This is a genomic window from Variovorax sp. GW823-FHT04B03 (assembly GCF_058796495.1).
The window spans coordinates 1-56159 of record NZ_JBXAIT010000001.1 but is presented as its reverse complement, the minus strand read 5'-3'; the positions used below and the strand labels follow the sequence as shown (position 1 = coordinate 56159).

The window sequence follows — 56159 nt, the reverse complement described above, 5'->3', positions numbered from 1 at the left end:
CTGTCGGTCACGCCGTTGTCCGCGCGCGCCGGCCGCAGCAGGCCGGGGCCGAGGGCCAGGGCCGCGCCGCCCGCCACCAGGGTGCGCCTTGAAATCGAGAGCTTCATGCGTCGTCTGTCTCTTTGTTGTTGTCGTCGGAGGGTGTTGCCGCGGCGGCGCCGCGGACTTCGTCGTCGTCAGCCGGCCTGGATGTCGCCGGACTGGATGCGCTTGACGCCCTTGGCCGTCATCTGCTTCCAGGCGGCCGCCAGCGAGCCGTTGAGGTCGATGCCGCGCGTGGCGTCTTCGATCACGTAGGCCTCGAAGCCGGCCTTGCGCGCGTCCATCGCGGTCCAGGCCACGCAGAAGTCGGTGGCCAGGCCGGTGACGAACACGGTCTTGATGCCGCGCGCCTTGAGGTAGCCGGCCAGACCCGTGGCCGTCTTGTGATCGGCCTCCTCGAAGGCGGAGTAGCTGTCCATGTCCTTGTGGAAGCCCTTGCGGATGATGAGCTGCGCGGTCGGCACCTTCAGCTCCTTGCCGAGCGCCGCGTCGTCGGTGCCCTGCACGCAGTGGTCGGGCCACAGCACCTGCGTGCCGTAGTTGAGCTTGGTGGTCTCGAAGGGCTTCTTGCCGCTGTAGGTGCTGGCGAACGAGGCATGGCCCGCCGTGTGCCAGTCCTGCGTGACGACGATGTTCTGGAACGCGGGCGCCAGCGCGTTGATGACCGGGATCACCTCGTTGCCGCCCTTCACCGCGAGCGTGCCGCCATCGAGGAAGCAGTTCTGCACGTCGACCACGATCAGCGCGGCCTTGCCACCGGGCTTGATCTTGCCGGCCGCGAAAGCGGAGAGGCCGAAACTGCCAAGGCTGCCGGCGAGCCCCAGGGCAGCGGCGGACTTCAAGACGGTTCTGCGATGCATGGTGTGGACTCCGGTGGTTGAGGAAAGGAAACGGTCAGACGCTGAGGTAAGCCCTGCGCACTTCTTCGTTCGCGGCCAGTTCGGCCATCGTCGCGTGGTAGCGGATCTGTCCCTTCTCGAGCACGTAGGCCCGGTCGGAGACCAGCTCGGCGAAGTGCATGTTCTGCTCCGACAGCAGGATGCTCACGCCCTGCGCCTTGAGCTCGAGGATCATGTTGGCCATCTGCTCGACGATGACGGGAGCCACGCCCTCGGAGGGCTCGTCGAGCAGCACCAGGTAGGGGTTGCCCATCAGCGTGCGCGCCACGGTGAGCATCTGCTGCTCGCCGCCGCTCATGCGGCCGCCGGGGCGGTTGGGCATCTCGCCGAGGTTGGGGAACAGCTGGAACAGGCGCTCGGGCGTCCACAGCGGCGCGGCGGTGCCGTCGGCCCACTGGCGCGCGGGCTGCTTGCCGACTTCGAGGTTCTCCATCACCGTGAGGTCGGTGAACACGCGCCGGTCTTCGGGCACGAAGCCCAGGCCCAGGCGCGCCGCGTGGTGCGGCTCGCTTTTCGAAATGTCGTGGCCCAGGAAGCGCACCGCGCCGCGGCGCTTGCTCAGCATGCCGATGAGCGTCTTGAGCGTGGTCGACTTGCCCGCGCCGTTGCGGCCCATGAGCGCGACGACTTCGCCGCGCCGCACTTCGAGGTCGACGTCGTAAAGAATCTGCGCGGCGCCATACCAGGCGCACAGCGCCTTGGCTTCCAGAAGAGGTTCGTGCGTGCTCATGCGGCAACTCCCAATGCGGCGGCCTTTTCGGCGATCTTCTCGAAGGTCTTGCCGCTGCCGAAGTACACCTCCTGCACCTTCGGGTGGTCGCGGATCTCGAGCGGCTTGCCCTGCGCGATGAGGCGCCCGCGCGCCAGCACGATCATGCGATCGGCGTACGCGAACACCACGTCCATGCTGTGCTCGGTGAAGAGCACGGCCATGCCGCGCTGGATGACGAGGTCCTTGGTGAGCGCCATGAGCGAGTTGCGCTCCTGGGGCGCCATGCCGGCGGTGGGCTCGTCCATGAGCAGCAGCTTGGGCGAGTTGGCCATGGCAATGGCGAGTTCGACGCGCTTCACGTCGCCGTAGGCCAGCACACTGCAGGGCCGGTCGGCCTGCGCCTTCATGCCGACCTGGTCGAGCAGCGCCAGCGCCTCGTCGCGCTTGTGGTCGGCCGCGCGGCGCCACATCGAGAACAGCTTGTGATCGTGCGAGAGCAGCGCCATCTGCACGTTCTCGACCACGGTGAGCGAGGCAAAAGTTTCGGCGATCTGGAAGGTGCGGCCCACGCCCTTGCGCCAGATCTCGCGCGGCTTGCGGCCCACGAGCTCGTGGCCGTCGAGCGTGATCGAGCCCTGGTCGGCCTTGAGCTGGCCGTTGACCATGTTGAAGGTGGTCGACTTGCCGGCGCCGTTGGGCCCGATGAGCGCGAGCAGTTCGCCGGGCGGCAGCTCGAAGCTGATGCCGTCCACGGCCTTCACGCCGCCGAAAGACTTGCCGAGGTTGGTGACTTTGAGGAGGCTCATGCCTTCACCTCCTTGAGCTTGGCGTCTGCTTCATCATGCTTCGGTGCGCGCCAGCGATCGACGAGCTGCTTGATCGAGCCTGCAATGCCCTGCGGGAACAAGAGCACCAGGATCAGGATGATGGCGCCGAGCATCGCGCGCCAGTAGTCGGTGTTGCGCGCCACGGTGTCGTGCAGCCAGGTGAAGGTGACGGCGCCGACCACCGGGCCCGCCAGGGTCTGGATGCCGCCCAGCAGCACCATCACGAGGCCGTCGACCGACTTGCCGACCGACAGGCTCTCGGGCGAGATGCTGCCCTTGGAGAACGCATAGAGCGCACCGGCCAGGCCGGCCACGGTGCCGGCGATGACGAAGGCCGCCCACTGCATGCGCTTGACGTCGATGCCGATGGCGTCGGCGCGCAGCACCGAATCGCGGCCCGCGCGCAGCGCATAGCCGAAGGGCGAAAACAGCACGCGGCGCAGCCACCACACGCCCGCGCCCACGAGCACCAGCGTGAGCCAGTAGTACACCTGCTTGTTCGACAGCCACTCCGAAGGCCACACGCCGGTCAGGCCGTTGCTGCCGCCCGTGAAGCTGTCCCACTGGTAGGTGACGGCCCAGGTGATCTGCGCAAAGGCCAGCGTGAGCATCGCCAGGTACACGCCCGACAGGCGCACGGCGAACCAGCCGTAGACGAAGGCGCCGAGCGCGGCCACCAGCGGCGCGACCACGAGTGCCAGCTCCATCGGCAGGTGCAGCGCGCGCACCAGCAGCGCCGCGCCGTAGGCCCCGAGGCCGAAGTAGGCGGCGTGGCCGAAGGAGTGCATGCCGGCCGGCCCCATGATGAAGTGCAGGCTGGTGGCGAACAGCGCGGCGATCAGCAGGTCGATCATCAGCACCGTGGTGTAGGGCGAACCGGCCGTCAGCAGCGGCAGCGCGGCGAGCACCAGCGCCAGCCCGGCGGCGGCCACGATGTAGGCGGTGCTCGGGCGGCGCAGCGGTTCTTCCTGCATGCCGACGTAGCGGCTCGGCGCCTGCGGCCGGCCGAACAGGCCCCAGGGACGCCACACCAGCACGATGGCCATCACGAGGAAGTCGACCATCAGCGTGAGCTTGGAGAACGACACGTCGATGCCGAAGATCTGCACCACGCCCAGCCAGATGCACACGGCCTTGATCTCGGCGATGAGCAGCGCGGCCACGTAGGCGCCGGGCAGCGAGCCCATGCCGCCGACCACCACCACGACGAAGGCGGCGCCGATGGTGTTCAGGTCCATCTCGAGCGTGGCGGGTTCGCGCGGCAGTTGCAGTGCGCCGCCCAGGCCCGCGAGCAGCGCACCGAGCGCAAACACGGCGGTGAAGAGCCAGGCCTGGTTGACGCCCAGCGCGCTGACCATCTCGCGGTCTTGCGTGGCGGCGCGCACCAGCGTGCCGAAGCGCGTGCGCGTGAGCAGCAGCCACACGAGGCCGAGCACCAGCGGGCCGACGACGATCAGGAACAGGTCGTAGGAAGGAAACTGGCGCCCGAGGATTTCGACCGAGCCCTTCAGGCCCGGCGCGCGCGGGCCGAGCAGTTCGTCAGGGCCCCAGAGCCACAGCACCGCGTCCTTGATGACCAGCACCAGCGCGAAGGTGGCCAGCAGCTGGAACAGCTCGGGCGCCTTGTAGATGCGGCGCAGCAGCAGCACCTCGATGAGCGCGCCCAGCACGCCCACCGCGAGCGCGGCGATCAACAGCGCCGGCCAGAAGCCCACGCTCGGGCCGAGCTTCTCGACCAGCGTGTACGCGACGTAGATGCCCACCATGAAAAAAGATCCATGGGCGAAGTTGACGATGCGCGTCACGCCGAAGATCAACGAGAGGCCGGCCGCCACCAAGAACAGCGAAGACGCGCCGGCCAACCCGTTGAGCAACTGAACAACGAAGCCTGAAAAGCTCATGAGGGACCCTGAGGAAACTGGAGACACCGCGCCCCGCCGCGCTCAAGAAGCGACGGCGGACGCGTTGCAGGAGCCGTGCGGTCAGTCCGCAGGGCGCATCTTTTTCACTTCGTCGTCGGTGGGCTGGAACTTGGCACCGTCGAGGTACACGTAGTCGACCATCACGCCCTTGCCGCCGTCGTTCTTGGTCTTGCCGACGTACGCGCCCATGGTGGACTGGTTGTCCTGTGCGCGGTAGCTGATCTTGCCGAAGGGCGTATCGACCTGCAGACCCTTGAAGGCTGCAACCAGCTTCTCGGTGTCGGTGCTGCCGGCCTTCTTCACGCCGGCGGCGATCGAGTAGATGGCGCTGTAGCCCACCACCGAGCCCAGGCGCGGGTAGTCCTTGAACTTGGCCTGGTAGGCGTCGTTGAAGGCCTTGTGCTCGGCGGTCTTCACGCCGTACCAGGGGTAGCCGGTGACGACCCAGCCGTTGGGTGCTTCGTCCTTCAGCGGGTCGAGGTATTCGGGCTCGCCGGTCAGCACGCTCACGACCTCGCGGTCCTTGAACAGGCCGCGCGTGTTGCCTTCGCGCACGAACTTGGACAGGTCGGCACCGAACAGCACGTTGAAGATGGCGTCGGGCTTGGCATCGGCCAGGGCCTGCACCACGCTGCCCGCATCGACCTTGCCCAGCGGCGGTGCCTGCTCGGCGACGAACTCGACGTCGGGCTGGATCGCCTTGAGCAGCGTCTTGAAGGTGGCGACCGACGACTGGCCGTACTCGTAGTTGGGGTACACGATGGCCCAGCGCTTCTTCTTGAGCTTGGCGGCCTCGGGCACCAGCATCGCGACCTGCATGTAGGTCGAGGGGCGCAGGCGGTAGGTGTACTTGTTGCCGTTGCTCCAGACGATCTTGTCGGTGAGCGGCTCGGCGGCGAGGTAGAAGAATTTCTTCTGCTTGGCGAAGTCGGTCAGCGCCAGGCCGGTGTTCGACAGGAACGCGCCGGCCAGCACGTCGACCTTCTCGCGCGAGATGAGTTCTTCGGCCACGCGCACGGCGTCGCCGGGGTTGGCGTTGTCGTCGCGGCTGATGAGCTCCAGCTTCTTGCCGTTGACGCCGCCCTTGGCGTTGATCTCGTCGACCGCCAGTTCCATGCCCTTCTTGTAGGGCTCGAGGAAGGCGGGCTGCGCCTTGTAGCTGTTGATTTCGCCGATCTTGATCACGCCCTGCGCATGCGCGGGGACGAGGGCAGTGGCCAGCGTGACGACGGAAGCGGCGCAGAAGGCAAGGCGCAATGGATTCATCGGGAAGCTCCTAGAAGTTCGAACAGAAAACACGATGCGGGTGACGATGCAATGACAGGTCAGCGAAGACCGTCTTCGCCCTTGATCTCGCTGGCCTGCAGGCCGCCGACGCGCGGCAGCGGGCGGCCGCTGTCGGTGACGGCCACGGCCACGACGATCTCGTTGGCGCGGGGCGCATCAGCCACGCGGGCCTCGACGGCGTCGAAGTGGCTGCGCACGAAGGCGGCGTCCTTGTGGCCCAGCGGCACGTCGATGGCGGTGCCCAGCGTGCCCTGCTTCTTGGCCGAGGGCACGAGTGCGGCGCCCTTCTCGACCGCCACGCGCAGCGGCGCGCCCAGCTTGGGATGCAGGATGGCGGCGGCATGCTCCAGCTCGCCGCGCTCGCCGACGATGGCGGCCTTGCCGTAGCTCTGCGCCTGGCCGGGCTCGATGCCCAGCGCCTTCACGGCCTTCTGGCCCAGCAGCGCGCCGAGCTCTTCACCGATGGCGATGAGCTCGTCGAGGTTCTCGCTGTAGCGGCCGGCGTAGGGGTTCTCGATGACGGCGATGGCGACGGCGCGGCGCGTGGGCGGCGTCACGTCCTGGCCCATTTCCTTGCGGGTTTCATCGACTTGGATGACGAGCTTGCGGATGTTGGCGGTCATGTCTGTGTGTTCCTTGTCTTGTCTCTTGTCTTGTGCGGTCAGCGCAGGCCGTCCCACTTGCTGATGTCCTTGGCGAGCAGGCCGCCGACGCGCGCATGCACGCGGTAGCCGGTGCTCATCGCGAGGATGAAGACGATCTCGTCGGCCATCGGCGCGCCGGGCACGCGCACCTCGATGGCGTCGAACTGGCCGCGCACGTAGCTGGCGTTGATGTTGGTGAGCGGCACGTCGAGCGCGGCGCCGGGCGGACCGACCTTCTTGGTCGAGGGCACGATCGACAGCGCGTTGCCGGGCTGGCCGGTTTTCTCTTCGGCCTTGCCCGCGGTGTAGGCGGCGCGGCTGCCCTTCCAGCCGAGCAGCTCGCGCATCGCGTAGCCGCCGGGCACGTGCCACAGCGCGCCGTGCTCCAGCTCACCGTCGGCGCCGACGATGGCGCCCTTGCCGTAGGTGGCGATCTGCTCCAGCGGCACGTCCATGGCGGCGTGCAGCTGGTGCGCCATGTCGACGCCCACGGGGTCGAGCAGCGCCATCATCGGCAGGATGTCGGGCTCGTAGCGGCCCGCGAAAGGATTGGTCAGCACCGCGCCGATGGCACCGCGCACCAGCGGGGTTTCGGCACGCGGTCCGAACTCGTGGTGGATGTACTCGACATGGGTGAAGACGCGACGGATTTCGATCATGAAAAAGAACCTTGCTTTTCGTTAAGCAAATACTGAACCAACTGCTTCGGGCAGCGCGATGTCCAGCGACTTCGAGCATAAGGGTTCCACCCGCCGCCACTGCCCCTGGCAAACGAGCAGAACGGCCCACACGAGCCCCCTTTTCTGCAGCGCGCGGGCGCACGCCGCGCCCGCATCGAGTGCATGGTGCACCTGCGCGGGCGCCAGCGGCGGCACGTCGACGGTGACGAGGGTGTCGCCGAGGTCGCTGTCGTCCTTGCATTCGCTGGCGGGCCTGCGCTGAATGAGGGCGTCGGCCACGTCGACGGCGTTGGCGATCACGGTGGCGGCGGCGTCGGCCTGCGCCGCGGTGGCGGCCAACACCGTCACGCTGTCGGCGATGCCCAGCGAGAAACTGCGCCCGCGCCAGCCGCTGGTGGCGACGCCGCGCACCGGCTGGTCGGCGTGCAGCGCGAACTGGCCGTCGGTGGTCAGCATGCCGCTGTCGCGCCAGTCGAAGCGCGCGAGGTCGGCAAACAAGCCCGCGCGCGCCGTGTGGCCGGGCGCGAGGTGCAGCGCGATGTCGCCGCCGTTGTTGATCCAGGCGCGCTCGATGCCGGGCCGGTCGTAGAAGGCGATGAGTTCCTGCGCCACGCTGCCGGCCACGGCCGCCATCGGCGTGAGGAACAACGGCGAAAACGCATCGCAGGCGTCCCACATGCGCCGCGCCACCACGCCACGCGGGCGCTGGCGTGCGGCCACGGGCAGGCGCAGCTGCGGCAGCTCGCGCACGAGTTCGTCGAGCACATGGCCGAAGCGTGCCCAGGCCGCGTCGTGTGCGGCCGCGACGGCGTACGGGTCGCCGTGTGCTTCGGCCACGATGTCGATCGGGCCGTGGTTGAAATGCCAGCGGCCCGCGTCGAGCGCCGTGCGTTGGGCGGACATGGTTTCAGCCCAGCATGGGGGCGTGGCCGAGCGGCCACGGGTTGGCATCGTCGATGACGAGCCATTGGCGCGCCAGCGGTGCGCCGTCTTCCTGCCACGCACCGCGTGCGAGCGCCTGCTCGAGCGGGAAGATGTGTTCGACGTGCCCGCCGAGCGCTTCGTAGTCGGCGCGCCGCATGCTGAACTCGATGGGCGCGACGATGGCCGGCGTGGGCACGGTGCCGAAGCTGTTGTCGGGCATGCGCATGACGTCGGCCATCACGGTGATGCCGCCGCCGGGCCACACATAGGCCGGCGCGCCGCCGCAGGTGACGTTGACCAGCGCGCGCTTGATGGCGCGCGTGAGCAGCACCGGGTTCTCGGTGACGCCCGCGCGCAGGCTGCCGCCGGCGCCGCCGAGGAACAGCACGGTGCACAGCGAGGGCTCGCAGTTCTCGCCGATGCGATCGACGATGCGGCGCACCTCGGGCGGCATGGGCTGCTCGATGGGCTTGAGCGCCTCGTCGAGCACGTACCACTGCGCGTGCTCGCCGGTGGTGGAGGTCATGAGCAGGCGCAGGCCGGGGCGGGCCACGCCCTCTTCCCAGCCTTCGATGATCGCCAGCGGGTCGGCGATGTCGGTGCCGCCCCAGCCGTTGCCCGGGTTCGCGACCTGGAAGTAGCGCCCGGGTGTCGACTTGCGCCCCAGCATCTGGATGCCCGAGGGCGTCATGTCGAGGCAGCGGCCGGCCTGGTGTTCGGTGAGCACGCCGGTGATGTGGTCGTCGACCACCACCACCTCGTCGGCCACGCCGGCGAACTGGCGCGCGAAGATGCCCACGGCCGCCGAGCCGCACCCCACGCGCATGCGCTGTTCTTCCACCCCGTTGACGATGGGCGCTTTGCCGGCCTGGATGACGAGGCTGGCGCCGCCGTCGATGGTGCATTCGACCGCCTGCTTGTTGCCCAGGAGCTGCATGAGCTCGGCCGTCATGCGGCCTTCCTTCTTGCTGCCACCCGTGAGGTGGTGCACGCCGCCCAGCGACAGCATCTGCGAACCGTACTCGGCCGTGGTGACATGGCCCACGACCTCGCCCTTGTAGCGCACGTTGGCCTGCTCGGCGCCCAGGAAGCGGTCGGTGTCGATCTTCACCTTGAAGCTGCAGTAGCTGAAGATGCCTTCGGTGACGACGGTGACCATGTCGACGCCCTGGGCTTTCGAAGCCACGATGAAGGGCGCGGGCTTGTAGTCGGGGTAGGTGGTGGACGAGCCCACGCCGGTGACGAAGACCTCGTCGGCGTGCAGCAGGTCGCCGTTCCAGTCGGGCGTGGCATCGGCCTCGGCCGCCTCGGCGCCGGGCCGGTCGAAGGGCACGAGCGCCGGCTGCTCGCTGGCGAGCGTGCGGCGCAGCAGCACCACCGGGTCGACGCGCACCAGCACGCCCTGGCGGTTGGCGTAGCGGTCGCAGGCGCCGGTGCGGCCGTCGGAGATCTGGCACAGCACCGGGCAGGCGTTGCACTCGACCTTGGCGGTGCTCATCTTCTCGTTGCGCGGCGGCGCCTTGCCGAAGGCGGCGCCGCCGGCCTGCGCGACCAGGGGCATGTCGATGCCGGGCAATCCGTCTGTCTTGGTGTGTTCAGTCATCGGGGCGATCTCGTGGTGTGGTGCTGTCGGAGCGGGTCTTCAGGCTCCGGAGGTTTGCAACAAACGTGCCGTGCAGGTGCTTGTGCGGCGGCTTTCGTTTGTGTAGCATCCCCTACACTTTCATGTTGCGTTCACTACATCAAAGGTCAATGTAGCAAACAGGCCCGATGCTTGCAATGGTGTTTTCTCGCGGTGTTCATCGGGGTTTTTCCGACCAACGACAATGGAGGGTTGCTAGCCGGCCGATGGCGGACGCCCCAAAGGCGTGCATTTCGGCTCAGCCACCCTTTTCTGTCTTCAACCAACACTTGAGTTCTGTATGAGTGCATTCAGCGAAGAACGCGTCCTGAGCGTCCACCACTGGACCGACCGCCTGTTCACCTTCACCACCACGCGCGACCCGGCGCTGCGCTTCTCGAACGGTCATTTCACGATGATCGGCCTGAAGGTCAACAACAAGCCCCTGCTGCGCGCCTACAGCATCGTGAGCCCGAACTACGAGGAGCACCTGGAGTTCCTGAGCATCAAGGTGGAAGACGGCCCGCTCACCTCGAAGCTGCAGCACATCCAGGTGGGCGACACCGTGATCGTGGGCCGCAAGCCCACCGGCACGCTGCTGATCGACTACACGCTGCCGGCCAAGCGCCTGTACCTGTTCGGCACGGGCACCGGCCTGGCGCCGTTCATGAGCATCATCCGCGACCCCGACACCTACGAGAAGTTCGAGCAGGTCATCCTGGTGCACGGCGTGCGCCAGGTCGACGAGCTGGCCTACCACGACCTCGTGACCGACCACCTGCCCAAGCACGAGATCCTGGGCGAGATGATCGCCAAGCAGCTGCTGTACTACCCGACGGTCACGCGCGAGGAGTTCCGCAACCAGGGCCGCGTCACCGACCTGATCGAGAGCAACAAGCTCACCGACGACCTGGGCCTGCCCCCGCTGAACGTCGAGGAAGACCGCGTGATGCTGTGCGGCAGCCCCGGCCTGCTGGTCGACCTGAAGCACATCCTGGAAAAGCGCGGCTTCAAGGAAGGCAACACCTCGACGCCGGGCGACTTCGTGGTCGAACGCGCCTTCGCCGAGAAGTAAGACCCGATACAGAGGCGCTGCGCGCACGATGGCCGACTCCCGCTCCGTCAGCAAGCCCAAGCCCCAGCGCCGCACCGGCGTGCGCGAGGCCGCGGCCCAGGCCACGCGCGACAGCATCCTCAAGGCGGCGACCAAGGTGTTCGCCAAGTACGGCTACGACGGCGGCAGCGTGGAGAAGATCTCCAAGGCCGCCAAGTCGTACGACCGGATGATCTACTACTACTTCGGCAGCAAAGAGGGCCTGTTCATCGCGGTGCTCGAAGGCATCTACCAGCGCATGGACGATGCCGAAGCCGCCATTGCGCTCGACGCCTCGCGGCCCGTGGAAGCGCTCACCGAAGTCATCCGCTTCGTGCTCGGCTACTACCGCAAGAACCCCGAGTTCGTCACCCTGCTGAACACCGAGAACCTGCACAAGGGCCGGCACATCTCGAAGTCGCTGCGGGCGCGCGAGTACTCGTCGCGGGCGGTGGCCATCATTTCGGAAATCCTTGCCAGCGGCGCGGCCCAGGGCCTGTTCCGCACCGACCTCGTGGCGCGCGACATCTACCTGCTGATCGCGTCCACCGGCTATTTCTACACCTCGAACCGGCACACGCTCACGGCCTTCCTCGGCGAGCCGCTGGAGTCGCCGGAAGCCGTCGCGCACTGGGAAGATTTCGTCATCGAGACCCTGCTGCGCACCGTGCGCGCGGACGACATCCAGGAACAAGACAACAACTCCCCACCCCACGACGAGGACACCACGAAATGGCAGAAATCGCAGCCGGCGCAAAGTCGGGCAAGGTCGTCATAAAGAACATCGGGCTGCTGCTCTCGGGCGACATCGACAAGCCCATCCTCGACGCCGACACCCTGGTGGTGAACGACGGCCTGATCGTGGCGGTCGGCAAGGAGAAAGACTGCGACCTCGAAGGCGCCGTCACCGTCATCGATGCGCGCAAGACCTGCGTCGCACCCGGCCTCATCGACAGCCACGTGCACCCGGTGTTCGGCGACTGGACGCCGCGCCAGGGCCAGATCGGCTGGATCGACTCCACCATGCACGGCGGCGTGACCACCATGATTTCCGCTGGCGAGGTGCACCTGCCCGGCCGACCGAAAGACATCGTCGGCCTGAAGGCGTTGGCCATCACCGCGCAGCGCGCCTTCGACAACTTCCGCCCCGGCGGCGTGAAGGTGCTCGCCGGCGCACCGGTGATCGAAAAGGGCATGGTCGAGAGCGACTTCAAGGAACTCGCCGAAGCCGGCGTGGGCCTCTTGGGCGAAGTGGGCCTGGGCTCGGTGAAGGCCGGCTACGAAGCCAAGGAGATGGTGGCCTGGGCGCGCAAGTACGGCATCCAGAGCACGATCCACACGGGCGGCCCGTCGATCCCGGGCTCGGGCCTGATCGACAAGGACGTGGTGCTCGAAGCCGACGCCGACATCATCGGCCACATCAACGGCGGCCACACCTCGCTGCCCGAGGCGCATGTGTGCGAGCTGTGCGAGAAGAGCACGCGCGCCATCGAGATCGTGCACAACGGCAACGAGAAGGTCGCCATCGCGGCGGCCAAGGCCGCGCTCGAACTGAAGTGCCCGCACCGCGTGATCCTGGGCACCGACGGGCCCGCGGGCTCGGGCGTGCAGCCGCTGGGCATCCTGCGCATGGTGGCGATGCTGTCGTCGATCGCGAACATTCCGGCCGAGCTGGTGTTCTGCTTCGCCACCGGCAACACGGCGAAGATCCGCAAGCTCAACTGCGGCCTGATCGAGGTGGGCCGCGCGGCCGACTTCGTGTTCATGGACCGTGCCCAGCATTCACCCGCGCCGGGTCTGCTCGAAAGCGTGCAGCTGGGCGACATCCCGGGCGTGGGCATGGTGATGATCGACGGCCTCGTGCGCTGCGGCCGCAGCCGCAACACGCCGCCGGCCACCGAGATCCCGGTGGTGGTGTCGGGCGGGCACTGAACCTGAGTGCACGCGCCCGGCGGCGGCCTCAGCCGCCGCTGCGGTGCGAGCGGAAGACCAGGTAGCGCGCCGAGAGAAAGTTGGCGCCCAGGCCCGCGATGCTGCCCAGCGCCACGCCGAGCGCGGCGGCCCAGCGGCCTTCCACCCAGTGCAGCGTGAGCACGTAGGTGCCGTAGTTCAGCACGGCGCCGGCCAGCATGGTCGTGAGGTAGCCCAGGTATTCGCGCCAGACCGAACGCCCCGTGGCGGCGCCGGCCGCGCTCGCCGCGAAGGTGTAGCGGCGGTTGTAGAGCCAGGTGGTGGTGGCGGCGGCCAGGAACGACACGACGCGCGCGCCGTACCACCCCAAGAGCGGTGCCAGCAGGTAGAGCACCGTCACGTCCACCACGAAGCCGATCACGCCGGCCACGGCGAACGAGAGGAACTCGCGCCCGATCTTCATCGCGCCGCCGTCAGTGCGCGCGCAGGCTCTTGCGCAAGCTCTCGCGCACGCAGGGCTGCGCCAGGTAGCGCAGCCGCTTGGCCTCCTGCCGGCCCAGCGTGACGGTGTGCATCACCACGCCGCAGACGAAGGACAGCAGCGCCGCCAGCATCGCACCGGTGGCGAGCACCGCCGTGGGCAGCCGCGGCACCAGGCCGGTGTGGGCGTAGGTCATGAACAGCGGCAGGGCCAGCGCGAGCGCAGCGATCGCGAGCACGGCCGCGACGATCGAGAAGAACTGCAGCGGCCGCTCGCTCACGAACAGCTTGCCGATGGTCTTCAGGATGCGCCAGCCGTCGCGGTAGGTCGAGAGCTTGCTGTGCGAGCCTTCGGGGCGCGTGCTGTAGGCGGTGGCTTCCTCGGCGTAGGGCATGCGCAGTTCGAGCGCGTGCACGGTCAGCTCGGTCTCGATCTCGAAGCCCTGCGACAGGGCCGGGAACGACTTGGCGTAGCGGCGCGAGAACACGCGGTAGCCCGAGAGCATGTCGGTGAGGCCGCCGCCGAAGAGCTGCGCCACGGTGCCCGTGAGCAGCCAGTTGCCGAAGCGGTGGCCGGCGCGGTAGGTGAGCGCGTCCTGGCCGTCGTCCACGCGGCTGCCGACCACCATGTCGAGGTTGCCCTCGACCAGCCGCGCGATGAGGCGCGGCGCGGCGGTGGTGTCGTAGGTGGCGTCGCCGTCGACCATCACGTAGATGTCGGCCTCGACGTCGGCGAACATGCGCCGCACCACGTTGCCCTTGCCGCGCGCGGCCACGTGCGTGACGATCGCGCCGGCCGCGCGGGCCACGGCGGCCGTGTCGTCGGTGGAGTTGTTGTCGAAGACGTGGATCTCGGCGCCCGGCAAGGCCGCGCGGAAGCCCTCGATCACCTGTGTGATGGCCAGGGCCTCGTTGAAGCAGGGAATGACGGCGGCAATGCGCGGCATGGCGGACACGGGGGCGGGTCGGTGGTCGGTCGTCATGGAGCGGTCGTCGGAAGGAGTCGGTAGGCGCGGCTGCCGTCTTGTTCGTGCAGCAGGCCATAGTACTGGTCGAAGCCGGGCCGCACGCTGAGCACTTTCACCATCTCGGGCGACATGACGACGGTGGTGAAGCCCTCGGCCGCCAGCTTGCGCGCCGTGTCGCCGGCCGACATCAGCAGGTAGTCGCGGTAGCGCCAGCGCCCCAGCGTGTCGCCCCAGATCGGGTTGGGGCCGTAGTAGATCGCCTCGTTCAGCGCGATCTGGTAGACGCGGCCGGTCACGTTGCGGCGCACGTAGTCCATCACGCCGTAGCCCGGCACGTGCTTGCGCAGGAAGGCCTCGCGCGACTCGGGCGTGAGCGAGATCATCGACACCTTGGTGGCCGTCTGGCCCACCGACACGGCGGCCAGCACGGCCAGCAGCAGCACCACGACCCAGTCGCCGACGCCGGCGCCGCTGCGCGGACCGTCGGGTGCGACCGCAGCGGGCGCTGCGCGCAGGCGGCGCACGCCCGCCGCGACCCAGCCGAACAGCACCTGCCAGCCCACGGCGGCCGTCATGGCGAGCAGCGGGAACGAGGCCATGAGGTAGCGCGGGTAGCGCGAGGTCACGACCCACACGGCCACCGAGTACAGGCAGAACCAGCCCGCCGCGCGCACGGCGGCGGAGCGCTTCCACCACACGCTGAAGGGCGCGAGGAACACCGACCAGATCAGCGCGTTGGGCATCTCGGCGTGATCGCGCACGTCGGCCACCTGCTGCACGTAGTCGGCCGGCACCCATTCGGTGAAGCCGAACACGCGCGCGCCGATCGGGTTGAAGGGGTCGCCCGTCATGATCGCGTTGCGCGCGTACCAGTAGATGCACGGGATCAGGAAGCACAGCAGCGCGGGCGCCCAGGCCCGCCACACGCGACGCTCGTGGCGCACCACGAACACCGCCACCAGCGGCAGGAAGATCAGCGCCTGGTACTTCGAGCCCGCCGCCACGCCGAGGCAGAACGCCGCCAGGCTGAGCCAGCGCGTGCCGTCACGCAGCGGTTCGGATTCGCGCCACCACCACAGCGCCACGAAGGCCGACAGCACGAACAGCGCCACGCCCATGTCGATCAGCGCGTTGGCGTAGTCGCCCATGCCCAGCCAGATGGCCGCACCGATGCAGGCGGTGAGCCGGTTGGCGTGCAGGATGCCCAGGCGGAAGATCATCAGCACCGACAGCGCGCCCGCCAGGCCGTTGAGGAAGTGCGGCAGCACGTCGTCGCCCACCTGCAGCGCGGCGGCGTACAGCAGGTTGTAGTTGTAGGGGAACCAGGGGTAGCGCAGCCAGTCGTGGATGCCCAGCGTGCCCTGCTGCGCCACGAGGCGTGCATACGGCAGGTGGTACATCAGCTCGTCGAAGGCGGCCGGCGGCGCGAGCGGCGCCACCAGCGCGGGCAGTGCGACCAGCGCCAGCGCGATGGCGGCGATGCGTTCGAAGCGGGTCCACGGCGGCGTGGCGGGCGCGGCCGCGCGCAGCGCGCGCACCTCGGCACGCCAGCCGCGCCACTGCCACGCAGCGGCCACGACGCCCGCGCCGATCAGGCCGAGCGTGGCCTCGCGGCGGAAGAGCCCGAAGATGGCCAGCGCCTGGAAGGCACAGATGTAAAGGCCGACGCCGAGTGCGGCCGACATGGCCGCTTCGAGCCAGGCGTCGCGGCGCGACGGGGGGCGCAGGCGCGCGAGCACCGCGCGGCCGGCACCCCAGCAGGCAATCACGAAGATCGCGAACTGGGCGTAGTGCGCGGCGGCAAAGATCAGCTTCTGAATATCAACTCCCGTGGCCGGTCACGCCGGTCGCGCCGACCGGCCGGCAGGTTCAAAGGTTCGGCGCCAGCAGGCGCTCGAGCTCCGCTTCGCTCGTGCGGCGCCGCGCGGCCTGGTCCTGCAACTGGTCGTGCCCGATCTTGCCGACGTTGAAGTACGTCGCATCGGGGTGCCCGAGGTAGAAGCCGCTCACGCTGGCGGCGGGCATCATAGCGAGGCTCTCCGTCAGGGTCATGCCAATGTCCGCGCAGTTCAGAAGGTCGAACATCGGGCCCTTCACGCTGTGGTCGGGGCAGGCCGGGTAGCCGGGCGCGGGGCGGATGCCGCGGTACTTCTCGGCAATCATGTCGTCGTTGCTCAGGCCCTCGTGGGGCGCGTAGCCCCACAGGTCGGTGCGCACGCGGTGGTGCATGGCTTCGGCAAAAGCCTCGGCCAGCCGGTCGGCCAGGGCCTTGAGCATGATGGCCGAGTAGTCGTCGAGGTCGTCGATGAAGAACTTCTCTTTCTTCTCGACGCCCAGGCCGGCCGTGACGGCGAACACGCCGACGTAGTCCTTCACGCCGCTGTCCTTGGGGGCGACGAAGTCGGCCAGGCAGCGGCTGGGGCGCATCACGCCGTCGATCATCTGCTTCTCGGTCTGCTGGCGCATGCCGTACCAGGTGAGCGCGACTTCGCTGCGCGTCTCGTCGGTGTACAGCTCAATGTCGTCGTCGTTCACGGTGTTGGCGGGCCAGAAGCCGACCACGCCGCTGGCGCTGAGCCAGCGCCCTTCGATCAGGCGCTTGAGCATGCGCTGGCCGTCGGCGTACACGCGCACGGCCTCGGTGCCGACGATCTCGTCCTTCAGGATGGCGGGGAACGGGCCGGCCAGGTCCCAGGTCTGGAAGAACGGGCCCCAGTCGATGTACTTGGCCAGCTCGGTGAGGTCGAAGTTCTTGAACACGCGCCGGCCGATGAACTTGGGCACGGTGGGCACGAAGTTCGCGAAGTCGACGGGCGTCTTGTTGGCGCGCGCCTTGGCCAGCGGCCACATCGGCACCTGCTTCTTGTTGGCGTGCTGCGTGCGCACCTTCTCGTAGTCGGCGTTGATCTCGTCGATGTACGCGGTGGCCTGGTCCGAGAGCAGGCTCTGCGCCACGCTCACGCTGCGCGAGGCGTCGGGCACGTAGACCACGGGGCCCTCGTAGTGCGGCGCGATCTTCACGGCGGTGTGCACGCGGCTGGTGGTGGCGCCGCCGATGAGCAGCGGGATCTTCTTGATGCGGAAGTGGTCGTCCTTCTGCATCTCGCCGGCCACGTACTGCATCTCTTCGAGGCTGGGCGTGATGAGGCCCGACAGGCCCACGATGTCCGCGCCCTCGACCTTGGCCTTCGCCAGAATTTCGTGGCACGGGACCATCACGCCCATGTTCACCACTTCGAAGTTGTTGCACTGGAGCACGACGGTGACGATGTTCTTGCCGATGTCGTGCACGTCGCCCTTCACGGTGGCGATGATGATCTTGCCCTTGGTGCGCACGTCGCGGCCCGCGGCCTCGTCCTGGCGCTTTTCTTCCTCGATGTACGGAATGAGGTGGGCCACGGCCGACTTCATCACGCGCGCCGACTTCACCACCTGCGGCAGGAACATCTTGCCCTGGCCGAACAGGTCGCCCACGATGTTCATGCCGTCCATGAGCGGGCCTTCGATCACGTGCAGCGGACGCCCGCCCTTGGCGAGGATCTGCTGGTAGGCCTCTTCGGTGTCTTCGACGATGAAGTCGGTGATGCCGTGCACCATCGCGTGCGACAGGCGCTGGTTGACGTGCACCGGGTGCTCGGGCGTGCCACGCCATTCGAGCTTCTTGCTGTCGTCCTTGGCGCCGCTCTTGGCGGTCTCGGCCACCTCGACCAGGCGCTCGCCCGCGTCGGGGCGGCGGTTGAGCACCACGTCTTCCACGCGCTCGCGCAGCGTGGGTTCGAGGTCGTCGTACACGCCGACCATGCCGGCGTTGACGATGCCCATGTCCATGCCCGCCTGGATGGCGTGGTACAGGAACACGGTGTGGATGGCCTCGCGCACCGGGTCGTTGCCGCGGAAGCTGAAGCTCACGTTGCTCACGCCGCCCGACACCTTGGCGCCGGGCAGGTTCTCTTTGATCCAGCGCACGGCGTTGATGAAGTCGACCGCGTAGTTGTCGTGCTCCTCGATGCCGGTGGCGATGGCGAAGATGTTCGGGTCGAAGATGATGTCTTCGGGCGGAAAGCCCACTTCATCGACCAGCACGCGGTAGGCGCGCTCGCAGATCTCGATCTTGCGTGCGTAGGTGTCGGCCTGGCCCTTCTCGTCGAAGGCCATGACCACGGCGGCGGCGCCGTAGCGCTTGACCAGCTTGGCCTCGTGCTTGAACTTGTCGACGCCCTCCTTCATGGAGATCGAGTTGACGATGCCCTTGCCCTGGATGCAGCGCAGGCCGGCCTCGATGACCTCCCACTTGGAGCTGTCGACCATCACCGGCACGCGCGCGATGTCGGGCTCGCTGGCGATGAGGTTCAGGAAACGCACCATGGCGGCCTTGCTGTCGAGCATGGCCTCGTCCATGTTGATGTCGATCACCTGCGCGCCGTTCTCCACCTGCTGGCGCGCGACGGCCAGGGCGTCCTCGAACTGGCCGTTGAGGATCATGCGCGCGAAGGCCTTGGAGCCGGTGACGTTGGTGCGCTCGCCGATGTTGACGAACAGCGAGCCTTCGCCGATGGCGACCGGCTCGAGGCCGGACAGCTTCATGGGAGGGGGAGCGACGGGAGCGGAAACGGATGCGGGAATCTGGGACATGGCCTCACCTGCGGAAGAGTCGGACAGGCGAGCGTCGTTGTCGCCCCAAGCCTGACGATTCGCCTCTGTGGCGAACCGCTGCAACGCTCCTTGGGAAGTCGCGCATTTTAGGTCGATTCGATTGCGCCCTGGGAAAACCCCAGTTTTCATTCCTGCACGTGTCAACAGAATGCGCCCACCGTTTCTGAACGAACGTTCGTGTTTTTAACCAAACGTAAGGGAGTTCGCCGATGGCCAGGAAGTGGAATGTCCGGTTGCAGCATGCAGCCACCCCGATGCGCGCCGTGGCCTTGAGCTGCGGCCTCCTGGCCGCCGCGGCCCTCGCGGTTCACGCGCCACCAGCGCGTGCCGCCGCCGGCGACAGCGCCACGCGCGTCGAGGCCCGCGTCACCTCCGACACGGCGAAGACCAAATACCCGATCGTGCTGGTCCACGGCCTGCTGGGCTTCGACAACCTGCTGGGCGTCGACTACTTCTACGACATCCCCGGCAGGCTGGCCGCCGCGGGCGCCAAGGTGTACGTGGCGCAGGTGTCGGGCACCAACACCTCCGAGATCCGCGGCGAGCAGCTGCTGCAGGAGCTCAAGACCATCCGCGCGCTGGAGCAGAACCCGACGCTCAAGTTCAACCTCATCGGCCATTCGCAGGGCTCGCCCACGGTGCGCTACGTGGCGGCGGTGGCACCCGACATGGTGGCCTCGGTCACGTCGGTGGGCGGCGCCAACGGCGGCTCGAAGGTGGCCGACCTGCTCGCCAAGCTGCCCGAAGGCGGCATCGGCCAGACCCTGGTGGTGAAGGCCGTCGGCCTGCTGACGGGGCTGATCGGCTTTCTCTCGGGCAAGGACCCGAGCCAGCTGCCCGAAGTGCCGCTGAACGCGCTGGCCTCGCTGACCACGGCAGGCGGCGCGGCCTTCGACGCCAAGTTCCCGCAGGGGCGCCCCGCGCCGGGCTCGTCGTGCGACGTGAAGAGCGGTGCGGCCGTGGCCAACGGCGTGCGCTACTACTCGTGGTCGGGCGTGTCGACCAGCTTCAACCTGTTCGACCCGAGCGACACGGCGCTGTCGACGCTGGGCAGCCTGTTCTTCTTCGGCGAGGCCAACGACGGCCTGCTCGCGGTCTGCACCACGCGCCTGGGCACCCACCTGGGCGACTACCGCCAGAACCACCTGGACGAGGTGAACCAGGCCTTCGGCAACACCTACGGCAGCCAGTTCCCGTACTACGAGAAGAAGCCGCCGGAGCTGTTCAGGGAGCAGGCCGCGCGACTCAAGAGCGCGGGGCTCTGAGGACGCTGCGCATGCGCGGTGTGGCCTTGACCATCGGCGCCGTCGCGCTGGTGGCCGCGGGGACCGGCTGGCTGGCGCTCGGCCCCGGGGCGGTCGATGCGCCGCAGGCCGCCGCGCCCCGCGCCACGGCGGCGGTCGCGGTGCCCGGCGCGCCCCCCCCGGTGCCGCAAGCTGCGGCGGCCCCCGACGCCCTGCTCACCAGCGACCTCATCACCCTCTTCGACCAGGTGCTTGCCGAAGCGCAGGCCGACAGCAAGGCCACGCTGATGGCCCGCGCGCCCGCCCTGCTCGCCCAGCGCCTGCGCGAAGACTGGCGCGTGCGCGCGCTGGGCCTGCTCGAGCGCTACGTCGACATGCAGGAAGCCCTGCGCGCCCTGCAGCCGCCCGCGCCCGGCGACCCGGCCTTTTTGCGCCGCAGCCTGGAGGCGCGCGAGGCGGTGCGCCGTCAGTTCTTCGCGCCCGAGGAAATCGAAGGCCTGTTCGGCGACCAGATCCGGCAGGACCGGTTCATGGCCGAGAAGATGGAGTTGCTGTCCAACCCCGACCTCACGCCCGAGCAGCGCGCCGCGGCGCTGGCCCAAAGCGAGCAGGCCTGGCTGTCGCCGGCGCAGCGCGAGGTGCGCAAGGAGGCGGTGGCCCATCTGGACGTGATGCGCCAGACCGAGGCGCTGCAGGCGCGCGGCGCCAGCCCCCAGGAGCGCTTTGCCGCGCGCAGCGAGGCCTACGGCTACGAGGTGGCGCGCGGCCTGGCCACGCTCGACCAGGAAACCCAGGAATGGAACGCCCGGCTCGACCGCTACGCCAGCGCGCCCGAGGCCGAGCGGGCCCAGCTGCGCGAGACGCTCTTCAACGAGAACGAGCGCCTGCGCCTGAGCGGTGCCCTGGCGATGCGCTCGGCTGCCGCGTCCAAGCCGGCGAAGTGAATCGGCTAAGTAAGCGCAGGCTTACGCAGGTTGCGCTTCGCCCATGGCCGAGGCCGGCAGGCCGAACACGCGGTCGAAGGCCCAGTTGAAGACGAAGGTGTAGACCAGGAAGAACACCACCAGGCCCAGGTCCATCACCAGCGCCTGCCAGAGCGACACGCCCAGGCCCCAGGCCAGCATCGGCACCAGGAAGGCGATCAGGCCGCCCTCGAAGCCGATGGCGTGGGCGATGCGGCGCTTCAGGCTGCGCCCGCGCACCGCCTGGCGCGACTCCCAGCGCTCGAACAGGGCGTTGAAGGTCAGGTTCCAGATCACCGCGATCACCGAGGCGCCCACCGCCAGCAGGCCCGAGTGGCCAAGCCCCGCGTCCGACATCAGGGCCAGGCCGGCGCTGGCCGCCACGATGGCGATGCCCTCGTAGAGGGAGATGTAAACGATCCGACGCTGAAGGCCCTGCATGACTGTTTCTCTGTGTGTTTGACTGCGATGGAGGGACTTTATTTGCTTTTAGTTGATATAAAAAGTTAACTTATTTCAGTTTTATTGATAGATCGGGGCGCCATGGCTTTCTCCAGCGACAACGTCGAGGTCTTCCTGGCCGTGATCGACCACGGCTCGTTCTCGGCCGCCGCGCGGGCGCTGCGCAAGGTGCCGTCGGCCGTGAGCATGGCCATCGCCAACCTGGAGGCCGAGCTGGCGCTGCCGCTGTTCGACCGCAGCGGCCGCGAGCCCCAGCCCACGTCGGCTGCGCGCTCGCTCGAACCGCAGGCGCGGCTGCTCGCGGCCCAGTTGCGGCAGTTGCAGGTGCAGGCGCTGGCGCTCACGCAGGGGCTGGAAGACCGGCTCACGTTGGCCATCGCGCCCGAACTGCTGGCGGCGCCATGGAGCGGGCCGCTCGCCGCGCTGGCCGACGACTACCCTCTGCTGCAGGTCGAGGTGCTGGCCGCGCCGCAGGCCGATGCGCTGGCGCTGCTGCACAGCGGCCGGGCGCAGCTGGCGCTGGTGTTCGAGCGCCCCAGCCTCGACGGCCGCGAGGGCTTCCAGGAGGTGGGCAGCGACACCATGGTGGCCGTGATGGCGCCCGAGCACCCGGTGCTGCGCGCGGCGGCCGGCGGGCGCCTGCGCGAGGAGCACCTGACGAACACGCGCCAGATCGTGGTCGCGGGGCGCGACCTGGCCACCAGCGACCCGCGCTTCGTGTTCGCCCGGCATGTCTGGCGCACCGACAACGCGCTGGCCGCGCTGAGCCTGATCACCGCCGGGCTGGGCTGGGGCTGGCTGCCGCGCAACTTCGCGCGGCCGCACGTGGCGGCGGGCGCGCTGGTCGAGATCCCGTTCGAGAACCTCAGCAACGGGCTGGACCTGTGGGTGGACGTGGTGTGGTCGCGCGAACGGCCGCTGGGCCTGGGCGCGCAGCGCTTCGTGGCGCTGATCGCACGCGACCGGCAGGCGGCGGCCGGCATCGGGACGCCGGCCGTGTGAGCCGGGTCAATTCTTTCCGTGGCCGTGGCCGTGCCCGCCTCCACCGCCGTGCCCACCGCCCCCGCCGTGCGGACGCCCTCCTCCACCCCCGCCGCCCCCACCGGGCCGGCCGCCGCCCGGATGCGGATGCGACACGCCCGGTGGCGGCCCGGGCCGGAAGCCCGGCTGCGGTCGCGGCGGGCGGAACCCGGGGTCGACGGGCGGCCGGATGCCCGGCCCGTGCGGGGGACGAACCCCGGGCCCATGAGGCGGACGGACCCCAGGTCCGTGGGGCGGACGCACGCCAGGCCCCGGCCAGGGCCGCGGCTGCCAGCCCGGGTGCACGGGCGGCGGCGGACGCCAACCCGCGATCGGCGGCGGCGGGGGCCGGTGGCCCCACCAGCGCCGGTCGCCGTACCAGGGGCGGTCGCGGTAGTAGTCGGCCCAGTAGCTGCCGATCACGAAGCTCACGATCGGCACGCCGATGACCGCGCCGTAGGTGGCCAGCGGCACGCGCTGCTGCTGGTAGGCGTAGTCGAGGTTCCTGGCCCAGACCCAGCCGCGCCCGCCGTCGGGCAGCACCACGTCGCACCAGCCGTAGCCGCTGGTGCAGCCGACCACGTCGACCGGCTGCCCCGGCCCGAGCCGCGCCACCAGCGGGTAGTCGCCCGAGGGCCCGGCGCGCAGGTTGACCGCGCCGCGCGTGAAGGCCTGCTGCGCCGCCGCCGCGAACGGCAGCAGCAGGACGAGCGCGCCCAAGGCAGCGCGGCGCAAGAAGGATGTGGCGTTCATGGGAGGCTCCTGTGCGCCCCAGCGTAGGCGTGGGGCGGGGAGCCGTCAATCAGCCGAGGGCGCGCGCGGCGCCCGGCTTCAGGCGGCTTCTTTGTAGAAGCCGTTGCTGTTCAGGAGACGGCCCTTCGCAGGCGCCACCGCTGCACCGATCGCCGCGATGTGGTCCGGCGTCGTGCCGCAGCAGCCGCCCACGATGTTCACCAGCCCCTCGGCCGCGAACTCGTGCAGCAGGCGCGAGGTGACGTCGGGCGTCTCGTCGAAGCCGGTGTCGCTCATCGGGTTGGGCAGGCCGGCGTTCGGGTAGCAGCTGATGTAGGTGTCGCCCGCCACGCGCGCCAGCTCCTGGATGTAGGGGCGCATCAGCGTCGCGCCCAGCGCGCAGTTCAGCCCGATGGCCAGCGGCTGCGCATGGCGCACGCTGTGCCAGAAGGCCGTGACGGTCTGGCCGCTGAGGATGCGGCCCGAGGCGTCGGTCACCGTGCCGCTGATGATCAGCGGCAGGCGCTGGCCGCTGTTGTCGAAGTACTCGTCCACCGCGAACAGCGCGGCCTTGGCGTTGAGCGTGTCGAAGATGGTCTCGACCAGGATCACGTCGGCGCCGCCTTCGACCAGCGCCTCGGTCTGCTCGTAGTACGCCGCGCGCAGCGATTCGAAATCGACATTGCGCGCGCCGGGGTCGTTCACGTCGGGGCTGATGCTGGCCGTCTTGGGGGTCGGGCCGAGGGCGCCGGCCACGAAGCGCGGCTTGTCCGGCGTGCTGTACTTGTCGCAGGCCGCGCGCGCCAGCTTGGCCGACTCGAGGTTCATCTCGCGCGCCAGGTGGGCCATCTTGTAGTCCTCCTGCGCGATGGTGGTGGCGCCGAAGGTGTTGGTCTCGATGAGGTCGGCACCGGCCGCGAGGTAGGCCTCGTGGATGTCGGTGATGACGTCGGGGCGCGTGAGCGACAGCAGCTCGTTGTTGCCCTTCACGTCGCGCTCGAAGTCCTTGAAGCGCTCGCCGCGGTATTGCTCTTCGGTGAGCTTGAAGCGCTGGATCATCGTGCCCATCGCGCCGTCGAGGATGGCAATGCGGTTGGCGAGGATGCCCGGCAGCGCCTGGCCGCGGGTATAGATGAGGGGCTTGGTCATGTCCGCGATTGTAAAAACCCCGGTCTGGCCCGGCGCGCAGGCGGGTCTTGCCGGCGTCAGCCTTGCCCGCCCGCGATCTCCGCCAGCGCCTGCACGAAGCGCGCGTTGTCCGCGTCGGTGCCCACCGACACGCGGATGAAGGTCTCGAAGCCCGGCTCCTTCCAGGGCTTGACGATGATCCCGCGCGCCAGCAGGGCCTCGTTGACCGGCGCGTTGGGCCGCCCGAGATCGACGAACAGGAAGTTGGCCGCCGAAGGCGCGATGCGCAGGCCCGGCCAGACCGACCCGGCCAGGGCGCGCAGCTGCGCCGCCAGCGCCTCGCGCTGTTGCACGGTGCGCGCCACCGCCTGCGCCATGAAGGCCTCGTCGCCCCAGGCCGCCAGCGCCGCGGCCTGCGCCGCCAGGTTCACGTTGAAGGGCGTGCGCACGCGGTCGAGCAGCTGCACCAGCGCCGCGTCGGACGCAATGCCGTAGCCCACGCGTAGGCCGGCCAGGCCCCAGGCCTTGGAGAAGGTGCGCAGCACGATCCAGGGGGCGCGGCCTTCGCCGGCCGCCTGCCATGCGCGCAGCAGGGCGAGCACGTCGGGGTAGCCGGGCGCCAGCCGCGCATATTCGTAGTAGGCCTCGTCCACCACCAGCAGCGTGCCCGCGGGCACCGCCGCGAGCAGGCGCGCGAAGTCGCTCGCATCGAACATGCAGCCGACCGGGTTCGAGGGGTTGGCCAGCATCACCACCTTGGGCCCGCGCGCGAGCGCGGCGCACCAGGCGTCGACGTCGAAGCCGAGTTCCGGCGTGAGCGTCAGCAGCTCGACCTGCGCGCCCATCATGCGCGGGTAGATCTCGTGCAGGCCGAAGGCCGGGCGCTGCGTGAGCACGCGGTCGCCCGGCGACAGCAGCGCCTGGCACAGCATCTGCAGGATGTCCTCGGAGCCGTTGCCGATCACCACCTCGCCGGGCTGCGCGCCGGTGCGCTGCGCGATGGCGGCACGCAGCGCCGTGGAGTTGGCGTCGGGATAGGTGCCCGCGCGCGCCGCCAGGTCGACCAGCGCCCGCGCCACCGCGGGGCTGGGGCCGTACGGGTTCTCGTTGCTCGCCAGCCGCGCGATCTCGCTGACGCCGTAGCGCGCGCGCACGGCGTCCGAGGACAGCCCCGCGTTGTAGGGCGGCAGCGGTGGCACCTCGGGGCGCGCGAACGCGTGGATGGCGGCGCTCACCGGGCGCCGCCTTCGACGAAGGCCAGCACCGCTTCCAGCATCCGGCGCACGTGCGGCTTCACGCCCGCGGCCACGTCGGGCAGGTAGTCGAAGGGCAGCGCTTCCTGCATGTAGCTGGACTGGGTCATCTCCAGCTGCACCGCGTGCACGCCGCCGGCCGGGTTGCCGTACTGGCGCGTGATGTGGCCGCCCTTGAAGCGGCCGTTGAGCACGCCGGTGTAGCCCGGCGCCGATTCGGCGATGCCGCGCAGCGTGGCGGCCAGCGCGGGGTCGCAGCTCTTGCCGTCGGCGGTGCCCAGGTTCAGGTCGGGCAGCTTGCCTTCGAAGAAGCGCGGCAGCACGGAGCGGATGGAGTGCGCGTCCCACAGCGCGACGGTGCCGTGCGCGGCCGTGAGGCGATCGAGCTCGGCCTGCAGCTGCTGGTGGTATGGGCGCCAGACGGCCTCGCGGCGTTCGGCAACTTCTTCGTCGGACGGGTGGTCTTCGGGCTTCGCGTAGACCGGCGTGTCATCGAAGGTGTCGACCGGGCACAGGCCGGTGACGCTCTGGCCCGGGTACAGGCTGGCGCCGTCCGGCGGACGGTTCAGGTCGACCACGTAGCGCGAGTGCGTGGCCACGAGCACCGAGGCGCCGAGTGCGTCGGCGAAGTCGTAGAGCTGCTCGAGGTGCCAGTCGGTGTCGGGCACGTGGCGCGCCTCGTCGGTGAAGCGGGCGGCCAGTGCGGGCGGCACGTGCGTGCCGACGTGCGGCATCGAGATCAGCAGCGGGCGCGTGCCCTGGCGGAAGCGGAACGCCGGTTCGGTGGTGGTGAAGGCCATGGGAATTCAGTCCTTGAGGAGTTGGGTGCGCGCGGCAACGAAGGCGGCTGCGGCATCGCCATGCAGCGCGTGGCGCCCGGCCGTGACGCGCGGGCGGCCCGCCACCCAGACCGCGTCGACGGCCGAGGTGCGGTGGCTCGCGAACACATGGGCCGAGAGCATGTCAGGTGCCGACAGGCCCTGCAGCGCGAGGTGATGGGCATCGAGCACGACGAAGTCGGCCTGCTGCCCCGCGGCCAGCCCGCCGACCGCGCGGCCCGACGCCTGCGCCCCGCCCTGCACCGCTTCGAGCGTGAGCGCGGTGGCCACGTGCGGCTGCGCCGCGCTGGCGCCGACGTTGCGCTGGCGCCGGCCCAGGCGCTGGCTGTACTCGAGCATCAGCAACTCCTCGGCCGCGTTGACACTGGCATGGCTGTCGGAGCCCACGCCCCAGGCGCCGCCGTGGCTGCGCCAGCGCGCGAAGTCGAAGATGCCGTCGCCCAGGTTGGCCTCGGTGGTCGGGCACAGGCCCGCGACCGCGCCGCTCTGGGCGGCGTATTCGTACTCGGCGTCGTTCATGTGCGTGGCGTGCACGAGGCACCAGCGCGCATCGACGGCCGCGTGGTCGAGCAGCCATTCGACCGGGCGCAGGCCGCTCCACTCCACGCAGTCGTCCACTTCCTTCGTCTGCTCGGCGATGTGGATGTGGACCGGCGCGGTGCGGTCGATGGCGTCCAGGCCGGCGAGCGCCTCGCGCAGCGCCTCGGGCGGCACGGCGCGCAGCGAGTGCGGCGCCAGGCCCAGGCGCGCGCCCTGCGCGTCGCAGTCGGGCTTGAGCGCGTCAAGCAGGCGCAGCATCGATTCGGTCGAGCGGATGAAGCGGCGCTGCCCCTCGGTGGGCGGCTGGTCGCCGAAGCCGCTGGTCTGGTAGAGCACCGGCAGCAGCGTGAAGCCGATGCCGGTGTTCTGCGCGGCGCGCAGCAGCGCGCGGCTCAGCGCCGCGTCGTCGGCGTAGGGGCGTCCGTCGGTGTCGTGGTGCACGTACTGGAACTCGCACACACTGGTGTAGCCCGCCTCGAGCATCTCGGCGTAGAGCCAGGTCGCGATGGCCTCCATGTGCTGCGGGCCGAGGCGCGCGGCAAAGCGGTACATCAGCGTGCGCCAGCTCCAGAAGCTGTCCTGCTGCTCGGCGCGGTGCTCGGTGAGGCCCGCGAACGCGCGCTGGAAGGCGTGCGAATGCAGGTTGGGCATGCCGGGGATCACCGGGCCGGTCGCCACCTGAGCGCCCGCGGGCGGTTGCGCGCCGGCCTGCACCTGCGTGAGCTGGCCGGCGTCGTTCCACGACAGCAGGACGTTCTTGGTCCAGCCTGCGGGCAGCAGCGCATCGGCTGCGAAAAGCGTGTGTGTCATTCGGTGGCTCCGATGGCGATGCGTCCCTGGCGCACCACGGCGCGCACCGGCTGCTGGCCGAACCAGTAGGCCAGCTCGGCGGCGTCGTGCAGGTTCCAGAGCACGAAGTTGGCGGGCATGCCGGGCGCGATGGCACCGTGCGTGTCCTGCAGGCCCAGCGCGCGCGCGGCGTGCACGGTGACGCCGGCCAGCGCCTCGGGCACGGTGAGGCGGAACAGCGTGCAGGCCATGTTGACCATCAGCAGCAGGCTCAGCGTCGGCGAGGTGCCGGGGTTGTGGTCGGTCGACACGGCCATCGGCACGCCCGCGGCGCGCAGCGCGTCGATGGGCGGCAGGTGCGTGTCGCGCAGCGTGTAGTAGGCGCCGGGCAGCAGCACGGCCACGGTGCCCGACTGGCGCATGGCCGCGATGCCGTCGGCCGACAGGTGCTCGATGTGGTCGCACGACAGCGCGCCGTAGCGCGCGGCCAGCGCCGCGCCGCCCATGTCGGAGAGCTGCTCGGCATGCAGCTTCACGGGCAGGCCCAGCGCCTGGGCGGCTTGGAAGACCTGCTCGGTTTCCGCGAGCGAGAAGGCGATGCGTTCGCAGAACACGTCGACCGCATCGACCAGCCCTTCGGCGGCGAGCGCGGGCAGCATCTCCTTGCAGACGAGGTCGATGTAGTCGCCACTGCGGCCGGCGTATTCGGGCGGCAGCGCGTGCGCGCCGAGGAAGGTGGTGCGCACGGTGACGCCGTAGGCCTCGCCCAGTCGCCGCGCCACGCGCAGCTGCTTGCGCTCGTGTTCGAGCGCCAGGCCGTAGCCCGACTTGATCTCGATGGCGCAGACACCGTCGGCCAGCAGCTGCTCGAGGCGCGCGGCGGCCTGGGCGAACAGCGTGTCCTCGTCGGCCTCGCGCGTGGCGCGCACCGACGAGACGATGCCGCCGCCGGCCTTGGCCACCTCTTCGTAGGTGGCACCCGCCAGCCGCATCGCGAACTCGTTGGCGCGCTGGCCGCCGTAGACCAGGTGCGTGTGGCAGTCGACGAGACCGGGCGTGACGAGCGCACCGCCGCCGTCGTGCGGCGCGAGCCCCGCGAATTCGGCGGGCACATCGGCGCGCGCGCCGACCCAGCGGACCGTGCCCTGCGCGACCACGAGGGCGGCTTCGGCGTCGGGCGCCAAGGTGACGCCGGGCGCCGCACCGGGCGCCAGGCGCAGGCCGGTCCACAGGCCGTCGGCCGAGGGGAATTCGCTGGGGGGTGTCATCGTCATCTCCTTTTTCTGTGGCCGCTCAGGCCGGCACGAAGCGCACGGCCACCAGCCGCGTGCCGTCGCTCGCCGGTGCGGCCTGCCATGCCTGCGCGGCGTCGGTCCAGCACAGGCCGTCGCCGTCGCCCAGGGCTTCGCCGTCATTCAAGCGCCACTCGCCGCGCAAGGCCAGCAGCACGCCGTGCGGCGCGGGCGCGATGTCGGCGGCGCGTTCCAGCACCTGCACGTCGGCACGCCACTGGCCGCCGCGCGCCATCACGTTGAAGTCGTTCGAGGCGCCGCCGAGCAGCGTGCAGTCGATCGGGTCGTCGCCCGAGAAGGCGAAGGGCTGGTGCGGCACGTCGAGCCGGTGCGACACGCGGCCGTCGTGCGTGAAGAGGCGCACGCCGTCGCCTTCGAGCAGCATGATCTGGCGGTCGATGCCCGGGAACACCGAGAACGGGCCGGGCGACGCGATGGTGGCGATGCTCACGCGCCAGCCGAAGCTGTCGAGCCCCGCGCCTTGCGGCCAGCTGGCGATTTCCTGCGTGGTGCCGCCGCCGTTCTTCCAGGGCGTGGCGCGCAGGGTCGCGCGCGAAAAACGCTGCACGCTCATCGCATCAACCCGCCCTGGCGCAGCTTCTGTTCGAAATGCCGCAGGATCAGGGTCATCGTGCCCGTGAGCATGAAGTACACGAGCGCGATGGCCAGGTACACCTCGAGCGAGCGGTACGACACGCTGATGATCTTCTGGCCTTCGTGCATCACGTCATGGATGGTCAGGAGCGACACCAGCGCCGAGTTCTTGATGAGCGCGATGAACTCGTTGCCCAGCGGCGGAATCATGCGCACCACGGCCTGCGGCAGCACGATCTGGCGCATGGCCACGCCGGGCGTCATGCCCAGCGATTGCGCGGCCATGGTCTGGCCTTTGTCGATCGACTGGATCGCGCCGCGCACGATCTCGGACACGTAGGCGCCCGAGTACACGCCGAGCCCCAGCACGCCGCACACAAAGGCGGGCAGCAGGATGCCGAAGTGCGGCAGGCCGAAGAACAGGATGAACAGCTGCACCAGCAGCGGCGTGCCGCGAATCGCCGCCACGTAGGCGGTGCACACGCCGTAGATCCAGCGCCGCTTCGGGTTCAGCCGGCCGATGCCGACCAGCAGGCCCAGCACGCAACCCAGGGCCAGCGCGCAAGCGGTGATCTCCACCGTGACCAGCGCGCCGCGCAGCAGGTCGGGCCAGCCCTGCCAGACGGGCGAGAAATCGAAGTCCATGGCGCGCTTACTTGGCGGTGGCGCTGAACCACTTCTTGACGATGGCGGCGTAGGTGCCGTCGGCCTTGAGCTTCTCGATCGCGCCGTTCACGGCCTTGGTGAGCTCGGGCGTGTCCTTGCGGATGGCCATGCCGTATTCCTCGGTGGTGATCTGCTCGTCGAGCACCTTCAGGCCGCCGCGCGTGCGCACGTACTGGAAGGCGGCGGGCTTGCCGGTGACGGCGGCGTCGGCGCGGCCGATGTCCACGAGGTTGAACATCTCCTGGTTCTTCTCGACTTCCATCAGCTGCACCTGCGGGAATTTCTCCTTGGTGTAGGCCACCGACTTGGTGCCCACCTGCACGCTGACCTTCTTGCCGTTGATGTCGGCCGGTTTCTTGATGGTCGTGTTGCCGTCCTTCACCATGACCACGAGGCCGCCGGCGTAGTACGGCACGGTGAAGTCGACGACCTTCTTGCGCTCGTCAGTGATGTAGATGCCCGACACGGCCATGTCGAAGCGCTTGGAAATGAGGCCCGGCACGAGGCCCTTGAAGTCGATGTCGATCCACTCGATCTTGCGGCCCAGCGTCTTGCCGATGGCCTCGACCAGTTCCACGTCGAAGCCGGTGCGCTTGCCGTTTTCCACGAACTCCATCGGCGGGAAGGTAGCGTCGGTGGCCACGCGCAGCGGCTCGCCCTGGGCTTGCGCGGCGCCAGCGAAACCGAAGAAAGCGAGGCCGGACAGGGCGGCGGCGACGAGGGTGCGACGGGTGTTCATGGGAGGGCTTTCGTGGAGGTGAGGGAGGGAGAAAGAAAAAGAAAAGCGGCGACTACTGCAGTGCGCGCGAGATGCGGGCCGCCGTGACGACGGTCATGTGGACCAATGCAGCTTCCATGCCTTCGACGCGCGTGAGTGGCGCCATCAGCGTGATCGCCCCGCGCAGGCGACGGCCCGCGGCCAGCACCGGCGCGCTCGCGCCCCACACGCCGGCATCGACCTCGCCGTGCGTCACGGCATGGCCGGCGGCGCGGATGGCGTCGAGTTCGGCGGCGCGCTCGGCGCGGCGTTCGGGGGCTTCGTCCAGGCCGTCGAGCAGCAGGTCGCGCGCGTCGTCGGGCGCGTGGGCCAGCAGGCACTTGGCGCTGGCGCCGTCGCGCGCGGGCACGCTGCGGCCGCGGTCGAAGGAGCAGCGCAGCGACTGTTCGCTGTCGATCATCTCCAGGCACACGACGCGTTCGTTCACCAGGGTGACGAGCGCGACGCTCTCGTGGCTTTGCTGCGCCAGCACGCGCATGTCGGCGCGCGCGGCCATCACGAGGTCGGAGTTGCCGTCGAAGCCGCTGGCCAGCTGCACGCTGACGGGCCCCGGCGAGTAGCGGCCCTCGGACTCCATCACGAAGCCCCAGCGGCGCAGGGTGGCGACCTGGCGGTACAGCGTGCTCTGCGACAGGCCGGTGGCCTGCACGAGCTCGGCCGCCGTCATCGCCGCCTTGCTTTGCGCCAGCACCGACAGCACGAACAGCGCGCGGTCGTTGTGGGCGGGAGCGTCAAGGGGGGTCGTCATCGGGGGCAATCGCTGGGCGGTCGAAAGTGGATGCGGCGTGCAGTATCTTGCTCGCCGTTCTCACGACCAAGCCCGAATTCCCACGCGATGGGAATGAGCGCGTTTTTTCTTTCTACCTTCGTCTTACCGGGGCTCAGCGCACCAGCAGCGGAAAGAGCGGATCGTCCATCGGCGTGCCGGCCGGCAGGCGCTCGGCCAGGCCCGGGAAATCGGGCGAGGTCTTCCAGCTGCGCGGCGCGTGGCGGATGTCGTCGCCCATAAAGCGCACCGAGAACACGCGGCGCCGGTTCGGCCCTTCGACGCCGGCCGCCGCATGCAGCGTGAGCATGTGGAAGCAGACGAAGTCGCCGGGCTCGATGTCCCAGCCGACGATCGGAAAGCGCTCGCGCGCGCCCTCGATGTCGGGCAGGTCGTCGAGGCTGCCTTCGGGGAACCACTTGGCGTGGTTGTCCATGAAGGTGCGCGGCATCAGCCACGGCCCCTTGTGGGAGCCGGCCACGAACTCGAGCGTGGCGGCACGCGACACCGGATCGACCGGAATCCACATGCTGACGTTCTGCATGCCCTCGATGTTGTAGTAGGGCTGGTCCTGGTGCCACGGCGTGCGCTGGCGCGTGCCGGGCTCCTTCACGAGCAGGTGGTCGTGGTACAGGCGCACGGTGTCCGAGCCCATGAGCCGCTGCGCGAGTTGCGCCAGCGGCGCCTGCCGGATGAAGCGGCCGAAGGCGTCGATCTCCTGCCAGTTGCAGAAGTCCTCGAAGAAGCGGCCCGGGTCGTCGGGCCGGCTCGCGACCTTGGCGCGCGGGCTGGGCGCCGCCAGGTTCGCCTCGATGCCGTCACGCAGCAGCGCGAGTTCGTCGGCCGTGAGCAGCTGGCGGATGCAGACCGCGCCGTCGCGCTGGAACTGCGCCACCAGCGCGTCGTCCACGCGTTCGCGCACGCGGCGCTGCAGGTCGCAAGCATCGAGGGTCATCGTCGGGTCTCCTTCGTGTGTCGGGTGTCGGGTGACCCGCTTTTTTACTTCACCTGCAGCGCCTGCCGGCGTTACTTGATCATCGGCAGCTTCAGGCCCTGCTTCTTCGCCGTGGCCACGGCGATGTCGTAGCCCGCGTCGGCATGGCGCATGACGCCGGTGGCCGGGTCGTTGAAGAGCACGCGCCCGATGCGCTTGGCCGCCGCGTCGGTGCCGTCGCACACGATCACCACGCCCGAGTGCTGCGAGTAGCCCATGCCCACGCCGCCGCCGTGGTGCAGGCTGACCCAGGTCGCGCCGCCGGCCGTGTTGAGCAGGGCGTTGAGCAGCGGCCAGTCGGAGACGGCGTCGGTGCCGTCCTTCATGGCTTCGGTCTCGCGGTTCGGGCTGGCGACCGAGCCGGTGTCCAGGTGGTCGCGGCCGATGACGATCGGGCCCTTGAGCTCGCCGTTCTTCACCATCTCGTTGAAGGCCAGGCCGGCGATGTGGCGTTCGCCCAGGCCGAGCCAGCAGATGCGCGCGGGCAGGCCCTGGAAGGCGATGCGCTCGCGCGCCATGTCGAGCCAGCGGTGGGTGTGGGTGTTCTCGGGGAACAGCTCCTTGATCTTGGCGTCGGTCTTGTAGATGTCTTCCGGATCGCCCGAGAGCGCCACCCAGCGGAACGGGCCCTTGCCTTCGCAGAACAGCGGGCGGATGTAGGCCGGCACGAAGCCCGGGAAGTCGAAGGCGTTCTTCACGCCTTCGTCGAACGCGACCTGACGGATGTTGTTGCCGTAGTCGACCGTGGGGATGCCCATGGCCTGGAAGTCGAGCATGGCCTGCACGTGCACGGCGCACGACTTGGCGGCGGCCTTCTTCAGGGCGTCGTGTTGCGACGCGTCCTTCATGGCGGCCTGCCACTGCGGCACGCTCCAGCCCGAGGGCAGGTAGCCGTTGATCAGGTCGTGCGCGGAGGTCTGGTCGGTCACGAGGTCGGGCTTGAGGCCACCGGCCTTCGCGCGCTTGACCAGCTCGGGCAGGATGTCGGCCGCGTTGCCCAGCAGCGCGATCGACACGGCTTCCTTGGCATCGCAGTGCTGCTGGATCAGTTCGAAGGCGTGGTCGATGTCGCGCGCCTGCTTGTCGACGTAGCGCGTGCGCAGGCGGAAGTCGATGCTCGACTGCTGGCACTCGATGTTCAGCGACACGGCGCCGGCCAGCGTGGCCGCGAGCGGCTGCGCGCCGCCCATGCCGCCCAGGCCGGCCGTGAGGATCCACTTGCCCGCGAGGCTGTTGTTGTAGTGCTGGCGGCCGGCTTCGACGAAGGTCTCGAAGGTGCCTTGCACGATGCCCTGGCTGCCGATGTAGATCCAGCTGCCCGCCGTCATCTGGCCGTACATGAAGAGGCCCTGGCGGTCGAGCTCGTTGAAGTGCTCCCAGTTGGCCCACTTCGGCACGAGGTTCGAATTGGCGAGCAGCACGCGCGGTGCATCGGCATGCGTCTTGAACACGCCCACGGGCTTGCCCGACTGGATGAGCAGCGTCTCGTCGTCTTCCAGTTCCTTCAGCGAGGCGAGGATCTGGTCGTAGCAGGCCCAGTCGCGCGCGGCGCGGCCGATGCCGCCGTACACCACGAGGTCTTGCGGACGCTCGGCCACCTCGGCGTCGAGGTTGTTCTGCAGCATGCGGTACGGCGCTTCGGTGAGCCAGCTCTTGCAGTTCAGCTCGGTGCCGCGCGGGGCGCGGATCACGCGGGTCGGGTCATGGCGCGGATCGGCGCCGGTGGGGGTGTTCAGGGCGAATTTGTCGGGTGCATTCATGGCGTGGTTCTCCTTGTCGGGTGGCAGTCGGTACGGATCACTTCGAGTGGCTGGGCAGGATGTCGAGCAGCGCGGCCGGCAGGTCGGCCGCGAGCGCCCACAGGCGCATGGCTTCGATGTCGGGTGCGAGGTAGCGGTCGGTCTCGAGGAACGCGACCTTCTGGCGGATGCGGGCGAATTCCGCTTCGACCAGCGGCGAACTCTTCAGCTTGCGCTTGAGTTCGATGCCCTGGGCGGCGGCCATCGCTTCGATGCCCACCACCACGGCGGTGTTGTTGACCATGTCGCCCAGGCGGCGCGCCGCGAAGGTGGCCATCGACACGTGGTCTTCCTGGTTGGCCGAGGTCGGCAGGCTGTCGACGCTGGCGGGGTGCGCGTGCGACTTGTTTTCCGAGGCGAGCGCGGCGGCCGTGACCTGCGCGATCATGAAGCCGGAGTTCAGGCCGCCGTCGCGCACCAGGAAGGGCGGCAGGCCCGACAGGCCGCTGTCGAGCAGCAGCGCGAGGCGGCGCTCGGCGATGGCGCCGACTTCGCTCACGGCCAGCGCAATGATGTCGGCCGCGAAGGCGACGGGCTCGGCGTGGAAGTTGCCGCCCGAGATCACCTCGCCGGTGTCGCAGAACACGAGCGGGTTGTCCGATGCGGCGTTGGCTTCGATGACCAGCACGCGCGAGGCGTGGGCCAGGTTGTCGAGGCAGGCGCCCATCACCTGCGGGATGCAGCGCACCGAGTACGGGTCCTGCACGCGGCCGCAGTCGGCGTGCGAGGGCACGATCTCGCTGCCGTCGAGCAGCGTGCGCACGGCGCCGGCCACGGCGATCTGGCCGGGCTGGCCGCGCGCGGCGTGGATGCGGGCGTCGAAGGGCTTGATCGAACCCTGGATGGCTTCGAGCGACAGCGCGCCCGACATCAGCGCGGCGGCGAACACGTCTTCGGCGCCGAACAGGCCGGCCAGCGCCAGCGCGGTCGACACCTGCGTGCCGTTGAGCAGCGCCAGGCCTTCCTTGGGGCCGAGCACGAAGGGTTCGAGGCCGATGCTGCGCATGGCTTCGGCGCCGCTCACCTTCTTGCCGTCGGCCAGCGTGGCTTCGCCTTCGCCGATGAGCACGCAGGCCATGTGGGCCAGCGGCGCGAGGTCGCCCGAGGCACCGACCGAGCCCTTGCACGGGATGCTGGGCGTGACGCCGGCGTTGAACAGCGCCAGCAGCGCATCGACCAGCGCGGGCCGCACGCCCGAGTGGCCGCGCGCCAGGCTCACGGCCTTGGTCGCGAGGATCATGCGCACCACCGGCGCGGCCAGCGGCTCGCCCGTGCCCACGCTGTGCGAGAGCACGAGGTTGCGCTGCAGCTCGGCCAGGTGGTCGTTGCCGATGCGCGTGCTGGCGAGCTTGCCGAAGCCGGTGTTGATGCCGTAGACCACCTCGTCGTTCTCGACGATGTGGCGCACCGCGGCCTCGGCCTTGGCCATGCCGTCCTGCACCGACGGGTCGAGCGCAAGGTGCACGCCGCCGGCCTGGATGCGTCGCAGCATCGCAAGGTCGACCTTGCCGGGCGTGAGGGTCAATGTGGCGTGGGAAGTGGCGGTGTGATTGCTTGGCATGTGAACCTGTCTATACAAGTGGTTGCGAGAGAAAACGTGGGCCTCTGAGGGTCGAAAAAAAACGGTCTGTCTAGCCGAAGGTCGGGTTGCCGTCGGACTTGAAACGGCTGCCCAGGCTGTAGCGCGAAGCGGGATGCAGGCAGCGCACCCAGGTCACGGGCGTGTTGCGGATCCAGGTGCGGCGCGTCAGCAGCAGGCAGGGGTCGGTGGGCGCCATCGCGAGCCGCTCGGCCTGTTCGGCGCTGGGCAGCACGGCATCGACGACGTGTTCGATCTGGTCGAAGGGCACGTTGCGCACCAGGTACTCGCTGGGCGGCACGGCCGTGAAGTCCTGCTCGAGAAAGTCGGGCACGACCTGCGGGTTGACGTAGCGCTCCTCGAGCTGCACGGGCGTGTCGTTGTCCAGGTGCAGGCAGGCGCTGTGGAACACCGAGTCGCCCGCGCGCAGGTCGAGCCAGGCCGCCACGTCGGGCGAGGCCGCGAGGCGCTCGACCGCGAGCATCTCGCAGCGGTAGTCGTGGCCGCGCTGGCGGATTTCGCTGGCGATGTTGGCGATCTGCAGCAGCGTCGACTGCGGCTTGTTCTCGGCCACGAAGCTGCCGACGCCGGCCACGCGCACGATGCGCCCCTGCTCCATGAGCTCGCGCAGGGCGCGGTTCACGGTCATGCGCGCCATGCCGAACTGCGCGACCAGCTCGTTCTCGGAAGGCAGGCGGTGGCCGGGCGGCCACGTGCCGTCCTGGATCTTGCGGGAGATGTGATCCTTGACTTGCGCATAGAGCGCGAGGGACGGCAGGTCGCGTTTCATCGGGGGCTTAATGCTCCGCAGCGGCCATCGACTCGGCGCGGATTTCTTCGGTCAGGCGCGCCTTGATGTCCATGAACTCGGGCGAGGTCTTGATGGTGTAGCTGCGCGGGTGCGGAAAGTCGACCGCGATCTCGGTCTTGATGCGGCCCGGCCGCGCGCTGAACACCGCCACGCGGTTGGCCATGAAGATCGCCTCGTCGATGTCGTGCGTGACGAACAGCACCGTCTTCTGCGCCGACTCCCAGATGCCCAGCAGCAGCTCCTGCATCAGCACGCGGGTCTGGTTGTCGAGTGCGCCGAAGGGCTCGTCGAGCAGCAGCATCTTGGGGTCGTTGGCCAGCGCGCGCGCAATGGCGGTGCGCTGCTGCATGCCGCCCGAGAGCTGCTTGGGGAAGTGGTGCTCGAAGCCGCGCAGGCCGACCTTGGCGATGAAGAACTCGCTGCGCTCCTTCTGGTCGGCTTCGCTCATGCCGCGCTCGCGCAGGCCGAAGCGGATGTTCTGCGCCACCGTGAGCCACGGGAAGAGCGTGTAGCTCTGGAACACCACGCCGCGGTCGGCGCCCGGGCCTTCGATGCGCTCGCCGTCGAGCATCACCTGGCCGGTGGTCGGGAAGTCGAGCCCCGCCACGATGCGCAGCAGCGTCGACTTGCCGCAGCCCGAGGGGCCGAGGATGGTGACGAAGTCGTTCTCCTTCACCTCGAAGTCGATCGGCTGCAGCGCCTGCGTGCGCTGGCCCTTGGTGCCGGTGAAGACGCGCGAGACGCCCTGGATGGAAAGTTGGTTCTTCACAGTGCAGCCCATGCAAACAGACGGCGATTCATCGCCTTGAAAGCGAAGTCGGACAACAGGCCGATGACGCCGATCACGATGATCCCGAAGATGATCTGCCCGGTGTTCAACAGCGCCTGGCTGTCGGTGATCATGTGGCCGATGCCCGACGAGGAGCCGATCAGTTCCGCCACGATCACGTACGTCCAGGCCCAGCCCAGCACGAGGCGCAGCGTTTCGGCGATGCCCGGCGCGGCGCCCGGAATGAGCACGCGCGCCACGATGCCGCGGCTGTTGGCGCCCAGCGTGTAGGCGGCCTCGACGAGGTCGCGCCGCGCGCCGCCCACGGTGACGGCCACCATCAGCACGATCTGGAAGAACGAGCCGATGAAGATCACCAAGAGCTTCTGCATTTCGCCCAGGCCCGCCCACAGGATGAGCAGCGGGATGAAGGCCGAGGCCGGCAGGTAGCGGCAGAACGACACGAAGGGCTCGAAGAAGGCCTCGACCGTCTTCCAGGTGCCCATGGCCACGCCCAGCGGCACGGCGATGACGGCCGCCAGCAGGAAGCCGCCGAACACGCGCCACACGGTCATGCCGATGTCGCCGATGAAGCCGTACTCGGTGAAGAGCAGCCAGCCCTCCTTGACCATCGTGATCGGGCTCGCCAGGAAGGTGGGCGACACGAAGCCGCCCAGCGTGGCGATGCCCCACACCACCACGAAAAGCACGAAGAAGCCCAGCCCCAGCATCGTGCGCGCGGACGCGCTGATGGGCTCGAGCGGCGCGAACACGCGGCGCCGCACGGGAGGCGCGGGCGGCGGCGTCACGGCGCGCGCCGGAGCGGCGGTCATCGGTTGCATCTGCGGCAAGGCCTTACTTGACATAGCTGGCGTCGAAGGTGGCGGCATAGTCTTCCGGCGCCTTGCGGATCACGCCGGCCTCCAGCAGGATGGCCGCGGCTTCCTTCATGAAGCTGGTGAGCTCGCCTGCGAAGAACTTCTGGTTGGCGGCCTTGTCCTGCCAGCGCAGGTACGCCGACGACTTGGCGAACTGCTCGCCGCTTTGCTTGACGGCCGAGCCCATGAGCTCGTTGGCCTTGGCCGGGTCGGCCTTGATCATGTCCAGCGCGTCGAAGTACGACTTGGTGAGCGCGGCAGCGGCTTTGGCGTTGGTCTTGAGCCAGGTGGGGGCGCAGCCGACGGTGTCCATCACCATCGGGTAGTCGAGCGTGGTGGCCAGGATCTTGCCGGCGGCCGGGTTGGCGCGCACGGTCGAGAGGTAGGGCTCGTAGGTCATGGCGGCGTCGTTCTGGCCGGCCACGAAGGCTTGCGCGGCGGGCTGCGGCTCGAGCGAGACCACCTTCACGTCCTTCAGGCTCATGCCGTTCTTGCTGAGCATCCAGGCCAGGCCGAAGTACGGCGCGGTGCCCGGGGCGCTCACGCCGATGCTCTTGCCCTTGAGGTCGGAGAAGCTCTTCACGTCGTTGCGCACGGCCAGGCCGTCGGCGCCGTAGGACTTGTCCATCTGGAAGATCTGCACGATCGGTACGCCGTTGGCGTTCCAGGCCACATGCGTCTCCACCGTGGTGGCCGCGCACTGGATCGCGCCGGAGGCCAGCGCCAGGTGGCGGTCCTTCTGCGGGATCATCTTCAGTTCGACGTCCAGCCCGTTCTTCTTGAAGATGCCGGCCTTGTCGGCCAGCGACAGCGGCGCAAAGCCGGTCCAGCCGGACATGCCGAGCGAAATCTTCGTGTCCTGGGCGGCGGCCGTTCCGGCCATGCCCGCTGCACATGCACCTGCTGCCAGCAGCGAAGCGACTTTCACAACTACCTTGACCATGGGGACTCCTGGTTCCATTTTTTGAGAGAGGTGACTCGGCGATACATGCCCGGGGATATGGGCAGCACGCCTCGCATTGTTGCCAGGCGCCCCAACTTGTATATACAGGATAACCCGAAAGTCCTGTTTTGGTGCATCTCCGAGAGAAATGCCCCAGTTTGCTGTCTAGACAAGAGGGGTGCCGGGACGGGGTTCACCATTGCAAACGCCGTGCCACAGTCATATCGGAGCCGCTGGGGGACAATCGGCGTCCGCCCCGGCTCCGGCCCTTTTCTCCCCCTCTCCCGCCCTTCGCACCCCCGCCTGTGTCCTCCCTCGCTCCCCGCCCCTTCGACGCTTCCAGCGACGGCAGCAGCTCCGGCAGCGCGGCCCCCGCCGACATCCTTCACGACGTGTTCGGCTACGCGCGCTTTCGCGGGGCCCAGCAGGACATCGTGGAGCACGTGGTGGGCGGCGGCGACGCGCTGGTGCTGATGCCCACGGGCGGCGGCAAGTCGCTCTGCTATCAGATCCCGGCCATCGCGCGGCAGCGCGCGGGGCGCGGCGTGGCGGTGGTGGTGTCGCCGCTGATCGCGCTGATGCACGACCAGGTCGGCGCGCTGCACGAGGCGGGGGTGAGCGCGGCGTTCCTCAACTCCACGCTCGACTGGGAGCAGACGCAGGATGTGGAGCGCCGCATGCTGCGCGGCGAGATCACGCTGCTGTACGCGGCGCCCGAGCGCGTGAACACGCCGCGCTTTCTGTCGCAGCTCGATTCGCTGAACGAGCGCGGCAAGCTCTCGCTGTTCGCCATCGACGAGGCGCATTGCGTGAGCCAGTGGGGCCACGACTTCCGCCCCGAGTACCGCGCGCTCACCGTGCTGCACGAGCGCTACCCGGGCGTGCCGCGCATCGCGCTCACGGCCACGGCCGACGACCTCACGCGCGCCGACATCGTCGAACGGCTGCAGCTCGAGGAGGCGCGCCAGTTCGTCTCCAGCTTCGACCGCCCGAACATCCGCTACACCATCGTCGAGAAGAAGGACGCCACCACGCAGCTGCTGCGCTTCATCGAGCGCGAGCACGAGGGCGATGCGGGCGTGGTCTATTGCCAGTCGCGCAAGCGCGTGGAAGACCTCGCGACGACGCTGCAGGGCGCCGGCATCAACGCGCTGCCGTACCACGCGGGCCTGGACGCCGCGGTGCGCCAGAAGCACCAGGACCGCTTCCTGCGCGAAGAAGGCATCGTGATGGTCGCGACCATCGCCTTCGGCATGGGCATCGACAAGCCCGACGTGCGCTTCGTCGGCCACGTCGACATGCCCAAGAACATCGAGGGCTACTACCAGGAAACCGGCCGCGCGGGCCGCGACGGCGCCCCCGCCGACGCCTGGATGGCCTACGGCCTGAACGACGTGGTGAACCAGCGCCGCATGATCGACGAGAGCCCGGCCGGCGAAGAGTTCAAGCAGGTGATGCGCGGCAAGCTCGACGCCCTGCTCTCGCTGGCCGAGGCCAGCGACTGCCGCCGCGTGCGCCTGCTGGGCTACTTCGGCGAGAAGAGCACGCCCTGCGGCAACTGCGACAACTGCCTGAACCCGCCCCAGGTGTGGGACGGCACCGATGCCGCGCGCAAGCTGCTGAGCACCATCTACCGCGTGCAGCAGCTCAGCGGCATCAGCTTCGGCGCGGGCCACATCATGGACATCCTGCGCGGCAAGGCGACCGAGAAGGTCAAGCAGTTCGGGCACGAGCGCATCAGCACCTTCGGCATCGGCGCGGAGTTCAGCGAGGTGGCGCTGCGCGGCGTGCTGCGCCAGCTGATCGCCACCGGCGCGCTGGCGGTGGACGCCGAGGCCTTCAACACGCTGAAGCTCACCGAGGGCTCGCGCGCGGTGCTCAAGGGCGAGACCACGGTGTCGCTGCGCGAGTCGGTGTCGTCACCGGCCGAGCGCAAGCCCCGGCGCGAGAAGGTGGCCAAGGGCGCACCGTCGCCGGCGGCCGCCTCGCTCGACGACACCGGCAAGAAGCGCTTCGAGGCGCTCAAGGCCTGGCGCGCCGAGGTGGCGAAGGAACACAACCTGCCGGCCTATGTGATCTTCCACGACGCCACGCTGGCCGCCATTGCCGAGCGCGCGCCCGCGACGCTCGAAGACCTGCAGGGCATCAGCGGCATCGGCACGAAGAAGCTCGAGGCCTACGGCGCCGAAGTGCTTCGCGTGTGCGAAGCCTTCTGACCCTCTCCGGCTAGAGCAGCCGCGCGGCCTTCGAGAAATCGATGGACGCGAGCACCGCGGCGCGCATGGCCGTCAGCAGATGGCGCTCGTCGTTGCTGCGCTTCTGGAAGGTGTAGGTCAGCGCGGGCAGGGCCTGGCGGGCCTTCAGGATGCGCAGGTCGCCGCGGCGCGACAGCAGGCGCGCCCAGCCTTCCGGCAGGAACCCGACACCGATCCCCTCGATCAGCAGGCCGGCGACAGCACCCCAGCTGTTGCAGCTGAGGCGGTGCGGCGCCTCGAGGTTCTCGGCCATGAGCCATTCGTCGAGCAGGCGGCTGGTGCCCGCGCCGGTCGGCAGCGTCACGATGGGATGTTGCGCGAGCAGCGGCGCGCCGAGGGTCGTGGTCTTGCCCGCCAGCGCGGGCGCGGCCACCCACACGAAATGCGCCTGGCCGACGGTGTGCGACGAGATCAGCCCGTGGTGCGGTGAGCGCCCCGCGATCACCGCGCAGTCGAGCTCGCCGTTGCGAAGGCGCTCGTCCAGCGCCGAGCCAAAGTTGACGTGCGGCTCCAGGCGCAGGTCGGGCAGGTGCCGTCCCACGTGCGCGACGAGCTGGGGCAGCCAGGTCAGCGCGCTCAGTTCGCCGATGCCGAAGGTGCAACGGCCGCCGAGGCTGGCGGGCGCGCCGATCGACCGCTTCGTTTCGTCGGCCGCCAGCAGCAGCGCGGCGGCGCGCGGCAGGAAACGCTCACCCGCGTCCGTGAGCGTGGCCCGCTGCCCGGCGCGGTCGAACAAGGGCGCGCCGAGCGACACCTCCAGCTCGGCCAGGCGCTTGGACAGCGACGAGGTCGACAGGTGCAGCCGCTGCGCCGCGAGCGCAAAGCTGGCGCAGGTCGCGGCCCAGTAGAACGCCTCCAGTTGCTTCAGCGTCATGCGTCGTTCCTCTCTGTCATTTCGAAAAAAGCGAAATGGCAAATTACCATAAATTCGCTTTTTCAAAACCTTCTGCACGCCTACAGTCCGCGCGGACCGAACGACTGACTGGATGGCGGACATGACTGTTTTCTCGCGTGCCTTCGATGCCCCGCGCACCGCGCCGGCGCAAGCCCCTGCTGCTGCCGCGGCACCACGGCGTCTGGCCGGCATCCTGTCGCTGCAGGACTTCGAGCACGCGGCCCGGCGCCGGCTGCCGCGCCCGCTGTTCGGCTACATCGCCGGTGCGGCGGAAGACAACCGCTCGCTGGACGCCAACCGCGCCGCGTTCGACGCGCACGACTTCCTGCCCCGGGTGCTGGTCGACGTCTCCCGGCGCTCGCAGGAGGTCACGCTGTTCGGCCAGCGCTACGCGTCGCCCTTCGGGATCGCGCCGGTCGGCATCAGCGCGCTGTCGGCCTACCGCGGCGACCTGGTGCTCGCGCAGGCGGCGCAGGCGGCCGGCATTCCCGCGGTCATGAGCGGCACCTCGCTCATCCCGATGGAAGAAGTGGCCCAGGCCGCGCCCGGCACGTGGTTCCAGGCCTACCTGCCGGGCGATGCGGCGCGCATCGACGGCCTGGTGGCGCGCATCGCGGGCGCGGGCTTTCGCCACCTGGTCGTCACGGTCGACATTCCCGTCTGGGCGAACCGCGAAAACAACGTGCGCGCCGGCTTCACGACGCCGCTGCGGCCCAGCCTGCGGCTGGCATGGGACGGCCTCGTGCGGCCGCGCTGGCTGCTCGGCACGCTCGCGCGGACCTTCGTGACGCGCGGCATGCCGCATTTCGAGAACTCGTTCGCCACGCGCGGCGCGCCTCTTTTCTCCAGCACCGCGATCCGCGACACGACCGGCCGCGACCACATCCACTGGGACCACATCGCCCGCATCCGGCAGCAATGGCGCGGACCGCTGATCCTGAAGGGCATTCTTCATCCGGCCGATGCGCGGCGCGCGCGCCAGCTCGGCGCCGATGGCCTCATCGTCTCCAACCACGGCGGCCGACAGCTCGACGGCGCGGCCCCGGCCCTGCGCGCGCTGCCGCAGGTGCTGGACGCCGCGGGCGAGCTGCCCGTGATGGTCGACGGCGGCGTGCGCCGCGGCAGCGACGTGCTGAAGGCGCTGGCGCTGGGCGCCAAGGCCGTGTTCGCCGGCCGGCCGTTCATGTATGCCGCCGCCGTGGGCGGCCACGCGGGCGTCACGCACGCGATCCGGCTGCTGCGGGACGAGGTCGACCGGAACATGGCCATGCTCGGCGTCAACGACCCGGGCGAGCTCGACGCGAGCTGCCTGATCCCGCGGCGCCCCTGACCCACCCCCCACTCATCCCGCCCATTCCATCAATCCAAGAGGAGGAAGACACCTTGCCGAAAAACCCCACCCTGTTCGCCCTCGCCTGCCTGCTGGCAGCGGCCGTGCCCGTCCATGCGCAGGGCTACCCCGACAAGCCTGTCAAGCTGCAGGTGCCGTTCGCACCGGGCGGCACGACGGACATCATTGCGCGCGTCATCTCCGAGCCCCTGGGCAGGCACCTGGGCCAGAGCGTCATCGTCGAGAACAAGTCGGGCGCGGGCGGCGCGATCGGTGCCGCCGAGACCGCGCGCGCCACGCCCGACGGCTACGCGCTGGGCATCGGCACCGTGTCGACGACGGCGGCCAACCCGGCCATCAACCCCAAGGTGCCCTACAACCCGAAGGCCGACTTCACGCCCATCATCAACCTGGCGGCGACGCCCAACGTCATTGCGGTCCACCCCAGCTTTCCGGCCCGGGACTACAAGGGCTTCATCGAGGTGCTGAAGAAGAACCCGGGCAAGTACGCCTACGCCACCGCAGGCACGGGCAGCATCGGGCATCTGCAGATGGAGCTGTACAAGGGCATGGCCGGCGCGTCCGTCACGCACATCCCCTACCGGGGGTCGGGCCCGGCGCTCAACGACACCGTCGCGGGCCAGGTCGCGATGATCTTCGACAACCTGCCGTCGGCGCTGCCCTTCATCAAGGACCGCCGGTTGATCCCGATCGTCGTGGCGGCGTCCGAGCGCTTGAAGGACCTGCCCGACGTGCCGACCTTCAAGGAGGTCGGCCTCGCGCCGGTGAACCGCATGGCGTACTACGGCATCGTGGGTCCCAAGGGTCTGCCCAAGGACGTGGTGGACAAGGTGCACGCGGCGGCGCGCAAGTCGCTCGAAGATCCTGCCGTGCGCAAGCGCATCCAGGACACCGGCTCCTTCGTCGTCGGCAACACGCCGCAGGAATTCACGCAGCAGATCGCCGCCGAATTCGACGTGTACAAGAAGGTGGTGGATTCCGCCGGGCTCACGCCGGACTGAACCCGCGAGCGCCTCTTCAGGCCACCGACGCCCAGACCGGCGCCATCGCGCGGTAGAGCGTGCGGAAGGCCTCGAGCCGGGGCTGGTAGGCCGCATGCAAGGCCGCGTCGGGCGCCAGCACCTGGCGCACCGCCGGCGCCACCACTACACCCGCCGGGTCTTCGCCCGTGACCGCCAGCCGCGCGAGCCGCGCCGCACCGAAGGCCGGGCCGCGGTCGGCGGATTCGTACAGCACCAGTGGCACGTCGAGCACCGACGCGATCAGCTGCGCCAGGAAGGCGGAGCGCGCGCCGCCGCCGATCAGCGCCAGGCGCTCGGGCCGCGCCGTCTGCGCGCTCAGCGCTTCCAGGCCGTCGGCGAGCGAGAAGGCGATGCCTTCGCAGACCGCCTGCATCAGGTCGGCGCGCGTGGTGGCGCCCGAGAGCCCGACGATCGCGCCGCGTGCGAACGGGTTGTTGTGCGGCGTGCGTTCGCCGAACAGGTAGGGCAGCGCGAGCAGGCGCGATGGCCCGGTGTACGCAGCCTCGACCTCGGCCAGCAGCTCGCCGACCGACGCACCACCGGTGCACGACGCCAACGCGGCCAGCGGGCTCGCGCCGTTGAGCAGCGCCGCCATGCGGTACCAGCGCTGGGGCAATGCGTGGCAGAAGGCGTGCACCAGCCGCTCGGGGTCGGGGCGGTGCGCGGTGTCGGCCACGAGGATCTGCGCCGAGGTGCCGAGCGACACGAAGCCGTCGCCCGGCCCGACCACGCCGATGCCGACGCCGCCCGCCGCGGCATCGCCCGCGCCGCCGGCAATCGGCACGCCGCGCGGCAGGCCCCAGCGCGCGGCCAACGCATCGCGCACGGTGGCGCAGGGTTCGCACGACTCGACCACGCGCGGCAGCCAGGCGGGATCGACCCCGCAGGCGGCGAGCGCCTGCGGCGACCAGCGGCGCTGCGCCTGGTCGAACAGCCAGGTGCCGGCCGCGTCGGTGACGTCGGTCACCTTCTCGCCCGACAGCTGCAGGCGCACGTAGTCCTTGGTCAGCAGCAGCGAGCGGGCGCGCGCCACGGCCTCGGGCTCGTGGGTGCGCAGCCAGCGCAGCTTCGGGCCGGTGAAGCCCGCCATCGGCTGCACGCCGACGGCGCGGCGCAGGGCCAGGTCGGTCTGCATGAGTTCGGCGGCCTCGGCGGCGGCGCGGCCGTCGTTCCACAAGATCGCGGGGCGCACGGGGCGGTCGGCCGCATCGAGCAGCACCAGCGAGTGCATCTGGCCCGACAGGCCGATGCCTTGCACGCCGGCCATCGCTGTCGGGTGCGTGCGCGCCAGTTCGTCGAGGCCGTCGGCCACGGCGGCCCACCACTGGTCGGGGTCGTGCTCGCACCACAGCGGCTGCGGGTACTGCGAAGTGAGCGGCCGATCGACCGTGGCCACGACCTGCAGCAGTTGCAGGTCGGTCAGGACGATCTTGACCGCGGAGGTTCCGATATCGATGCCGATCAGCATGCGTGTGTTCCCTGTTCGAGGGCCGAAGTATCGGCGCTCCGGCCCCGCGCGCCGGCTGACGGCAGGTGGTTTACGAGCCGCTCGCCGGCAGCGAAATCGGCACCGGCCGCGTGAGCAGGTCGATGTAGAGCTCGAAGAAGCGCGCGTTGTCGAACTTCTTCACCACCGTCATCTTCTGCAACGGCGTGCCGGCGGGCGGCGTGGTGTAGCCGATCGAGCGGCCGTTGTCGGCGGCGCCGGGCTTGGCGACCACGTCGACATAGCGCTCGACGGTCTGCGTGGCGTAGCGCGGATCGATGAGGTAGGCCAGCACCAGCGTGTCCCAGATGTTCTGCGTGTAGTTCGGGTTGTTCTCGAAGCCGTTGGTGCCGCTGAAGCCGTAGCCGTTGAGCTTGCGGAACACCTCGGTCACCGCGGTCGGCTTGGCCGGGTGCGCAATGCGGTCGTAGACGGGCTTGGTGAGGAACACGGTGTCGGTCACGTCCAGCGGCACCACCACCTGCGGGATCGGCAGGCGCACCACGAACTGCGCGGCCTCGGGGTCGAACCACCAGTTGAACTCGGCGAAATGGGTGGTGTTGCCGGCCACGTCGACGGCGCCGCCCATGTAGATGATCTTCTTGATCAGCGGCACGATGTCGGGGCTCTTCTTCACGGCCAGCGCGATGTTGGTGAGCGGGCCGATGGCCAGGAGGGTGATCTCGTTGGGGTTGGCCTTGACGGTGTCGATGATGAAGTCGACCGCGCTCTTGCGCTGCACCACGGTGCGCGTGGCGAAGCCGTCGGGCGAGGGCTTGAGGTCGGCGTCGGTCTTGGGCTCGGGGCCGCTCCAGGCGCCCAGGTAGCCGTCGCCACCCGCGCCGGCCTTCATCTCAGCCTCGATGGTCGCGTAGTCGTGGTTGATGGCGTAGTTCTCGCCCACGTAGACGCCGATGCGCTGGCCCACGCCCAGGCGCTCGACCGACATCAGCGCGTCGGCCACGCCCTGCTTGAGCCACTGGTTGCCCGACACCACGCTGATGCCCATCACCTGCACCTTGCCCTCGGCCTGCAGCTGCGCGGCCATGACGCCGAGCTGGCCGTCGTCGCTCATGGTGTTGTAGTCGCTGTCGATGATGACTTTCTGCGCCACCGGCGGCGCGGCGAACCCGGGCGCCAGGCCGATGCCGTCATTGCCGCCCCCGCCACCGCCGCATGCCGTGAGCACGGCCACGACGACGAGCCAGAAGGTCGTCACTGTCCATTTGCGCATCTGCTTCTCCTAAGTGTTTGGTTTTCAGCCCGGTTTCCAAAAGGGGCGCCAGGGAGTGAAAACGTTTGCGCAAACCTTTGCGCAAACGTTTGCCAAACTCTAAGTGGCAGGCCACGGGCGTGGCAATGGGGTGCGGCTAGGGGTTTTCCGCGAGGCCGAGGCCGGCCTCGCGCGCGGGGTCAGGCCGTCCTCAGCCCGGGTTGGGCACGGGGTCGATCAGCCGGTTCTCGCGCAGCGGCGAGCGGGGGCGCAGGAAGAGCTCGTCTTCTTCCACCGGCGCGGCGGCCTTCTCGAGGCTTGAGGTGTCCGCAGCCTTGGCGGATGCCGCCGTGCACGAACCGGTGTCGCGCAGCCGCAGCGCCGCGGCCAGCCGGCCTTCGGCGGCGTCGCCCAGGGGGTGGTCGAAGTCGTCGGCCACGGCGCAGCTGGCATTGGGTGCAAAGCCGTCGCCGTAGTCGCCGAAACCAGCCTGGTTGACGCCCTTGAAGTTGACCGCGAAGTAGGTGGTGCCGCAGTTGTCCTGCGGAACGAACCCGTAGGGCTTGCCGCAGGTGGTGGCGCCCACGAGGTTGACCGTGACGCCCACGCCGCGCAGGCTGTTGATGACCGACTCGCTGGCCGAGCAGGTGCCGCGGCCCGTCAGCAGCGTGACGCGCGACAGGCCCAGCGTGGGCAGGGGTTGGCCGGCCCGGGTGGTCGTAAAGAAGGGCGTGAGGTTGTCCGCGAGCGTGGTGCGGTACGGGTTCTTGTCGTTGAAGGTCAACAACTCGAAGGTCTTGCCGTTCGTCGGGCCCGGCCCGGCCACCATGTAGGCCAGCTGGCTCGCGATGCGCAACTGGCCGCCGCCGTTGTAGCGCATGTCGATCACGAGGTCCTGGACGCCGCCGTCCTGCTTGAGCGTGTTCATGGCCGTGACGAGCTGCCCCTCGGCGGTCGAGATGTGGTCGTTGAACAGCAGGTAGCCCACGCGGTTGCCGGCCGGCCCGATGGTGCGGGTGTACAGCACCGGCGTGCTCGTGATGCGCTGGGCCGTGAGCTCGATCGGACTGCCGCGCGTGCCGCTCACCTCGAAGGTGAAGGTGTGCTTCTCGCCGAGGTTCTGCGGCGAGATCGCGCGGTTGATGATGTCGACATTGGCCTGCCCGGTGCTGGCCACCACGTCGACGCCGTCGACCCCGACCAGCTTGGCCCCGCGCGTCAGGCCGGCCGCCGCCGCCGGCGAGCCCGGCTCGACGAAGGCGAGGCGGATGTTGCGCGGCGGCGAACTGCGCACCGCCGCCGTGTCCATGCCGTAGCCGACCGACACGCCGCCCTCGGACTCCAGGCGGTACGCCTCGGTGTCGAGGTAGAAGTGGAAACGGTCCTTGAGCTGGCCCGAGGGCGTGGTGGCCTGCGTCTTGAGCACGCTGAACCAGGTCAACGGCGTGGCGTAGTCCGAGGCCTTGAGGGTCGTGGGCACCTCGCTGTACCAAAGGTAGGTTTCGTCGATCCAGCCGCGCACCCAGCTCTTCTCGTTGTCGACGGTGCCGGCGGTGTCGGGATAGGCGCGGCCCGTCGCGGGGTTGGTGCCACGGCGCGGCGCGACGCACTGGCCGGCGACGGTCGCGGACGCGACGATGCCGCCCTCGCCCCCGTTTCCCCCGCCTCCCGGCACGGGCGTCGGCAGCACGCCGATCGGGAAGCCACCGCCGCCACCTCCTCCCCCGCCGCCTCCACCGCACCCCGCCAACAGGCCGGCCAGGGCGAGCGCCATCGCGCCGGTGGTGGCGGCCAGGGCCCGCGAGCGCCGCGACGCGTGTGCATTGCGAAAGGCCATCGGGGTCCTCCTGGTGTCCGCGGTGGCGGACAGTGCTGACTGGTTTTTGTTCGGGGCGCGGGGGCGGGACGCTCGCCCGCTACTGGATGAAGCCCATGCCGCGCGATTCGCGCACCTCGGGCTTGATGCGGTGCTCGGCTTCGAGCTGTTCGAGAAACTCCGCCGCCGAGAACTCGGCCGCGAGGATGTCGGTCTGCCGCTTCACGGCCGCGAAATCGCCCGGGCACAGCTGCGACAGCTGCGCCAGGCGCGCGCGCACCTCGCCGGTGAGCAGGGCCGCGTCGCCCGCGAGCGCCTCGGTGACGAACATGCGCTCACGCTGCGCCGCGGTGAGCGGCATGAACTTGATTTTGAAGGTGAAGCGCCGCAGCGCCGCCTGGTCGAGCCGGTCGAGCAGGTTGGTGGTGCACACGAACACGCCGCGAAAACGCTCCATGCCCTGCAGCATCTCGTTGACCTCGGTGACCTCGTAGGTGCGCTGCGCGCCGCGCCGGTCCTGCAGGAACGAATCGGCCTCGTCGAGCAGCAGCACGGCCTTCTCGGACTCGGCCTCCTTGAACATGGCGGCCATGTTCTGCTCGGTCTCGCCGACGTACTTGCTCATGAGGTCGCTGGCCTGCTTGACGATGAGCGGGCGCCCCACGGCCTTGGCGATGTGCTCGGCCAGCGCGGTCTTGCCGGTGCCGGGCGCGCCGTAGAAGCACAGCGTGCCGTGGCCGCGCGCCTTCAGCGCCTCGACGATGCGCGGGATCTCGAAACGGGTTTCGACGTGGAGCATGTCCAAGTCGTAGGTGGTGACGCTGCGGCGCTCGGCCGGGCTCTTGTCGAGCGTGCCCAGCGCGAGATCGGCGTTGCGCAGCTGGCGCTCGATGAGGGCCTCGACCGAAGCCTCGTCGGTCTTGGCCAGGCCGGCGAAACGCACGGCGGTGCGGATCTGCGCGGGCGTGAGGCCTTTGCGCTCGGCCAGCTTGGCGGTGAAGGCCTCGGACACGACCACGCCCTCGAGCGTCTTCTTGACCAGCTGCTCGCGCGCGCCGGGCGGCGGCGACTTGAGCTCCAGGTGGTAGGCGAAGCGGCGGCGGAAGGCCGGGTCGATCTGCTCGATGCGGTTGGTAACCCACAGCGTGGGCACGGGGTTGGCCTCGAGGATCTGGTTGACCCAGGCCTTGCCGCTCACGCTGCCGCTGGCGGGCGCGGGGATCTGCTCGGCGCGCGCCATGAACTGCGCGGCCTCGGTGCTGATGGGCGGGAACACGTCCTCGACCTCGTCGAACAGCAACGCGGCCTGCGCGCTGCCCTTGAGGAAGACCTGCGCGATCTGCAGCGAGCGGTAGCGGTCACGGCCGCTGAGCGAGTTGCCGTCGCGGTCGGCGTACTCGACCTCGAAGAGCTCAAGGCCCGCGGCCTGCGCGACCACCTTGGCCAGCTCGGTCTTGCCGGTGCCGGGCGGGCCGTAGAGCAGCACGTTGACGCCGGGCTCCTTGCGCGCGACGGCGGCGCGCAGCAGCGTGACGAGCATCTGCGCGTCTTCCTGCACGAAGGAAAAATCGTGCGGCGTGAGCGCGCTCTTGGCCGAGGGCCGCGTGAACACGGCCATCAGCTCGTTGTGGTCGCGGTACTCGCGCATCAGCACAGGCGGCAGCTTCTCGCTGACCTTCATGAGGTCGGCGAGGTCGGTGATGTTGTGCTCGGAGATGAGGTTCTCGACGAGGCCGATGCGCTCCAGCCGCGAGCCCGCGCGCAGCGCCTCGCCCACCTCGCTCGCGTTGACGCCCGCGATGTCGGCGATGGCGGCGTAGGCCTCGGGCGCGTTGTTGACCTTGAACTCGACCAGCAGCGAGCGCAGGTCGCGCTGGTAGCGCGCGAGCGTGCCGTACAGGAGCAGCGCGCGCTCGGCTTTGTTCAGCTGCAGGAGGCCCGCGAGTGCGTCGATGTTCTTCTCGACCAGCGTCGACTGCTTGCGCAGCGCGTGCGTGAGCCAATCGCGCGTGACGGCCAGCACCGAGAGCAGGTCTTTCGGCTGGTCTTTCGCGTACTCGTCGAGGTAGAAGAACAGCGTGCCTTCTTCATACGGGCCGCGCCACACGCCGTGGCGTTCGAGCAGCGTGCGGCCGTCGAAATCTTCGACGCCCTTCCACGCTTCGTTGCCCGCACAGCGGCGGCCCAGGAACTCGCGCAATCGCTGCAACACCGCGGCGGGCCACACGAGGTGACGCCCGGTGAGCGAGAGCAATCCGTTGATATCGCGCCGCACATTGAAGCGCGGCCCTTGCTTGGCGGCGAGCGTGAGCACGAAGTGCGAGCACATGAGCTCAAGCACCGGTGCTTCCTTGAGGCCGGGCGAAGGCAAGGCCTGCCCGCGCACCGCAGCAGCCACCACATCGACACCCGCACGCTTGACCATCAGGCAACCTCCTGCGAGGAAATACTTGGAGCGACCATAACGCAGACTTTTGGCTTCGGGAAGACGCCGAAAGAGTAAAAACCCTGATCCGCTGGATTCCAGCCACAATGCGCGCCATGGTCGGAATCGAAGCTATCCGTCGCGCCGCGGCGCGCCTGCAGGGCCAGGTGCTCAACACGCCCTGCGTGGAGTCGCGCACGCTCTCTGAAATCGTGGGCGCGCAGGTGTTCCTCAAGTTCGAGAACCTGCAGTTCACGTCCTCCTTCAAGGAGCGCGGGGCGTGCAACAAACTCGTCGATCTTTCTGAAGGCGGCACGCGCGGCGTGATCGCCATGTCGGCCGGCAACCATGCGCAGGGTGTGGCTTATCACGCGCAGCGGCTGGGCCTGCGCGCACTCATCGTGATGCCGCGCTTCACGCCCGGCGTGAAGATCGAGCGCACGCGCGGCTTCGGCGCCGAGGTGGTGCTGCACGGCGACACGCTCGACGCAGCGCGCGCCCATGCGCTGGCACTGGCCGAGCGCGAAGGCCTGACCTTCGTGCACCCTTACGACGACGAAGCCATCATTGCCGGCCAGGGCACGATCGCGCTCGAGATGCTCGACGCGGTGCCCGACCTCGACACGCTGGTGGTGGCGGTCGGCGGCGGCGGGCTCATCGCCGGCATGGCCGTTGCGGCGCGCGAGATCAAGCCCGGCATCGAGATCGTCGGCGTGCAGACGCAGCGCTTTCCGGCGATGGTGAATGCCGTCAAAGGCACGCACCACGCGCAGGGCACGAGCACGATCGCCGAAGGCATCGCGGTCGGCACGCCCGGCGTGCTGACGCGAGAGATCATCGCCGCCAAGGTCGACGACCTGCTGCTGGTGGACGAAGGCGACATCGAGCAGGGCGTGCTGATGCTGCTCGAGATCGAAAAGACCCTGGTCGAAGGCGCGGGCGCGGCCGGCCTGGCGGCGCTGATCCGGCATCCGGAACGCTTTCGCGGCAAGCGCGTGGGCCTGGTGCTGTCGGGCGGCAACATCGATCCGCTGCTGCTCGCGGCCATCATCGAGCGCGGCATGGTGCGCGCCGGACGGCTCGCCCGGGTGCGCGTCAGCGCGCGCGACGTGCCGGGCTCGCTGGCCCAGATCACGGCCACTGTGGCCGAAGCGGGCGCTAACGTCGACGAGGTGCACCACCAGCGCGCCTTCACCATGCTGGCGGCGCAGAATGTCGACGTCGAGCTGGTGCTGCAAACGCGCGGTCGGGCCCACTTGGCGAGCGTGTTGAGCGCCCTGAAAGACGCCGGTTTCGAAGCGGTGGAGCAGCACTGAGGGCTCCTCGCAACCCCCTAGACCCGCTGACGGCGCCTCGCCGGTAAAATGGCGGGAGTTTTGTCATTTGCGGTTGACTGCATTTGATGCGTTGTCATTTGCGTATTCGAGGTATTTCCCGATGTCCCATCCCACCCCCGCCGAGCACGGCCACGCTGCCGCCGCCGAACATGACGCCGTCGAATCGGTCGTTCACCTGATGCCGCTCGTGCTCCCGCTGGCCGGCGGCGTGCTGATGCTGCTGCTGGCGTCCATCGCCGTTTTTCTCGCCTGAACTGACAGGCTTTCGCGCTTTTGTCCGCGGGCTGTGCGGCCCGCGTTGACGCAATCTCCCGAAGCGAAACGTTTTCTCAAACGGACCTCCGTGCCTGGTCAGGCGCGGCGCCCCGTTCGGAAAGACGATTTTTCAACTTAGGAGATTTCCGATGAACGCACCCACGATGAAGGGCCTTCCCATTCAGGCGCCCTCATACGTCAAGAACGCCAAGCTGATCGCCTGGGTGGCCGAGATGGCCGCGCTGTGCAAACCCGACGCCATCCACTGGTGCGACGGCAGCAAGGAAGAATACGACCGCCTCTGCCAGCAACTGGTCGACGCCGGCACCTTCAAGAAACTGAACCCCGCCAAGCGCCCGGGCTCGTTCCTCGCGATGTCCGATCCGAGCGACGTGGCACGCGTCGAAGACCGCACCTTCATCTGCTCCGCACAGAAGGAAAACGCCGGCCCCACCAACAACTGGATGGCCCCGGCCGAGATGCGCGCGACGCTGCAGCCCTTGTTCGACGGCTGCATGAAGGGCCGCACCATGTACGTGGTGCCGTTCAGCATGGGCCCGCTGGGCTCGCCCATTGCGCACATCGGCATCGAGCTGTCCGACAGCCCCTACGTCGCCGTCAACATGCGCATCATGACCCGCATGGGCAAGGCCGTGTACGAGGTGCTGGGCACCGACGGTGAGTTCGTGCCCTGCGTCCACACCGTGGGCGCACCGCTCGAGGCCGGCCAGAAGGACGTGACCTGGCCCTGCAACACCACCAAGTACATCGTTCACTACCCCGAGACGCGCGAGATCTGGAGCTACGGCTCGGGCTACGGCGGCAACGCGCTGCTGGGCAAGAAGTGCTTCGCGCTGCGCATCGCCTCGAACATGGGCCGCGACGAAGGCTGGCTGGCCGAGCACATGCTGATCCTCGGCGTGACCAGCCCCGAGGGCAAGAAGCACCACGTGGCTGCCGCTTTCCCCAGCGCCTGCGGCAAGACCAACTTCGCGATGCTGATCCCGCCGGCGGGCTTCGACGGCTGGAAAGTCACGACCATCGGCGACGACATCGCCTGGATCAAACCCCAGGCCGACGGCACGCTGCGCGCCATCAACCCGGAAGCCGGCTACTTCGGCGTGGCCCCGGGCACCAACGACCTGACCAACCCGAACTGCATGGCCAGCCTGCACCGTGACGTGATCTTCACGAACGTGGCGCTGACCGATGACGGCGACGTCTGGTGGGAAGGCATGGGCGACGCGCCCGCGCATTGCATCGACTGGCAAGGCAAGGAGTGGACGCCGCAGATCGCCAAGGAAACCGGCGCCAAGGCCGCCCATCCGAACGCGCGCTTCACCGTCGCCGCCACCAACAACCCCGCGCTCGACGAAGCCTGGGACGACCCAAAGGGCGTGAAGATCGACGCCTTCATCTTCGGCGGCCGCCGTTCGACGACCGTGCCGCTGGTCACCGAAGCCCGCAACTGGGTCGAAGGCGTCTACATGGCCGCCACGATGGGCTCGGAAACCACTGCTGCGGCCGCCGGCCAGCAGGGCGTGGTGCGCCGCGACCCGTTCGCCATGCTGCCGTTCATGGGCTACAACATGAGCGACTACTTCCAGCACTGGCTCGACCTGGGCAAGAAGCTGCAAGCCTCAGGCGCCCAGCTGCCAAAGATCTACACGACCAACTGGTTCCGTAAGGGCGCGGACGGCAAGTTCGTCTGGCCTGGCTACGGCGAGAACATGCGCGTGCTGAAGTGGATGATCGACCGCGTGGAAGGCAAGGCGACGGAAGGTGTCGAGCACATCACCGGGGTGAGCCCGCGCTATGAAGACCTGAACTGGACTGGGCTGGATTTCAGCGCCGAGCAGTTCGCTACCGTCACGAGCATCGACAAGGCGGCCTGGCAGGCTGAGCTGAAGCTGCACACGGAGCTGTTCCAGCAGTTGGCGCACCATCTGCCGAAGGAACTGCCGGAGACGAAGGCTGCGATTGAGCAGCGGCTGGCGGCTTAAGTAAGGTAAGCGCTGCTCGCGGGCTCATGAGGCCTGCGAAGTGCGGGTTTTGAAAGCCCAATAGGAAGCCCGATGAGCTCATCTCATCGGGCTTTTTTTGTTTTAGGCACTAGTCAGTTGTCGCCGCGGCAGGTGATTCCAGGGCATGGCGGCGTTTTCACCGATGTCGAGCGCGCGTTGCAGACAGCGCGCAAGCGTTTAGCTGGCTTGCAGCGAGACCCAGTGAAGCACGCGCGTCATGCGATGAAGGTGCTGATGAAGTTCAAGCTTCTGGAGCTGCACGCGGTGTCACACGCGGAGTGGGGAGCGTGGCTTGCCGGGACGCCCTATTTCGAGCTGATTCGAGCTCGATTCTTTGCCGATGAGACGCTGGAAGCTCTGACGTCGGACCTGCTTGCAGAACTGATTGCAGTTGGCGCGGCGCAATCCGATGCTTTGGGAGTTCGCAACGCCTGATTGACGGTTGTTTGCTGCAATAAAAAAGCGCCCGCTCTTTCGAGCTGGCGCTTTTTATGCGTTTGGTCTTTGCATTGCGCAAAGCAAAAAACCCCAGTCATTGCTGACTGGGGTTTTCTGGGCTGTAAGAGCCTGACGATGACC

General features: G+C 69.0%; 50 protein-coding genes and 1 riboswitch (1 of these 51 running past the window's edge). Of the genes, 13 read left to right on the top strand and 37 right to left on the bottom strand.

What is annotated here, in order from left to right; genetic code table 11:
- From AC1RAD_RS00250 to AC1RAD_RS00205, 10 genes are all read right to left on the bottom strand, one after another.
- Window positions 1–107 carry the start of an ABC transporter substrate-binding protein gene (locus AC1RAD_RS00250; protein ID WP_492733292.1) on the bottom strand. The gene continues 1054 nt to the left of window position 1, outside the view, so only the first 107 of its 1161 coding nucleotides appear in the window; it begins with the start codon at window positions 105–107; the stop codon falls past the left edge of the window.
- Between the two features lie 69 nt (window positions 108–176).
- A complete protein-coding gene (gene pncA / locus AC1RAD_RS00245; RefSeq protein ID WP_139703389.1) occupies window positions 177–902 on the bottom strand; it encodes a bifunctional nicotinamidase/pyrazinamidase in 726 nt (241 codons plus the stop codon).
- A gap of 34 nt (window positions 903–936) precedes the next feature.
- On the bottom strand, window positions 937–1671 hold the full coding sequence (locus AC1RAD_RS00240) for an ABC transporter ATP-binding protein (RefSeq protein ID WP_070063547.1): 735 nt from the start codon (window positions 1669–1671) through the stop codon (window positions 937–939).
- On the bottom strand, window positions 1668–2459 hold the full coding sequence (locus AC1RAD_RS00235; RefSeq protein ID WP_447740080.1) for an ABC transporter ATP-binding protein: 792 nt from the start codon (window positions 2457–2459) through the stop codon (window positions 1668–1670). The genes AC1RAD_RS00240 and AC1RAD_RS00235 overlap by 4 nt, the downstream gene beginning before the upstream one ends.
- A complete protein-coding gene (locus AC1RAD_RS00230; protein WP_070063549.1) occupies window positions 2456–4381 on the bottom strand; it encodes an ABC transporter permease in 1926 nt (641 codons plus the stop codon). The genes AC1RAD_RS00235 and AC1RAD_RS00230 overlap by 4 nt, the downstream gene beginning before the upstream one ends.
- A gap of 81 nt (window positions 4382–4462) precedes the next feature.
- Window positions 4463–5668, bottom strand: coding sequence for an ABC transporter substrate-binding protein (locus AC1RAD_RS00225; RefSeq protein WP_062473975.1), 1206 nt, complete (start codon window positions 5666–5668; stop codon window positions 4463–4465).
- 59 nt (window positions 5669–5727) lie between these two features.
- Complete coding sequence (locus tag AC1RAD_RS00220) at window positions 5728–6312, bottom strand: amino acid synthesis family protein (protein WP_070063550.1); 585 nt, start codon at window positions 6310–6312, stop codon at window positions 5728–5730.
- A 38-nt stretch (window positions 6313–6350) separates the two neighbouring features.
- Window positions 6351–6992: an amino acid synthesis family protein gene (locus AC1RAD_RS00215; RefSeq protein WP_492733290.1), complete on the bottom strand. Its 642-nt coding sequence runs from the start codon at window positions 6990–6992 to the stop codon at window positions 6351–6353.
- 21 nt (window positions 6993–7013) lie between these two features.
- Window positions 7014–7916 (bottom strand): UPF0280 family protein, encoded by a 903-nt coding sequence (locus tag AC1RAD_RS00210; protein ID WP_492733288.1) that lies wholly within the window; start codon window positions 7914–7916, stop codon window positions 7014–7016.
- A gap of 4 nt (window positions 7917–7920) precedes the next feature.
- Window positions 7921–9540, bottom strand: a complete 1620-nt coding sequence (locus tag AC1RAD_RS00205) for a 6-hydroxynicotinate reductase (RefSeq protein WP_492700091.1) — start codon at window positions 9538–9540, stop codon at window positions 7921–7923.
- 319 nt (window positions 9541–9859) lie between these two features.
- Here AC1RAD_RS00205 and AC1RAD_RS00200 point away from each other — a divergent pair, with 319 nt between their 5' ends.
- Genes AC1RAD_RS00200 through AC1RAD_RS00190 form a run of 3 tightly spaced genes read left to right on the top strand, consistent with a single transcriptional unit; the run spans window position 9860 to window position 12583 of the window.
- Window positions 9860–10633 carry a ferredoxin--NADP reductase gene (locus tag AC1RAD_RS00200; protein WP_062473986.1) on the top strand — a complete coding sequence of 258 codons (774 nt, stop codon included), beginning with the start codon at window positions 9860–9862 and terminating at the stop codon, window positions 10631–10633.
- 28 nt (window positions 10634–10661) lie between these two features.
- A complete protein-coding gene (locus tag AC1RAD_RS00195; RefSeq protein ID WP_095743155.1) occupies window positions 10662–11429 on the top strand; it encodes a TetR/AcrR family transcriptional regulator in 768 nt (255 codons plus the stop codon).
- A complete protein-coding gene (locus AC1RAD_RS00190) occupies window positions 11384–12583 on the top strand; it encodes an amidohydrolase family protein (protein WP_139703382.1) in 1200 nt (399 codons plus the stop codon). Before AC1RAD_RS00195 ends, AC1RAD_RS00190 begins: the two co-directional genes overlap by 46 nt.
- A gap of 28 nt (window positions 12584–12611) precedes the next feature.
- Here AC1RAD_RS00190 and AC1RAD_RS00185 read toward each other — a convergent pair whose 3' ends face one another.
- From AC1RAD_RS00185 to metH, 4 genes are all read right to left on the bottom strand, one after another.
- A complete protein-coding gene (locus AC1RAD_RS00185) occupies window positions 12612–13025 on the bottom strand; it encodes a GtrA family protein (RefSeq protein WP_070063556.1) in 414 nt (137 codons plus the stop codon).
- Between the two features lie 10 nt (window positions 13026–13035).
- The gene (locus AC1RAD_RS00180) at window positions 13036–14025 is read right to left on the bottom strand and encodes a glycosyltransferase family 2 protein (RefSeq protein ID WP_062473993.1); all 990 of its coding nucleotides are present in this window, start codon (window positions 14023–14025) and stop codon (window positions 13036–13038) included.
- A complete protein-coding gene (locus AC1RAD_RS00175; RefSeq protein WP_492733286.1) occupies window positions 14022–15779 on the bottom strand; it encodes an ArnT family glycosyltransferase in 1758 nt (585 codons plus the stop codon). The genes AC1RAD_RS00180 and AC1RAD_RS00175 overlap by 4 nt, the downstream gene beginning before the upstream one ends.
- A 100-nt stretch (window positions 15780–15879) precedes the next feature.
- A complete protein-coding gene (gene metH / locus AC1RAD_RS00170; RefSeq protein WP_307589746.1) occupies window positions 15880–18642 on the bottom strand; it encodes a methionine synthase in 2763 nt (920 codons plus the stop codon).
- 22 nt (window positions 18643–18664) lie between these two features.
- Window positions 18665–18740: riboswitch (S-adenosyl-L-homocysteine riboswitch) on the bottom strand.
- A gap of 132 nt (window positions 18741–18872) precedes the next feature.
- On the opposite strand from metH, the gene AC1RAD_RS00165 reads away from it, so the two are divergent.
- Together AC1RAD_RS00165 and AC1RAD_RS00160 are read left to right on the top strand one after the other, a co-directional pair.
- A complete protein-coding gene (locus AC1RAD_RS00165; RefSeq protein WP_235926910.1) occupies window positions 18873–19928 on the top strand; it encodes an esterase/lipase family protein in 1056 nt (351 codons plus the stop codon).
- Between the two features lie 11 nt (window positions 19929–19939).
- On the top strand, window positions 19940–20851 hold the full coding sequence (locus tag AC1RAD_RS00160) for a lipase secretion chaperone (protein ID WP_492733282.1): 912 nt from the start codon (window positions 19940–19942) through the stop codon (window positions 20849–20851).
- 21 nt (window positions 20852–20872) lie between these two features.
- Here AC1RAD_RS00160 and AC1RAD_RS00155 read toward each other — a convergent pair whose 3' ends face one another.
- Window positions 20873–21310, bottom strand: coding sequence for a PACE efflux transporter (locus AC1RAD_RS00155; protein WP_062473998.1), 438 nt, complete (start codon window positions 21308–21310; stop codon window positions 20873–20875).
- A gap of 102 nt (window positions 21311–21412) precedes the next feature.
- Here AC1RAD_RS00155 and AC1RAD_RS00150 point away from each other — a divergent pair, with 102 nt between their 5' ends.
- Window positions 21413–22333 carry a LysR family transcriptional regulator gene (locus AC1RAD_RS00150; protein ID WP_062474000.1) on the top strand — a complete coding sequence of 307 codons (921 nt, stop codon included), beginning with the start codon at window positions 21413–21415 and terminating at the stop codon, window positions 22331–22333.
- 6 nt (window positions 22334–22339) lie between these two features.
- Here AC1RAD_RS00150 and AC1RAD_RS00145 read toward each other — a convergent pair whose 3' ends face one another.
- The 17 genes from AC1RAD_RS00145 to AC1RAD_RS00065 all read right to left on the bottom strand — a co-directional run bounded on the left by AC1RAD_RS00145 (window position 22340) and on the right by AC1RAD_RS00065 (window position 39501).
- Entirely contained in the window at window positions 22340–23104 is a 765-nt protein-coding gene (locus AC1RAD_RS00145) for an SH3 domain-containing protein (protein WP_492733280.1), read from the bottom strand.
- A 78-nt stretch (window positions 23105–23182) separates the two neighbouring features.
- Window positions 23183–24232: a homocysteine S-methyltransferase family protein gene (locus tag AC1RAD_RS00140; protein WP_070064057.1), complete on the bottom strand. Its 1050-nt coding sequence runs from the start codon at window positions 24230–24232 to the stop codon at window positions 23183–23185.
- A 56-nt stretch (window positions 24233–24288) separates the two neighbouring features.
- Window positions 24289–25446 carry a histidinol-phosphate transaminase gene (locus AC1RAD_RS00135; RefSeq protein ID WP_492733278.1) on the bottom strand — a complete coding sequence of 386 codons (1158 nt, stop codon included), beginning with the start codon at window positions 25444–25446 and terminating at the stop codon, window positions 24289–24291.
- Entirely contained in the window at window positions 25443–26264 is an 822-nt protein-coding gene (gene hutG, locus AC1RAD_RS00130; protein WP_062482294.1) for an N-formylglutamate deformylase, read from the bottom strand. Before hutG ends, AC1RAD_RS00135 begins: the two co-directional genes overlap by 4 nt.
- A gap of 6 nt (window positions 26265–26270) precedes the next feature.
- The gene (locus AC1RAD_RS00125) at window positions 26271–27653 is read right to left on the bottom strand and encodes a formimidoylglutamate deiminase (RefSeq protein ID WP_492733276.1); all 1383 of its coding nucleotides are present in this window, start codon (window positions 27651–27653) and stop codon (window positions 26271–26273) included.
- Complete coding sequence (gene hutI / locus AC1RAD_RS00120; RefSeq protein WP_492733274.1) at window positions 27650–28906, bottom strand: imidazolonepropionase; 1257 nt, start codon at window positions 28904–28906, stop codon at window positions 27650–27652. The genes AC1RAD_RS00125 and hutI overlap by 4 nt, the downstream gene beginning before the upstream one ends.
- A gap of 19 nt (window positions 28907–28925) precedes the next feature.
- Entirely contained in the window at window positions 28926–29498 is a 573-nt protein-coding gene (locus AC1RAD_RS00115; protein WP_492733272.1) for a HutD/Ves family protein, read from the bottom strand.
- On the bottom strand, window positions 29495–30163 hold the full coding sequence (locus AC1RAD_RS00110; RefSeq protein WP_062482282.1) for an amino acid ABC transporter permease: 669 nt from the start codon (window positions 30161–30163) through the stop codon (window positions 29495–29497). The genes AC1RAD_RS00115 and AC1RAD_RS00110 overlap by 4 nt, the downstream gene beginning before the upstream one ends.
- A 7-nt stretch (window positions 30164–30170) precedes the next feature.
- A complete protein-coding gene (locus AC1RAD_RS00105) occupies window positions 30171–30923 on the bottom strand; it encodes a transporter substrate-binding domain-containing protein (protein ID WP_489060354.1) in 753 nt (250 codons plus the stop codon).
- Window positions 30924–30975: 52 nt separating this feature from the next.
- The gene (locus tag AC1RAD_RS00100) at window positions 30976–31710 is read right to left on the bottom strand and encodes an IclR family transcriptional regulator (protein ID WP_070064051.1); all 735 of its coding nucleotides are present in this window, start codon (window positions 31708–31710) and stop codon (window positions 30976–30978) included.
- A gap of 133 nt (window positions 31711–31843) precedes the next feature.
- The gene (locus tag AC1RAD_RS00095) at window positions 31844–32683 is read right to left on the bottom strand and encodes a phytanoyl-CoA dioxygenase family protein (protein WP_492733269.1); all 840 of its coding nucleotides are present in this window, start codon (window positions 32681–32683) and stop codon (window positions 31844–31846) included.
- A gap of 71 nt (window positions 32684–32754) precedes the next feature.
- Window positions 32755–34482: a urocanate hydratase gene (gene hutU / locus AC1RAD_RS00090; protein ID WP_354345161.1), complete on the bottom strand. Its 1728-nt coding sequence runs from the start codon at window positions 34480–34482 to the stop codon at window positions 32755–32757.
- Window positions 34483–34519: 37 nt separating this feature from the next.
- On the bottom strand, window positions 34520–36082 hold the full coding sequence (gene hutH / locus AC1RAD_RS00085) for a histidine ammonia-lyase (RefSeq protein ID WP_095951037.1): 1563 nt from the start codon (window positions 36080–36082) through the stop codon (window positions 34520–34522).
- A gap of 70 nt (window positions 36083–36152) precedes the next feature.
- The gene (gene hutC, locus AC1RAD_RS00080) at window positions 36153–36890 is read right to left on the bottom strand and encodes a histidine utilization transcriptional repressor HutC (protein ID WP_062481289.1); all 738 of its coding nucleotides are present in this window, start codon (window positions 36888–36890) and stop codon (window positions 36153–36155) included.
- 7 nt (window positions 36891–36897) lie between these two features.
- A complete protein-coding gene (locus AC1RAD_RS00075; RefSeq protein WP_062481286.1) occupies window positions 36898–37692 on the bottom strand; it encodes an ABC transporter ATP-binding protein in 795 nt (264 codons plus the stop codon).
- Window positions 37677–38522, bottom strand: coding sequence for an ABC transporter permease (locus AC1RAD_RS00070; RefSeq protein WP_370681937.1), 846 nt, complete (start codon window positions 38520–38522; stop codon window positions 37677–37679). The genes AC1RAD_RS00075 and AC1RAD_RS00070 overlap by 16 nt, the downstream gene beginning before the upstream one ends.
- A 13-nt stretch (window positions 38523–38535) precedes the next feature.
- A complete protein-coding gene (locus AC1RAD_RS00065; RefSeq protein ID WP_492733266.1) occupies window positions 38536–39501 on the bottom strand; it encodes an ABC transporter substrate-binding protein in 966 nt (321 codons plus the stop codon).
- Between the two features lie 305 nt (window positions 39502–39806).
- On the opposite strand from AC1RAD_RS00065, the gene recQ reads away from it, so the two are divergent.
- The gene (gene recQ, locus AC1RAD_RS00060) at window positions 39807–41717 is read left to right on the top strand and encodes a DNA helicase RecQ (protein ID WP_492733264.1); all 1911 of its coding nucleotides are present in this window, start codon (window positions 39807–39809) and stop codon (window positions 41715–41717) included.
- Between the two features lie 10 nt (window positions 41718–41727).
- On the opposite strand, the gene AC1RAD_RS00055 is transcribed toward recQ, so the two are convergent.
- Complete coding sequence (locus tag AC1RAD_RS00055; RefSeq protein WP_369630854.1) at window positions 41728–42630, bottom strand: LysR family transcriptional regulator; 903 nt, start codon at window positions 42628–42630, stop codon at window positions 41728–41730.
- A 121-nt stretch (window positions 42631–42751) separates the two neighbouring features.
- On the opposite strand from AC1RAD_RS00055, the gene AC1RAD_RS00050 reads away from it, so the two are divergent.
- The gene (locus AC1RAD_RS00050) at window positions 42752–43981 is read left to right on the top strand and encodes an alpha-hydroxy acid oxidase (protein ID WP_492733262.1); all 1230 of its coding nucleotides are present in this window, start codon (window positions 42752–42754) and stop codon (window positions 43979–43981) included.
- Between the two features lie 53 nt (window positions 43982–44034).
- Entirely contained in the window at window positions 44035–45003 is a 969-nt protein-coding gene (locus AC1RAD_RS00045) for a tripartite tricarboxylate transporter substrate binding protein BugE (RefSeq protein ID WP_159273433.1), read from the top strand.
- A gap of 16 nt (window positions 45004–45019) precedes the next feature.
- Here the strand turns inward: AC1RAD_RS00045 and xylB are convergent, their stop codons facing one another.
- The 4 genes from xylB to AC1RAD_RS00025 all read right to left on the bottom strand — a co-directional run bounded on the left by xylB (window position 45020) and on the right by AC1RAD_RS00025 (window position 51964).
- Window positions 45020–46492, bottom strand: a complete 1473-nt coding sequence (xylB, locus tag AC1RAD_RS00040; protein WP_492733260.1) for a xylulokinase — start codon at window positions 46490–46492, stop codon at window positions 45020–45022.
- A 70-nt stretch (window positions 46493–46562) separates the two neighbouring features.
- Window positions 46563–47744, bottom strand: a complete 1182-nt coding sequence (locus AC1RAD_RS00035) for a nucleoside hydrolase (protein ID WP_492733258.1) — start codon at window positions 47742–47744, stop codon at window positions 46563–46565.
- A 190-nt stretch (window positions 47745–47934) separates the two neighbouring features.
- Entirely contained in the window at window positions 47935–49560 is a 1626-nt protein-coding gene (locus tag AC1RAD_RS00030) for a S41 family peptidase (protein ID WP_492733256.1), read from the bottom strand.
- Window positions 49561–49639: 79 nt separating this feature from the next.
- The gene (locus AC1RAD_RS00025) at window positions 49640–51964 is read right to left on the bottom strand and encodes an ATP-binding protein (RefSeq protein WP_159273429.1); all 2325 of its coding nucleotides are present in this window, start codon (window positions 51962–51964) and stop codon (window positions 49640–49642) included.
- Window positions 51965–52080: 116 nt separating this feature from the next.
- On the opposite strand from AC1RAD_RS00025, the gene AC1RAD_RS00020 reads away from it, so the two are divergent.
- The 4 genes from AC1RAD_RS00020 to AC1RAD_RS00005 all read left to right on the top strand — a co-directional run bounded on the left by AC1RAD_RS00020 (window position 52081) and on the right by AC1RAD_RS00005 (window position 56015).
- Window positions 52081–53280 carry a threonine ammonia-lyase gene (locus AC1RAD_RS00020; RefSeq protein WP_169805105.1) on the top strand — a complete coding sequence of 400 codons (1200 nt, stop codon included), beginning with the start codon at window positions 52081–52083 and terminating at the stop codon, window positions 53278–53280.
- 121 nt (window positions 53281–53401) lie between these two features.
- The gene (locus AC1RAD_RS00015) at window positions 53402–53554 is read left to right on the top strand and encodes a hypothetical protein (protein ID WP_169805104.1); all 153 of its coding nucleotides are present in this window, start codon (window positions 53402–53404) and stop codon (window positions 53552–53554) included.
- 151 nt (window positions 53555–53705) lie between these two features.
- Entirely contained in the window at window positions 53706–55559 is a 1854-nt protein-coding gene (locus tag AC1RAD_RS00010; RefSeq protein ID WP_139703565.1) for a phosphoenolpyruvate carboxykinase (GTP), read from the top strand.
- A gap of 72 nt (window positions 55560–55631) precedes the next feature.
- On the top strand, window positions 55632–56015 hold the full coding sequence (locus AC1RAD_RS00005) for a hypothetical protein (RefSeq protein ID WP_492733253.1): 384 nt from the start codon (window positions 55632–55634) through the stop codon (window positions 56013–56015).
- The last annotated feature ends 144 nt before the right edge of the window (window positions 56016–56159 follow it).

Excerpts from the sequence above, each read along its gene's own strand:
- AC1RAD_RS00005 (WP_492733253.1), top strand. The coding sequence starts at position 55,632 with ATGAGCTCATCTCATCGGGCTTTTTTTGTTTTAGGCACTAGTCAGTTG.
- AC1RAD_RS00110 (WP_062482282.1), bottom strand. The coding sequence starts at position 30,163 with ATGGACTTCGATTTCTCGCCCGTCTGGCAGGGCTGGCCCGACCTGCTG.
- AC1RAD_RS00215 (WP_492733290.1), bottom strand. The coding sequence starts at position 6,992 with ATGATCGAAATCCGTCGCGTCTTCACCCATGTCGAGTACATCCACCAC.
- AC1RAD_RS00150 (WP_062474000.1), top strand. The coding sequence starts at position 21,413 with ATGGCTTTCTCCAGCGACAACGTCGAGGTCTTCCTGGCCGTGATCGAC.
- AC1RAD_RS00050 (WP_492733262.1), top strand. The coding sequence starts at position 42,752 with ATGACTGTTTTCTCGCGTGCCTTCGATGCCCCGCGCACCGCGCCGGCG.
- AC1RAD_RS00200 (WP_062473986.1), top strand. The coding sequence starts at position 9,860 with ATGAGTGCATTCAGCGAAGAACGCGTCCTGAGCGTCCACCACTGGACC.
- hutG (WP_062482294.1), bottom strand. The coding sequence starts at position 26,264 with ATGGCCTTCACCACCACCGAACCGGCGTTCCGCTTCCGCCAGGGCACG.
- pncA (WP_139703389.1), bottom strand. The coding sequence starts at position 902 with ATGCATCGCAGAACCGTCTTGAAGTCCGCCGCTGCCCTGGGGCTCGCC.
- AC1RAD_RS00155 (WP_062473998.1), bottom strand. The coding sequence starts at position 21,310 with ATGCAGGGCCTTCAGCGTCGGATCGTTTACATCTCCCTCTACGAGGGC.
- AC1RAD_RS00165 (WP_235926910.1), top strand. The coding sequence starts at position 18,873 with ATGGCCAGGAAGTGGAATGTCCGGTTGCAGCATGCAGCCACCCCGATG.
- xylB (WP_492733260.1), bottom strand. The coding sequence starts at position 46,492 with ATGCTGATCGGCATCGATATCGGAACCTCCGCGGTCAAGATCGTCCTG.
- AC1RAD_RS00105 (WP_489060354.1), bottom strand. The coding sequence starts at position 30,923 with ATGAACACCCGTCGCACCCTCGTCGCCGCCGCCCTGTCCGGCCTCGCT.
- AC1RAD_RS00195 (WP_095743155.1), top strand. The coding sequence starts at position 10,662 with ATGGCCGACTCCCGCTCCGTCAGCAAGCCCAAGCCCCAGCGCCGCACC.
- hutI (WP_492733274.1), bottom strand. The coding sequence starts at position 28,906 with ATGACGATGACACCCCCCAGCGAATTCCCCTCGGCCGACGGCCTGTGG.
- AC1RAD_RS00160 (WP_492733282.1), top strand. The coding sequence starts at position 19,940 with ATGCGCGGTGTGGCCTTGACCATCGGCGCCGTCGCGCTGGTGGCCGCG.
- AC1RAD_RS00095 (WP_492733269.1), bottom strand. The coding sequence starts at position 32,683 with ATGACCCTCGATGCTTGCGACCTGCAGCGCCGCGTGCGCGAACGCGTG.
- AC1RAD_RS00190 (WP_139703382.1), top strand. The coding sequence starts at position 11,384 with ATGGCAGAAATCGCAGCCGGCGCAAAGTCGGGCAAGGTCGTCATAAAG.
- AC1RAD_RS00065 (WP_492733266.1), bottom strand. The coding sequence starts at position 39,501 with ATGGTCAAGGTAGTTGTGAAAGTCGCTTCGCTGCTGGCAGCAGGTGCA.
- AC1RAD_RS00225 (WP_062473975.1), bottom strand. The coding sequence starts at position 5,668 with ATGAATCCATTGCGCCTTGCCTTCTGCGCCGCTTCCGTCGTCACGCTG.
- AC1RAD_RS00185 (WP_070063556.1), bottom strand. The coding sequence starts at position 13,025 with ATGAAGATCGGGCGCGAGTTCCTCTCGTTCGCCGTGGCCGGCGTGATC.
- hutH (WP_095951037.1), bottom strand. The coding sequence starts at position 36,082 with ATGCCAAGCAATCACACCGCCACTTCCCACGCCACATTGACCCTCACG.
- AC1RAD_RS00125 (WP_492733276.1), bottom strand. The coding sequence starts at position 27,653 with ATGACACACACGCTTTTCGCAGCCGATGCGCTGCTGCCCGCAGGCTGG.
- AC1RAD_RS00070 (WP_370681937.1), bottom strand. The coding sequence starts at position 38,522 with ATGCAACCGATGACCGCCGCTCCGGCGCGCGCCGTGACGCCGCCGCCC.
- hutU (WP_354345161.1), bottom strand. The coding sequence starts at position 34,482 with ATGAATGCACCCGACAAATTCGCCCTGAACACCCCCACCGGCGCCGAT.
- AC1RAD_RS00240 (WP_070063547.1), bottom strand. The coding sequence starts at position 1,671 with ATGAGCACGCACGAACCTCTTCTGGAAGCCAAGGCGCTGTGCGCCTGG.
- AC1RAD_RS00205 (WP_492700091.1), bottom strand. The coding sequence starts at position 9,540 with ATGACTGAACACACCAAGACAGACGGATTGCCCGGCATCGACATGCCC.
- AC1RAD_RS00140 (WP_070064057.1), bottom strand. The coding sequence starts at position 24,232 with ATGACCAAGCCCCTCATCTATACCCGCGGCCAGGCGCTGCCGGGCATC.
- AC1RAD_RS00220 (WP_070063550.1), bottom strand. The coding sequence starts at position 6,312 with ATGACCGCCAACATCCGCAAGCTCGTCATCCAAGTCGATGAAACCCGC.
- AC1RAD_RS00025 (WP_159273429.1), bottom strand. The coding sequence starts at position 51,964 with ATGGTCAAGCGTGCGGGTGTCGATGTGGTGGCTGCTGCGGTGCGCGGG.
- AC1RAD_RS00020 (WP_169805105.1), top strand. The coding sequence starts at position 52,081 with ATGGTCGGAATCGAAGCTATCCGTCGCGCCGCGGCGCGCCTGCAGGGC.
- AC1RAD_RS00230 (WP_070063549.1), bottom strand. The coding sequence starts at position 4,381 with ATGAGCTTTTCAGGCTTCGTTGTTCAGTTGCTCAACGGGTTGGCCGGC.
- AC1RAD_RS00010 (WP_139703565.1), top strand. The coding sequence starts at position 53,706 with ATGAACGCACCCACGATGAAGGGCCTTCCCATTCAGGCGCCCTCATAC.
- AC1RAD_RS00015 (WP_169805104.1), top strand. The coding sequence starts at position 53,402 with ATGTCCCATCCCACCCCCGCCGAGCACGGCCACGCTGCCGCCGCCGAA.
- AC1RAD_RS00100 (WP_070064051.1), bottom strand. The coding sequence starts at position 31,710 with ATGACGACCCCCCTTGACGCTCCCGCCCACAACGACCGCGCGCTGTTC.
- AC1RAD_RS00145 (WP_492733280.1), bottom strand. The coding sequence starts at position 23,104 with ATGAACGCCACATCCTTCTTGCGCCGCGCTGCCTTGGGCGCGCTCGTC.
- AC1RAD_RS00075 (WP_062481286.1), bottom strand. The coding sequence starts at position 37,692 with ATGGGCTGCACTGTGAAGAACCAACTTTCCATCCAGGGCGTCTCGCGC.
- AC1RAD_RS00055 (WP_369630854.1), bottom strand. The coding sequence starts at position 42,630 with ATGACGCTGAAGCAACTGGAGGCGTTCTACTGGGCCGCGACCTGCGCC.
- AC1RAD_RS00180 (WP_062473993.1), bottom strand. The coding sequence starts at position 14,025 with ATGACGACCGACCACCGACCCGCCCCCGTGTCCGCCATGCCGCGCATT.
- AC1RAD_RS00235 (WP_447740080.1), bottom strand. The coding sequence starts at position 2,459 with ATGAGCCTCCTCAAAGTCACCAACCTCGGCAAGTCTTTCGGCGGCGTG.
- AC1RAD_RS00115 (WP_492733272.1), bottom strand. The coding sequence starts at position 29,498 with ATGAGCGTGCAGCGTTTTTCGCGCGCGACCCTGCGCGCCACGCCCTGG.
- AC1RAD_RS00030 (WP_492733256.1), bottom strand. The coding sequence starts at position 49,560 with ATGGCCTTTCGCAATGCACACGCGTCGCGGCGCTCGCGGGCCCTGGCC.
- metH (WP_307589746.1), bottom strand. The coding sequence starts at position 18,642 with ATGTCCCAGATTCCCGCATCCGTTTCCGCTCCCGTCGCTCCCCCTCCC.
- AC1RAD_RS00210 (WP_492733288.1), bottom strand. The coding sequence starts at position 7,916 with ATGTCCGCCCAACGCACGGCGCTCGACGCGGGCCGCTGGCATTTCAAC.
- AC1RAD_RS00035 (WP_492733258.1), bottom strand. The coding sequence starts at position 47,744 with ATGCGCAAATGGACAGTGACGACCTTCTGGCTCGTCGTCGTGGCCGTG.
- hutC (WP_062481289.1), bottom strand. The coding sequence starts at position 36,890 with ATGAAACGCGACCTGCCGTCCCTCGCGCTCTATGCGCAAGTCAAGGAT.